Consider the following 54,873-nt stretch of genomic DNA (forward strand, 5'->3'; position numbering starts at 1 on the left):
ACCCCCGTCTTCAAAAACCCCCTAGCCGCCGGGGCCCCCCCCCGTTGGCCGCGGGGGCGCCCCCCGGCGGGGTAAAAACATCAGGGGGTGGGGGGGGGGGCGCGCGGGGGGGGGGCCCCCCCCGCCACCGGAAGGGGTGAAGAGTCGTAACTTTCCCGTGCGGGTGGCGTTCGACCCCGCTACGCGGGCACCGGCGGGGCGGCGGGCGACCGGCGGGCGGTGCGCCGTTCGGCGGCCCGGGCCGGGTCCGGGGAGGGCACCGCGGCGAGGAGTTCCCGGGTGTAGGGGTGGGCGGGCCGGTCGTAGACCTCCTCGGCCGTTCCCTCCTCGACGACCAGGCCGTGCCGCATCACGGCCACCCGGTCGCTGACCTGCCGGACCACCGCGAGGTCGTGGGCGATGAAGACCAGCGCCAGTCCGAGTTCCCGCTGGAGTCCGGAGAGCAGGGCCGTGACCTGGGCCTGGGTGGTGACGTCCAGGGCCGAGACGGGTTCGTCGCAGACGATCAGCCAGGGGTCCGGGGCGAGGGCGCGGGCGATGCCGACGCGCTGGCGCTGGCCGCCGCTGAACTCGTGCGGGTAGCGGCCGTGGTGCGCGGGGTCGAGGCCGACGCGTTCGAGGAGTCCGGCGACCTTGTCGCGGAGGGCGCGCTCGTCCCGTACTCCCGCGGCCCGGAGCGGGTCGGCGATGGACTCGCCGATGCTGCGCCGGGGGTTGAGGGAGGAGACGGGGTCCTGGAAGACCATCTGGGCGCCGGCCGGGATGCCGGTGACGTCCCGTCCGGCGTGCCGGATCCGGCCGGCGGTGGGGGCCAGCAGCCCGACCAGCATCCGGCCGAGGGTGGACTTGCCGCTGCCGGACTCCCCGACGATGCCGAGGGTCTCGCCGGCCCGGACGGTGAGGGAGACCCCGCCGACCGCGGTGACGGCCCGCCGGCCCCGCCCGAACTCCCGGCGCAGCCCGTCCGCCCGGATCACGGTGTCCCCGGGCGCACTCCCGCCCCCGGTGTCGGCGGCGCGCCGCCCGGGGGCGTCCAGTCTGGGGACGGCGGCCAGCAGGGCGGCGGTGTACGGGTGCGAGGGCGCGGCGAGCACCTCGGCGAGGGGGCCCCGCTCGACGGCCGTGCCGCCGCGCATCACCAGGATGTCCTCGGCGCTCTCGGCGGCCACGCCCACGTCGTGGGTGACGAGCAGCAGGCCGAGCCCGTGCTCGGTGCGCAGCCCGTGCAGCAGGTCCAGGATCTGGGCCTGGACGGTGACGTCGAGGGCGGTGGTGGGTTCGTCGGCGATCAGCAGCCGGGGTTCGCAGGACAGGGCCATGGCGATCAGGGCGCGCTGGCGCATGCCGCCGCTGAACTCGTGCGGCCGGGAGCGGGAGCGGCGGGCGGCGTCGGGGATGCCGACCCGGTCCAGGAGCTCGACGGCGCGGGTCCGGGCGGCCCGCCGGGTGGCGGTGGTGTGCACCCGGTACACCTCGGCGATCTGGTCTCCGACGGCCTGGTAGGGGTCGAGGGCGCTGAGCGGGTCCTGGAAGACCATGGCGGCGGTGCCGCCGCGCAGGGCGCGCAGTTCGGGGCCGGTGGCGGTGGCCACGTCGAGTCCGCCGACCCGGACGGTGCCGGTGATCCGGGCGCCGGTGCCCCGGTGGAGTCCGAGCAGGGCGGCGGCCGCGGTGGACTTGCCGCTGCCGGATTCGCCGACGAGGGCGAGGGCCCGGCCCGCGCCCAGGGTGAAGGAGAGTCCGTCGACGGCACGGACGTGTCCGGCGGGTCCGGCGACGGGGAACTCCACGGTGAGGTCGGTGACCCGGACCAGGGGTTCGGCGGACCCGGTCATGACAGTGCCACCCTTCGGTCGGCGAGGGCGTGCAGCAGATCGGCGACGATCCCGGCCAGGACCACGGCGAGCCCGATGACGAGGACGATGCCGACGACCACCGGCAGGTCGATGACCTTGACGGCGTCGATCAGGGATTTGCCGAGGCCAGGGATCCCGAAGAGGGTCTCGGTGAGCACGGCGCCGCCCATCATGGTGCCGAAATCGACGGCGCTGAGCGCGATCACCGGCGGGAGGGCGCCGCGCAGCGCGTGCCGGGTGACCACGGACCGCTCGGGGACCCCGTAGGCGCGGAAGGTCCGGATGTGGTCCTCGGCCAGCGTCTCAAGGGTGGAACTGCGGGTCAGCCGCGCGTACTTGGCGCTCTCGAAGAAGCCGAGGGTGATCCAGGGGAGCAGCATGTTCCAGGCCCACTGCTCGGGGTCCTCGCCGAGCGGGACGTAGGTCGGGAAGGGCAGCCACTGGAGGTGGGCGCAGACCAGCATGAGCAGCAGCAGCCCGAGGATGAACACGGGGGTGCCGGTGCCGGCCAGGGTGAGGACGGTGAGGGCGCGTTCGGTGGCCCCGCCCCGGCGGAGTGCGGAGAGCAGTCCGGTGCCGACGCCGATGACCAGCCAGATGGCGAGCGCTCCGGCGGCCAGCGAGAGGGTGGCGGGGATGCGGTCCAGGATCAGTTCGGTGACCTGCTGGTCGGACTGGTAGGAGAAGCCGAGGCAGGGGGCGTCGCAGTGCAGGATCGCGGTGCCGGAGGAGTAGTCCCGTCCGGCGAACAGGCCCTGGAGGAAGTGCAGGTACTGGGCGACGGTGGACTGGTCGAGTCCGAGCTGCTGCCGGACCTGGGCGATCTGCCGCGGGTCGCAGCGTTCTCCGCAGGCGAGCCGGGCGGGGTCGCCGGGGGCGAGGTAGAAGAGGGCGTAGACGAGGACGGACAGGGTGAGCAGCACGAGCAGTGCGTTGCCGGCCCGTTTGAGGAGGAAGCGGGTCACGCGGTGTGCTCCTTGGCGGTGCCGACCCGGAGGCGGGTGGCCTCGCGCGGGTCGAGGGCCGTGCGGACGGCGTCGCCGAGCACGGTGAAGGCGAGCACGGTGACGAAGAGGAGTCCGGCGGGCAGCAGGACGTACATGGGGTCGGCGCGGAACCAGGTCTGCGCGCTGGACAGCATCTGTCCCCAGGACGGGGTGGGGGGCTTGACGCCGACGCCGAGGAAGGACAGGGAGGCCTCGGTCACCATGTTGGTGGGCAGTTGGACGGCCGCGTACGTGATCACGGGCGCGGCCAGTGAGGGCAGCAGTTCGCGGCGGGCGATGCGCAGGGTGCCGTTGCCGGAGAGCCGGGCGGCGGACACGAAGTCGAGTTCGCGCAGGGTGAGGGTCTGGGCGCGGACCATGCGGGCGGTCGGTCCCCAGCCGAGCAGGCCGATGACCAGGATCAGCAGCAGCGGGCGGGGGAAGTCGGCGGGCACCACGGCGGTGAGGGAGATGCCGATGACCAGCATGGGCAGGGCGATCATCACATCGGTGAGCCAGCTGACCAGGAGGTCGGCGGTCCGGCTGCCGAGGGCGGCGGCGATGCCCGCGGTGAGGCCGAGGAGGATCTGGACGGCGGTGGCGCCGAGCGCCACGAGCAGGGAGATCCGGGCTCCGTGGGCGAGGCGGGTGAACAGGTCGCGGCCGGTGCCGGGTTCGACGCCGAGCCAGTGCTCGGCGGAGATCCCGCCGAGGGGCCCGAGGGGGACGCCGCCGCGAGCCGAGTCCACGAGCTCGTCGTGGTAGGCGTTGGGGTCCTGGCCGGTGAGCTGGGCGAGCAGGGGTGCGGCGGCGGCGATCAGGACCAGCAGGAGCAGGACGGCGGCGGCCGCGAGGGCGGAGGGCCGGCGGCGGAGGCGCCGGAGGGCGAGGCGGGCGGCGCCCGCGTCCGGGGAGGGTGCCCCGGACGCGGCCGCCGGTGCGGGCGGGGTGGAGAGGGAGGTCACTTGACCGCGACCTGCGAGATGTCGAGGACGCCGGTCCAGTCGCTGATGACCACGTTCTTGACGTCCTTGCCGACCAGCCGCTTGTAGACCGGGTGGAACAGCGGTACGTCCAGCGCGAGTTCGCCGATCTTCTTGTCCAGTGCGCCCCAGCGCCTGCCGGCCGCGGCGAGGTCGGTGAGCTTGTTGATCGCGTCGATCTCGTTGTTGACGGCGGGGTCGTTCAGCTGCGCGTGGTTGTAGTTGGAGCCGTTGGTGACGATCTGTCGGCCGTCGAAGATCGGGGCCAGGAAGGGGCCGCCGGAGGGCCAGTCGGCGCCCCAGCGGGAGAGGAAGAAGCCGGGGGTGTTCTTGGCGTCCCAGCGGCGCTCGTTGAACGCGTTGTTCTCCAGGCCCTCCAGCTTGACGGTGATCCCGGCGGCGGCGAGGGCCTGCTGTACGGCGGTGGCGACCTCGGGGCTGGTCTGCCGGTTCTGGGCGGTGGAGTGGGTGAGGGTGACGGTCAGCCCGTTCGGGTGGCCGGCCTCGGCGAGGAGCTGCCTGGCCTTGACCGGGTCACCGGTCTTCCCGGCCGGGAAGTGGTCGTACGGGGTGTACCCGAAGGCCTCCTTCTCGGGCAGGAAGGTGGTGGCGGGCTCGGCGAGGGCGGAGCCGCCGGCCGCGTTGACCACGCTGGTGCGGTTGATCGCGTAGGAGACGGCCTGGCGGACCTTCGGGTTGTCGAAGGGGGCGACCTTGGGGTTGAAGGCCAGGTAGTTGACGTAGCCGAAGCGGCCGGTGCCGACGCGGGCGGCGAGTTCCTTGTTGCCGCCGATCTGGGCGAGTTCGGCGGGGCCGAGGTTGGTGTCGGTGGTGATGGCGGCGGCGTCGGCGCCGGTGCTGGTGGACAGCCGCTGGTTGATGACCGCGGAGTCGAGGCCGGAGCGGACCTCGATGGTGTCCGGGTAGGCCTTGCGCTCCGCGTCGGTCCTCTCGTCCCAGTGCGGGTTGCGCTCCAGGGTGAGGTGCTCGCCGTCGTTCTGGTTGCGGACCACCTTGTAGGGGCCGGAGGAGACGGGGTGCTCCTCGTACTTCGCGCCGGTGTCCTTGGCCTTGGGCACGGGGGCGAACTGGGTCTGGGTGGCGACGTAGGGGAACTCGCCCTCCGGCTTGCGGAGCTTGAAGACGATGGTCCTCGCGTCGGGCACCACGATGGAGGCGAGGCCCTTGCCGCCGTCCTTGTAGGGGCCCTGGTAGCTCTCGCCGCCGACCAGCCAGTCGCGCAGATAGGGGGCGCCGCCGGACAGTTCCGCGGCGAAGGAGCGCTCGATGCCGTACTTGACGTCGGCGCTGGTGATCGGGGTGCCGTCCTCGAACTTCAGCCCGTCCTTGAGCGTGTACGTCCACTCGGTGGCGTCGGCGTTGGGCCGGCCGGTGTCGGTGGCGAGGTCGGGGACCACCTCGGTGCCGGCGGCGCCGTTCTCCCGGTTGCGGGTGGTGAGGGTGCGGAACACCAGCGAGGGAACGTTTCCGCCGCCGGAGGTGTAGAGCCGGGCCGGGTCGAAGTCGGTCTGCGGCTCGGAGTTCAGGACGGTCAGCGTGCCGCCCTTGCCGGGCGCCGCACCGGCGGTACCGGGCTTGCCGGCGTCCTTGGCCGCGCCGTCCTCGGGGCCGCAGGCCACGGCGCCCCCGGCCAGTACGAGGCTGACGGAGACCGCGGCCATGCGGCGCGATGTGCGGGACTGACGGAACATCGGGAAGGACCTCTCGGCGAGAAGGGAAAACGGAACGGTAAATTCCACGCCGGGGTCGGGGCATCAGGGGAGCAGGACGCCGCGCCCGGACATGGACATGCCCGGGCGCGGCGGAAAGCAGGGAGGAGGACCTGTCGGCGCGCGCCAGCGGGCGGCGTCAGCGACAGAGGATGTCGGCCACGCTGTGCGCGGCCACACCGAGCAGCGCCAGCTCGATGGCGGCGCTCGCGTTCACGGTGTGGAGGTGCGACATGCGGAGAACCATGTCCGACCATCGGACCGGTTGTCAATGCGCCGAACTGACGCCACGTCAGCCGTCATGTCAGCCGTCGTGTCAGCTGACATGTCAACTACCCGGATACACCCACGGGTTGGGCTTGCAGGGGATCCCGTACAGCTCCAGGGACTTGGTCTGCTGCTGCATGATCGGCGCCGGTTCGCCGGGGGTCCGGCAGCTGATGTGGCCGTTGCCGAGCCGGTGGCCGACCTCGTGGTTGATCAGCATCTGCCGGTACGCGAACATCGCGTGCGGGCCGTAGGTGTGCGAGCCCTGGGCCCACCGGTAGGCGTTGATCATCACCCGGTCGGTGGAGGCCGAATCGCAGGACACGTTGTCGATGGTGGTGTCCAGACCCGACTTGGCGCACCACTCCCCGGTGGTCCCCGGACTGGCCAGGGTGATCACGAAGTCGACCTCCCCGGAGGGCACCCGCTCGAAGGTGCGGGCCCCGCCGTGCGCCCAGCTGCGGTCGTCGTTCAGGGTGCGCTGCACCGCGTCGGCGAACAGCTGCCCGTCCAGGCCCAGCCCCTGCTCCACGTCCACCCGGTAGCGCACCAGCTCGCCCTTGCCGGGGGCCTTGGCCAGGCCCTGGACGGTGTCGAAGGTGCCCGGACCGGCGAGTTCGGGGTCGATGGGGAGCTGCTCGGCCATCCGCTGCTCGTACGTCTTCGGCAGCGCCGCGAGGACGGTCGGCCGGGGGGCCTGCACCTCGGGGGCCGGCCGGTCGTCGGACCGGGAGGCGGCGGACTGCCCCGGGGCGGACCGGCTGACCTCCTCCCCGCCGGCGCCCGCGCGGGCCTTGGCGTCCTCGTCGCCCGCGACCTGCCCGGCCACCACCACGGCGAGCACGGTGGTGATCACGGCCGCGGCCATCCCGGTGTACGTCCGCACCTTGACGCCGCGCCCGGCCGGCACGGGCACGGGCACCGGCACGGCCTCGGGCGCGCCCGCGGCGTGGCCGCGCTCCGAGGCGAAGCCCGCGTCCCGGGCGGAGCCGGAGTCCGTGGCGAAGCCCGGGGTCGGGGCCGGGGGGTGTGGGGCGGCCGCGCCGCGGGGGGCGGCGGGGGCCGGAGGGGCGGGTGGGCCGGAGGGGCGGGTGCGGGGGACGCCGCGCCAGTCGCCGTAGACCTCGCCCGCCGCCGAACCGGCGCCCGCTCCGGCGCCCCAGGCGCCGCCCGGCTCGCGGAGCTCGGGGTGCCCCGAGCGCACGCCGCCGCCCGCCCCGGCCGGGGCGGACCGGCCCGCGTCCGGACGCGGCACGGCATGCCCGCCCGCGTCCCGGCGCGGCACGGCGTGCCCGGACGTGGTCGGGCCGGGGCCCGTCAGTGGCTGGCCGTAGCCCTGGTGGATCACGGTCGGTTCCGGCCGGCGCCGCCGGGCCGAAGGGTCCGCGGCCGGACCGGTGCCCATCGGCGGTATGTCCGGGACACCGGCGGGCGGTACGGGCAGTGCGGGCGCCACGGCGGCCGCCGGTTCCGCGGCGGAGGCCTTGCGGCTGTGTCGTCCCACGAAATCCTCAGCCTCTGCCGTCGGTGTCTTCGCCGCGCTCCGGCGACTCCCGCAGGAAGTCCCGGAAGGCCCCGGCCAGGAGCTCCGGGTATTCCATCATCGCCACGTGGCCCGCCTCGGGCAGGGTCAGCAGCCGGGAGCCGCGGAAGGCCGCGGCCGCCCTGCGGGCCATGCGGTAGGAGACGAGCCGGTCCCGGCCACCGTAGACCAGGAGGGTCGGCGCGAGGACCCGCTGGGCCTGCCGCCACAGTCCGTGTTCACCGCCGAGGGTGTAGGCGTCGACGATGCCGCGCGCGGAGCGGGACATCGCCTCCCAGAAGTAGGGCAGCGCCATCCTCCGCTCCATCTCCTCGACGGCGTCCCGGAAGGCCTCCGGTGTCACCCGTCCGGGGTCCCCGTAGCAGAGGCCGAGTACCCCGCGGGTGCGCTGTTCGGCGCCCAGGCCCCGGGTGAGCCGGCCGATCAGCGCGGCCGCGCCCGGTACCGCCAGCAGCGCCGTGGGGACGGCGGTCCGCTGCACCCTGAGCTCGGGCAGGGCCGGGGAGACCAGGGTGAGGGTGCGGACCAGGTCGGGGCGGACCGCGGCGACCCGGGTGGCGACGGCCCCGCCGAGGGAGTTCCCGATCAGGTGGACCGGGCCGCGGCCGTCGGCGTCGAGGTACCGGATCACCGCCCTGGCAAGGGCGGTGACGGAATAGTCGCGATCGACGGGCGGCGGGGAGGCGCCGAAGCCCGGCAGGTCGACGGCCTCGGCGTCGACGGTGTCCTGGAGCTCCCGCATCATCGACGACCAGTTCAGCGAGGAGCCGCCGAGCCCGTGGACGAACAACGCGCGGGGCAGGCCCGGGCGGGCGGGCGGCCGGGACCGGACGTTGAGCGTCAGACCGGGCAGTGCCACCTCGCGCAGCCGCTCGCCGTCGGTCACCCGGACCGCCCCGCCCTGGGGGGAGGTCCCGGCGGCGGACCGTACACCGGGCAGCTCGGTCGAAGACATGGCGCCAATGTTACGAGACGATCACGCGCCGATCCGTGTGTCCGCGGTCACAAGTCCGCGTAGCGCCGCACCCCCCGTCCCCCTAGGCTCGTAGGCAAGGAGAGCGACAGGGGGACGGAACGGGGCAAGGAGACGAGGGGAGCCGCATGAGTGTCGACCCAGCGGAGCCGGAGACCTTCCGGGACCAGTTCCGGGAGGCGCTTGACCCGGAGGCCCCCGAAGCGGACGCCTCCGAACAGCAGACCGACATCACCCCCACCGAGGACGATCCGCTCACCGGCCGGGAACGGCCGGGCGAGGCCGCGGAGGGGGACGCCGCCGAACAGGCCCGGGTCGTCGCCCTGGACGAGGACGACTACCGCTGATCTCCGCCGCCCGAACCACGGGCGCTGACCAGCGCTAAGGGCGTCCGTACCGCGAGAAATCTCGGTCCGGACCCTCCAGATTCGGTTACCGAAAAGTACGATGGCGGCGCGGCGCACAGCGCACTGTGTTCTTAGAGAAAGTGGGAGGCGGCGTGACAGCCATCGAGCAGACCGAGGCGGCGCGCCCGCGGGGCACGCGACTGCCGCGCCGAGCCCGACGCAACCAGCTGCTGGGCGCGGCCCAGGAGGTGTTCGTCGCCCAGGGGTACCACGCGGCCGCGATGGACGACATCGCCGAGCGCGCCGGAGTCAGCAAGCCGGTGCTCTACCAGCACTTCCCCGGCAAGCTCGACCTCTACCTGGCCCTGCTGGACCAGCACTGCGAGGCCCTGCTGCTGGCGGTGCGCGGGGCGCTGGCCTCCACCAGCGACAACAAGCTGCGGGTGGCCGCGACCATGGACGCCTACTTCGCGTACGTGGAGGACGAGGGCGGCGCGTTCCGGCTGGTCTTCGAGTCCGACCTGACCAACGAGCCGGCCGTCCGCGAGCGGGTCGACCGGGTGTCCCTGCAGTGCGCCGAGGCGATCTCGGAGGTCATCGCCGAGGACACCGGCCTGTCGAAGGACGAGTCGATGCTGCTCGCCGTGGGCCTGGGCGGGGTGTCCCAGGTGGTCGCCCGCTACTGGCTGTCCAGCGAGAGCCCGGTGGCCCGGGAGACGGCTGTGGGCCTGCTGACCTCGCTGGCCTGGCGGGGCATCGCCGGCTTCCCGCTGCACGGCACCGACCAGCACTGATGTCCGGTATCCGGCGCTGTTCGCTGCGAGCATGCGCCGGGTACGCCGTCCGGGTCCTCCCGCCCGGCTAATGTGTCCGGTGTACGGCGCGGTGAACGCGCGACCCGGAGACGTCGGAGGGACAAGCCGTGGAGGTCAAGATCGGCGTGCAGCACGCACCCCGGGAGATCGTGCTGGAGACCGAACTGAGCGCCGAGGAGCTTGAGAGCACCGTCGCCGACGCGCTCACGGGCAAGACGCAGCTGCTCACCCTGACGGACGCCAAGGGCCGCCGGGTCCTGGTGCCCACGGACCGGCTGTCCTACGTCGACATCGGCGAGCCGACCGCCCGCAAGGTCGGGTTCGGCGCCTGAGAGCACGCACAGCATGAGGAGACGGCCCGCCGGGGGTGACCCGCCGGGCCGTTTCCGTTGCTTCCGCTTCGGGTAGGAGCGGCTGTGACCCGGTATCCCGGACCCGTGGGAGGAACCACATGCTGCTGATGGAAGCGCTCGGCTCGGCCCTGGTGGGTCTCGCCCTGTCCGCCGCGGCTGTCAGACTCCTCGGCGGCCGGCTGCCCGCTCCGCGCCTGGTGCTGGTCAGCGGCCTGCTGGGGGCCCTGTTCGGGGCCTGGCTGACGCATTACGCGCTGGGCCCGGGGCACAATACGCCGATCGCGACCCTCGGTGGAGCCCTGCTGGTGTCCGCGGTGGTGCTGTCGCTGCTGCTGCGTCCGGCCGGGCGCTCCGGGAGGCCCGCCCGCCGGGCTCCGTTTTCGGTCCCGACGGGCGGATGACTGAAGGCCCGCTCAGGCGGCCAGTCCGAGGGCGGCCATCCGCTTGGTGTGCGCCTTGGTGATCCGGGTGAACATCTCGCCGACGGCCGCCAGGTCGAAACCGGCCGCCATCCCGTCCACCCCGCCGACCAGCATGGTGGAGAGGGCGTCACGCTCCGCGACCACCCGCTGGGCCTGCGAGAGGGCCTCGCCCATCAGCCGGCGCGCCCACAGGGCCAGCCGGCCGCCGACCCGGGGGTCGGCCTCGATGGCGGCCCGCACCTTCTCCACGGCGAAGTTGCCGTGCCCGGTGTCGTCGAGCACCCCGAGCACCAGGGCGCGGGTGTCGGTGTCCAGGTGGGTGGCCACCTCGCGGTAGAAGTCGCTGGCGATGGAATCGCCGACGTAGGCCTTGACCAGACCCTCCAGCCAGTCGGAGGGGGCGGTCTGCCGGTGGAAGTCGTCCACGCCCTTGGCGAACGGCTCCATGGCGGCGGTGGGCTCGGCGTCGACCGCCGCGAGCCGGTCGCGCAGCCGCTCGAAGTGGTGGAATTCGGCGGAGGCCATCTTTGCCAGCTCCGCCTTGTCGGCGAGGGTGGGCGCCATTTTCGCGTCCTCGGCCAGTCGCTCGAACGCCGCGAGTTCTCCGTACGCGAGTGCGCCGAGCAGATCCACCACGGCCGCCCGGTACTGCGGGGACCCGGAGGCGTCCGCCCAGTTCTGGGCGGCGATCCCGACGGGACCGGACTCGGCGGCTGCCACGGGCGGCGATGCATTTTCTTCGGTCGACATGCTCCGCACAATAGCCCGCCAAAAGCCCCCCGGAACCACCCGCCCGACCCGTTCCGCCCCGCCCTTCCGGCAGGCCGCGGACCCTCCCGTCGGAGCCGACCCGGTGAATTCACCCGACACAGCTGCGCGATTCCGGGGTACAGTGGTATTGCGCCTGCCGATTCTCGGTGGGCCATCCGAATGCGGATGCCCGGTCGGTGGCCCGATCGGCTCCAACCGACCGCCCTCGGTGTTGGTGTGCACGTCCAAGCGTGCCGCCTCCCACGAGGGGCCCCCTCAGCGGCTAGAGCGCTTGAGCGAAGGCAGTGGTCCCGCGCAGCTTCGTACGTACACGGCAAGTACTGCAAGCCAGGCACGGTACGACCCCCCTCGCCGCCTCGGCCGCGTCTCACAGAAGAGGCAGCACCCTGACTACGTTCCGAGACCTCGGGATCTATCCCGAGACCGCCGAAGCCCTGGAAGCCGTCGGCATCGTGTCCCCCTTCCCGATCCAGGAGATGACCCTCCCCGTCGCCCTTTCCGGCACGGACGTCATCGGCCAGGCCAAGACCGGCACCGGCAAGACGCTCGGTTTCGGCCTCCCCCTGCTGGAGCGGGTCACCGTCCCCGCGGACGTCGAGGCAGGCCGGGCCACCCCCGCGCAGCTGACCGACGCCCCGCAGGCCCTCGTGGTGGTTCCGACCCGCGAGCTGTGCACCCAGGTCACCAACGACCTCCTGCAGGCCGGCAAGGTCCGCAACGTCCGCGTCCTGGCCATATACGGCGGCCGCGCGTACGAGCCGCAGGTCGAGGCGCTCAAGAAGGGCGTCGACATCATCGTCGGCACCCCCGGCCGGCTGCTGGACCTCGCGGGCCAGCGCAAGCTCGACCTCTCCCACATCCGGGCCCTGGTCCTGGACGAGGCCGACGAGATGCTCGACCTGGGCTTCCTGCCCGACGTCGAGAAGATCATCAACTATCTGCCGCCGAAGCGTCAGACCATGCTGTTCTCGGCGACCATGCCGGGCGCGGTCATCGGGCTGGCCCGCCGGTACATGACACAGCCGACGCACATCCGCGCCACCTCCCCCGAGGGCGAGGGCGTGACCGTCGCCAACATCAAGCAGCACGTCTTCCGCGCGCACAACATGGACAAGCCGGAGCTGGTCTCCCGGATCCTGCAGGCCGAGGGCCGCGGACTGGCGATGATCTTCTGCCGGACCAAGCGCACGGCCGCCGACATCGCCGAGCAGCTGGAGAAGCGCGGCTTCGCCTCCGGCGCGGTCCACGGCGACCTGGGCCAGGGCGCCCGCGAGCAGGCGCTGCGCGCCTTCCGCAACGGCAAGGTCGACGTCCTGGTGTGCACCGACGTGGCCGCCCGCGGCATCGACGTCGAGGGCGTGACCCACGTCATCAACTACCAGACGCCGGAGGACGAGAAGACCTTCCTGCACCGGGTGGGCCGCACCGGCCGCGCGGGCAACAAGGGCATCGCCGTCACCCTGGTGGACTGGGACGACATCCCGCGCTGGCAGCTGATCAACAAGGCGCTGGAGCTGGACTTCCACGACCCGGTCGAGACGTACTCCACGTCCCCGCACCTGTTCGAGGAGATGAACATCCCGGCCGGCACCAAGGGCATCCTGCCGCGTGCCGAGCGCACCCGGGCCGGTCTGAAGGCCGAGGACGTCGAGGACCTGGGCGAGACCGGCGGCCGCGGTGGCCGCGGCGGTCGCGGTCCGGCCGCCGCCGCCGTGGTGACGGAGGAGCGCCCGGCGCGCACCCGTACGCCGCGCCAGCGCCGCCGGACCCGTGGCGGGTCCGAGCTGTCCGAGGCCGCGGAGACCGCCGGGGCGGCCGCCCCGGCCGCTCCGGCCGTCGAGACCCCGGCCGCCGAGGCCCCGGAGGTGCGCAAGCCGCGTCGCCGCCGGACCCGGTCCAGCGCGCCGGTCACGGTCGCCGCCCCGGTCACCCCGGTGACCCCGGTCCCCGAGGCCGCCCCTGTGGCCGCTCCGGTCGCCGAGGCCCCGGCCCCGGTGGCTCCGGCCGCCGAGGCCCCCGCCGTCGAGGAGGCGCCGGCCAGGCCGCGCCGCACCCGCGCCCGTAAGGCCGCCGAGGCCGCGGAGGCCCCGGTCGAGCTGGTCCCGGTGGCCGCCGAGGCCCCGGTCCGGGTCCGGCGTCCCCGCAAGGTGGCCGTCTCCGACACCCCGGAGCCCGACTTCCAGATGGCTCCGCCGGTGGAGCCGGTACGGGCCCGTCGGGTCGCCCGGCCCCGCAAGGCCGTCGCGGCCGCCCCGGTGACCCCGGTCGCCGAGACGGTCGTGGTCGAGGTCCCGGCCGTCGAGGAGGCGCCGGCCAAGCCGCGCCGCACCCGCGCCCGCAAGACCGCGGCCGTGGCGGAGGCCCCGGTGACCGAGGCCGTGGTGACCGAGGCCGTGGTGGCCGAGGCTCCCGTGGCCGAGGAGGCGCCGGTGAAGCCGCGCCGCACCCGGGCCCCGCGCAAGACGGCCGCCGCCCCGGTGGCCGAGGCCCCGGTGGCCGAGGCCCCGGTGGCCGAGGAGGCGCCGGCCAAGCCGCGCCGCACCCGGACCCGCAAGGCCGCCGAGGCTCCCGAGGCCTAGCCCCGGGGCGCTCCGGCGCACCGCACGACCTGAAAGGCCCGGCCCTCCCCCGTGGAGGTGCCGGGCCTTCGGTGTTCCCGGTGGGGGCCGCCGGAGGCGACCGGCCAGTAACGTGGCGGGCATGAGCAAGCCGCCGCGCCTGACGCTGCCCCCGTGCGCCCGTGCCCGCCGTCTGTCGACCGCCCGCGGCGAGTTCGCCGTGCACGAGGCGGGCAGCCCGGAGCGCGGCACCGCCCTGCTGGTTCCCGGGTACACCGGCAGCAAGGAGGACTTCATCGGCCTGCTGGAGCCGCTGGCCGATGCCGGCTACCGGGTGCTCGCGGTGGACGGGCGAGGCCAGTACGAGAGCCCGGGGCCGCGCGAGGAGTCGGCGTACGAGCTGGCGGAGCTGGCCCGCGATCTGCTGGCGCAGGCCGCCGCGGCGGGCGGGCCGGTGCATCTGGTGGGGCATTCCCTGGGTGGTCTGGTCTCCCGGGCGGCGGTGCTCCGGGACCCGGGACCGTTCCTCAGCCTGACCCTGATGAGCAGCGGGCCGGCGGCGATCTGCGAGGAGCAGCAGGCCCGGACCAAGCTGCTGGTGGCGGCTCTGGAGACGATGCGGGAGGACATGCCCGCGGTGTGGGAGGCGATGCGGGCGGCGGATCCGGCGGACGCCGTGCCGGATCCGGCGGGGCTCGCGGCGTTCCTGCGCGGGCGCTGGCTGGCGACCGTGCCCGAGCAGTTGATCGCCACCGGGCGGATCCTGCTCTCCGAGCCGGACCGGGTGGCGGAGCTGGCCCGGACGGCGCTGCCGAAGCTGGTGCTGTCCGGGGAGGTGGACCACGCCTGGCCGGTGCCGCTGATGGACGGGATGGCCCGGCTGCTGGGTGCACGGCGGGTGGTGGTGGCGGGCGCCGAGCACTCGCCGAACGCCGAGGACCCGGTGGCGACGGCCGCCGCGCTGGCCTCGTTCTGGTCGGCCGCGGAGGTGGTCCCGGGGGCGGTCCCGGGAACCGCCTGACCAGCAGATCTTTAGGCTGTGAAAAAATTTCCTTAGCGTAGGGAATGTTTGCCCCCTACACTTCGTTGGACCCAGTGCAAGGAGAGAACACCGACGAAGGGAGAAGCCGATGCGCTTCGAGATTCTGCGCCTGGACGATGTCGACGGAAACGCCGTGGACAGCACCGTCGTGGACGCGGCCTCCGTCAACCGGATCGTGCAACAGGCCGCAGCGATCGGCCAGCGCATCCTGATCCGACCGGCCGAGACGGCGTCCTCCTGAGCCTGCCGATACGCCGAAGGCCCCCGCACCCGACGATTCGGTGCGGGGGCCTTCGCGTGCCAGGGCCGGGTCAGGCGGAGCCGGGTCAGGCGGAGTGGATCACCTGGAGCACGCCGTTGATGATCTGCTGCACGGCGATCGCGGACAGCATCATGCCCGCCAGCCGGGTCACCAGGACCACACCGCCGTCCCGGATCACCCGGATGATCACCAGCGAGTACCGCATGACCAGCCACAGCACCAGGTGCATGGCGATGATCGCGCTCCACACCGAGACCTGACCGGAAACCCCGTCGGCCTTCTGGACCGCCAGGATCACCGACACGATCGCGCCCGGCCCGGCCAGCAGCGGCATCCCCAGCGGCACCAGGGCGACGTTCACGTCCTTGGTCTGCTTGGGCTCGTCGGTCTTGCCGGTCAACAGGTCCAGCGCGATCAGGAGCAGCAGCAGACCGCCCGCGATCATCAGGGCCGGCACCGAGACGTGCAGGTAGTCGAGGATCTGCTGACCGCAGAGACCGAACACCGCGATCACGCCGAACGCCACGCAGACGGCCTGCCAGGCCATCCGGCGCTGCACCTTGGCGGGCCGCCCCGAGGTCAGCGCGAGGAAGATCGGAGTGATTCCCGGGGGGTCCATAATCACGAAAAGGGTGAGAAAGAGGGATCCGAAGACGGCGAAGTCGAACACAGAGATGCCTTGCAGGAGTGGTCGTACACAACAGGGGGCGCGCGGTCCCGGCCGTGGCCGGGCGCGCGGAAGACCGGTCCTCGGGACCGGCCGGAAGAAAAAGGAAGAGGGGAAGCGGGGAGCGGGGGCGGGGGTGCCCCGGCTACTCGGGGCGTCCGCCCGCGCCCGGCACCGGGAAGGCGCCGGTGGCCCGCCGGGTGATCTCGCCGTAGATCTCGGGGTCGGTGGTGTACTCCCCGAGCCGGCAGGTCTTGCGGCTGCCGTGGTAGTCGCTGGAGCCGGTGGTCAGCAGTCCCAGCTCGCCCGCCAGCACGCGCAGCCGGGCCCGGGTCGCGGTGTCGTGGTCCATGTGGTCGACCTCGATCCCGTCCAGACCCGCGGCCGCCAGCTCGGCTATCACCTGGTCCGTGACACACCGGCCCCGCTTGACCGCGGCCGGATGGGCGAAGACGGTGACCCCGCCGGCCGCCTTCACCAGACGGACCGCCTCGAAGGGGTCCAGCTCGTGCTTCTCGGCGTGCGCCCGGCCGCCGTCGGCCAGCCACTGCGGGGTGAAGGCGTCCGAGACGCTCGCCACCACGCCCAGCTCCACCAGCGCGGTCGCGATGTGCGGCCGCCCCACGGAGCCCCCGCCGGCGATCCGGGCCACCTGCTCCCAGCTGACCGGCACCCCCAGCTCCCGCAGCTTGGCCACCATCGCCCGGGCGCGCGGGATCCGGTCGTCGCGGACAAGCTCCCGCTCCCGGGCGAACACCGGCTCCTCGGGGTCGAAGAGATAGGCCAGCACGTGCATCCCGACACCGTCCAGCCGGCAGGACAGCTCGGCACCGGTGACCAGGGAGAACCCGGTCGGCAGCGCGGCCGTCGCGGCGATGGCCTCGGCATGCCCGCGCACCGTGTCGTGATCGGTCAGCGCCACCACGTCCAGGCCCGCGGCGGCCGCCTGGCGGACCAGCTGCGCGGGGGTGTCCGTACCGTCGGAGGCCGAGGAGTGGGTGTGCAGGTCGATGCGCACAGCACGGCTCCCGGGGCAGGACGGACGAAAGGGGACACCCCAGGGTACCCGGGCCGGGCCGTGGATCAGTCGACGGCCAGGATGCGCGGGCTCAGCGCCCCGCAGGGCAGCAGCTCCACCTCGGCCCCCGCGTCACGGAGGTCCGTCAGCACCAGCTCGTCGTACATCAGCAGGCCGGACTGCTCCGGCCACACCACCGCCCACAGCCACAGCCCGCGCGCCTCGCCGGCGAACACCGCCCGGTCGTCGGGGGTACCGGACACGTGCCACAGCGGGGTGGGCCGGCCGGCCGCGGTCACCTTGGCGTGCGGCGGACCGGCCATGTCCAGTCCGGCACCGGGATCGGGGCCGTCGATGCCCGCGTACCGGGCGCCGAGCCCCACACCGAGCTCCTCGGCGATCAGCACCAGCTCCCCGATGCCGCCGAGCGGGCCGGGGCCCGTGCAGGCCACCGCGGTGGCCCGGCCCCCGCTGCGGTCGTCACCGGCCGAAGCGACCCCGGTGAACAGCCAGCCGACCGGGAGCGGCCACGGCATCCACACCGGCACCCGGGCCCGGGCCGCCACCACGCCGAGACCCTCGACACTGGGCGGGATCACGGGTTGCAGGGGGTGGACGGTGCCGTGCGCAGCGCACTGCCAGGAGTCGGCGAAAAGACCGGGCGCCCTGACCCGGCCACCGCACTTCGGGCAACTCGGTTCGCCCCTCATGGGAAGCCACGTTCCTCCCCGCGCGGGGCCGCGTCAAGGGACGATCACCCGTCCGGATGCCATCCGTCCCCCCGCGGGCGGCGGGCCCCCTCGGAAGGGGCCGCCGCGGTCAGTCGAGGGCCACCGCCACCCGGCGCGGATCGCGCAGGTCGGTGCCCCGGGCCAGCCAGCGCTCCTGGAGCGCCGCCGCCCCGTGCACCCGCTTCCAGGCCGCCTCGTTCGCGGTCATCGGCAGCAGCGGAAGGAAACGCACCGGCTCCATCGGCTCCGCCAGCTCCAGGTCCTCGACCAGCCCGCCCGGCTCGGCGACCAGCACCGATCCGAACGGCGCCCCGGGCCACAGCGGTTCGCCCAGGTCCAGGGAGGCGCCGGGGGCCACCACCAGCCCCTCCACCTGGGGGCTGGAGGCCAGCACGGCCAGCGGGCGCAGCACCTTGTCGGTCTCGGCCAGCCCGGCCCGCACGGTCAGCAGCAGTTCGGCCCGCGGCCCCCGCAGCGGGTCCGCGAGCACCGCGGTCGGGTCGGCCATCGGCTGCGCGGACATCCCGAGGGTGGCGTAACGGACCAGTTCGCCGCCGGTGTCGGAGCCGCGGAACCGGAGCACCTCGATGCGGTCGGTGCCGAGGAAGGTGACGGCGGCGCGGGCATCGGGTTCGCCGAGCGCGGTGCGGAGCCGGGCTTCGACACGTGCCAGAAGATCTCCCATGGAACGAGCATAGAACTCATATGAGGCGGGTAAAGCCAAGGTTTTGACCATCAGTCGGCTGATACTGTTGACCGCTGGACAGGACATCTGGACAGGACATCCCCCACGGGGGACCGGCCGGAGGAGGTGGGGCTGCGGTGGATCGAAGTCGATCGTGCAGTACCGGCACCAGCCAACCTCCCCGTCGTCCTGTTCCTTCCGCCCGTCGCCGGTAGCCGAAGAGCACCGCGCCCCGCGGAGGGCCTCCCACCCGTACGGCCCGCAGCCGTGCGAAGGAGCCTGCCATGTCGATGATCCGCGACCTGCGTGCGGCCGTGCGCCCCTCGCTGCGCAAGTCCAATCCCGTACAGCCCGGCTACGACAGCACCCGTGACCACTCGGCGAGCAGCGCGGTCGTGGACTGCGCCGTGTACCGGGACGGCCGCCGGCTGCCGCGCACCGCCTGTCCCACCCCGCGTGCCGCGATGCGCGAGGTCCGCCGGGACGGCGGGTTCACCTGGATCGGCCTGCACGAGCCCACCGAGGCCGAGTTCGCCGGGATCGCCGCCGAGTTCGGGCTGCACCCGCTGGCCGTGGAGGACGCGGTGCACGCGCACCAGCGGCCCAAGCTGGAGCGCTACGACGACACCCTGTTCGCGGTGTTCAAGACCATCCACTACGTGGAGCACGCCGAACTCACCGCCACCAGCGAGGTGGTGGAGACCGGCGAGGTGATGTGCTTCACCGGCCGGGACTTCGTGATCACCGTCCGGCACGGCGGCCAGGGCTCCCTCAAGGGCCTGCGGCACCGGCTGGAGGACGAGCCCGAGCTGCTGGCCAAGGGGCCCTCCTCGGTGCTGCACTCGATCGCGGACCACGTGGTCGACGGCTACATCGCGGTGGCGGCGGCGGTGCAGGACGACATCGACCTGGTGGAGAGCGAGGTGTTCGCGGTCCCGGCCGGGAAGGGCGGGCCGCGCGGCGCGGACGCGGGCCGGATCTACCAGCTCAAGCGCGAGGTCCTGGAGTTCAAGCGGGCGGTGTCCCCGCTGCTGCGGCCGATGGAGCTGCTCAGCGAGCGGCCGATGCGGCTGGTGGACCCGGACATCCAGAAGTACTTCCGGGACGTGGCCGACCACCTGGCCCGGGTGCACGAGCAGGTCATCGGCTTCGACGAGCTCCTGAACTCGATCCTCCAGGCGAACCTGGCGCAGGCCACGGTCGCGCAGAACGAGGACATGCGCAAGATCACCTCATGGGCGGCCATCATCGCCGTGCCCACGATGATCTGCGGGGTGTACGGGATGAACTTCGAGCACATGCCCGAGCTCCAGTGGAAGTACGGCTATCCGATGGTGATGGTCACCATCGTCGGCATCTGCTTCACCATCCACCGGGCCCTCCGGCGCAACGGCTGGTTGTAGGCGGCCGCGGCGCCCCCTCTACCCTGTGGCCATGACTATCGGCACGCTCGAACAGGCCCTCGTCGAGGAGGCCACCAAGAAGTCCGGGCTCATCTGGGTCCGCGGCACCGGGCCCGACCGCGCCCTGTGGCACGCCTGGGTGGACGGCGCCGCCCACGTCCTGGGCGACGGTCCCGGGGAGCAGCCGTTCCCGGGGCTGGTGGACGGGGGCACCGCCGAGGTGACCGTGCGCAGCAAGGACAAGGGCGGACGGCTGGTGGCCTGGACCGCCCGGGTGCGGGAGCTGGCTCCGGAGGGCGAGGCCTGGGCCGCCGCCGCGGCCGAGCTGAAGACGAAGCGGCTGAACGCGCCGGACTCCGAGGAGATGACGGGGCGGTGGGCGCGTGAGTGCCGGCTGCTGCGGCTTGAGCCGGAGTCCGTGCGGACGGAGCTGCCGGACGGTTCGCTGGCGGCGCCGCCGCTGCCCTCGCCGGTGACCACCCGGCGGCCGGTGCCGGCGGCGCTGCCCAAGCTGCTGCTGAAGCGGAAGAAGCGGGCCGGGAAGTAGGCCGGGCGGGCGGCGGCCCCCGGGCGTCGCGGTCCGGTCAGCCCTGGCTGGGGTCGAAGCCCGAGCCGGAGCCCGAGCCGGAGCCCGAGCCGCTGCCCGTCCCGGAGCCCTGGCTGCCCGAGCCCCTGGTGGTGGGCAGCTGGGAGCCGTAGTCCACGGTCTGCTCCTCCGGCGGGGCCTCGATCTGGAAGCGGGTCCCCCAGTCGGCGAGTTCCACCGCCCCGGCGCCGCCGGCCCGCTCCATCCGCAGCGGGTAGGGGGTGCCCTCCAGGGAGACGGCGAGCCGGCCGCCGGCCCCCTTCTCCGAGACGACCTGGATCGTCCTGGTGTGCCCCACCTTGCTGTAGGCGCCCTTGTCGAGGGTGCCCTCCAGGCCGAGCAGTCCGTCCAGCAGCACGTTCATGTCGGTGAACCCGCGCAGCTGCTTGTAGGAGGGGTCGCCCTCGGGCACCTTCACGAACTTGTCGCCGAGCTTCCCGGCGGCCTCGGAGTCCCCCCAGAAGGCCGCGTCGGCCTTCAGGAACAGCTCCTCGCCCACCCGGAGCAGCTCGAAGGTGTTCTCCTGGGACTTCACCTCTCCGGAGCCGCCGTCGGACCTCAGGCGCATGTCCAGGGTGAAGGTCTTGCCGCCGGTGACCACCGTGCCGGACAGCCGGACCGAGTCGGCCGTCCGCGCCGCGGCGCGGGCCTTGTCCTCGATCTGCTGGGCGGGCAGCTTCCCGACCCCGTTGGTCCCCTTGTCCGGATCCTCGCCGCCGCCACAGGCCGTTGCGGTGACGGCGAGGCCGACGCAGAGGGCTCCGGCGCCGGCGGCCCGGCGGATCCGGGCGGCGGGGGAAGGGGCGGTCACGGGCGGATGCCTCTCGTCGTCGATGGCGGGCAGCTCGCAGCGTACCCGGCGCCGATCGGCGGCTCGGGCCCGGGCGGGCCGCCCCACCAGCGCGGTTTGCCGTGGCACGGGCTAGCCTGAGCCTCGGAACCGGCGCCCCGGCCGGGACCACCGAAGAACCGTGCAGGACACACACGCTCCAGGAGGCGCTCGGATGGCTGCAGGCGCCCCGCGGATCTTCGTCTCGCATCTGTCGGGAGTGCCCGTCTTCGACCCCAACGGCGACCAGGTGGGCCGGGTCCGGGACCTGGTCGCCATGCTGCGGGTGGGCGGGCGGCCGCCCCGGCTGCTGGGCCTGGTGGTCGAGGTGGTCAGCCGGCGGCGGATCTTCCTGCCGATGACCCGGGTGACGGGTGTCGAGTCCGGCCAGGTGATCACCACCGGGGTGGTCAACATGCGCCGGTTCGAGCAGCGCCCCACCGAACGGCTGGTTCTCGGCGAGCTCCTGGACCGCCGGGTGCGGCTGGTGGCCACCGGCGAGGAGGCCACCGTGCTGGACGTGGCCATCCAGCAGCTGCCGGCCCGCCGCGACTGGGAGATCGACCGGATCTTCGTCCGGAAGGGCAAGGCGGGCGCACTGCGCCGGCGCGGGGAGACGCTGACGGTGGAGTGGTCGGCCGTCACCGGCTTCTCCCTGGAGGAGCACGGGCAGGGCGCCGAGAGCCTGGTGGCCACCTTCGAGCAGATGCGTCCGGCGGACCTGGCGAACGTACTGCACCATCTGACGCCCAAGCGGCGGGCCGAGGTGGCCAATGCCCTGGACGACGACCGGCTGGCGGACGTCCTGGAGGAGCTCCCGGAGGACGACCAGATCGAGATCCTCGGGAAGCTGAAGGAGGAGCGGGCGGCCGACGTCCTGGAGGCGATGGACCCGGACGACGCCGCCGACCTGCTGTCCGAGCTCCCGGAGGACGACCAGGAGCGGCTGCTGACGCTGATGCAGCCGGAGGACGCGGCGGACGTGCGCCGGCTGCTGTCGTACGAGGAGAACACCGCCGGCGGTCTGATGACCACCGAGCCGATCGTGCTGCGGCCGGACGCCACCGTGGCGGACGCCCTGGCCAAGGTCCGGCAGGCCGACCTGTCCCCGGCACTGGCCGCCCAGGTGTACGTGTGCCGGCCGCCGGACGAGACCCCGACCGGCAAGTACCTGGGCACCGTGCACTTCCAGCGGCTGCTGCGGGACCCGCCGTTCACCCTGGTCGGTTCGCTGGTGGACGCCGATCTGCCGCCGCTGCGGCCGGACGCCTCGCTGCCCGCGGTGACCAGCTATCTGGCCGCCTACAACATGGTCGCGGTGCCGGTGGTCGACGAGAGCGGCTCGCTGCTGGGCGCGGTGACCGTGGACGACGTACTGGACCACCTGCTGCCGGACGACTGGCGCGAGACGGACTTCCACTCCGAGGAGGCCGCGCATGGGAACTGACCGCGATCCGCGGCCGGAGCCGCGCCGGGAGAACCGCCGGGAGCCCCGGCGGGAGGAAGGCCGGCTGGAGCAGCTCCGGGAGCGCCGGGAGGCCCGCCGCGAGGAGGCCCGCCGGCAGGCCCGGGCGCACGGGCTGGCGGACCGGGTTCGGGCCGACCGGGCCAAGGGCGACCGGACGAAGGCCGAGCGGGTGAAGGCCGAGCGGGCGGCGAAGGCCGGCCGGGCCAAGGGCGAGGACGGCGGGGAGCGCTCGGGTTCCAGCGCGCTGTCGCGGCCCAGGGTGCGGCTCGACCTGCCGCGGCCGGCCCGCCGCCGGCTGCTGCCCGAGTACGACCCGGAGGCCTTCGGCCGGCTCTCGGAGCGGGTGGCGCGGTTCCTGGGCACCGGGCGGTTCATCGTCTGGATGACCCTGGTCATCATCCTGTGGGTGCTGTGGAACATCTTCGCGCCGGCGGACCTCCGGTTCGACGAGTACCCGTTCATCTTCCTGACCCTGGCGCTGTCCCTCCAGGCCTCCTACGCGGCCCCGCTGATCCTGCTGGCGCAGAACCGGCAGGACGACCGGGACCGGGTCAACCTGGAGCAGGACCGCAAGCAGAACGAGCGGTCCATCGCGGACACCGAATACCTGACCCGGGAGATCGCGGCACTGCGGATGGGCCTGGGAGAGGTGGCGACCAGGGACTGGATCAGGTCCGAGTTCCAGGATCTGATCAAGGAGATGGACGAGCGCCGTCTATTCCCGCTAGAGAGTGACGAAGGCGACCGCTAGCGGTCTGTGCCGGGCCCGGCTACCGGGCCGTACCATCGGGGCATGGCTACCGACACAAGCTCCGCCGCCGGGCCCGCACAGGACGCGATCCTGGAGGCGCTGGCGACGGTGAACGACCCCGAGATCCACCGGCCGATCACCGAGCTCGGCATGGTCAAATCGGTGGAGGTCGCCGAGGACGGCGCGGTCGCCGTCACGGTGTACCTGACGGTGTCGGGCTGCCCGATGCGGGAGACCATCACCAAGAACGTGACCGAGGCGGTCGCCGCGGTGCCGGGGGTGACCTCGGTGGCGGTGAGCCTCGACGTGATGAGCGACGAGCAGCGCAAGGAGCTGGCGACGGCCCTGCGCGGCGGCACCGCCGAGCGCGAGGTGCCGTTCGCCAAGCCCGGTTCGCTGACCCGGGTGTACGCGGTGGCCTCCGGCAAGGGCGGGGTCGGCAAGTCCTCGGTGACGGTCAACCTGGCCGCGGCGATGGCCGCGGACGGTCTGAAGGTCGGCGTGGTGGACGCGGACATCTACGGCCACAGCGTGCCCCGCATGCTGGGGGTGGAGGGCAAGCCCACCCAGGTCGAGAACATGATCATGCCGCCCTCGGCGAACGGCGTGAAGGTCATCTCCATCGGCATGTTCACCCCGGGCAACGCCCCGGTGGTGTGGCGCGGCCCGATGCTGCACCGGGCGCTCCAGCAGTTCCTGGCGGACGTGTTCTGGGGCGACCTGGACGTGCTGCTGCTGGACCTGCCGCCGGGCACCGGCGACATCGCGATCTCGGTGGCCCAGCTGGTGCCGAACGCCGAGATCCTGGTGGTCACCACCCCGCAGCAGGCGGCCGCCGAGGTGGCCGAGCGGGCCGGTTCCATCGCCGTGCAGACCCACCAGAAGATCGTCGGCGTGGTCGAGAACATGTCCGGGCTGCCCTGCCCGCACTGCGACGAGATGGTCGACGTGTTCGGCTCGGGCGGCGGCCAGAAGGTGGCCGACGGACTGACGAAGACGGTCGGCGCGAACGTCCCGGTGCTGGGCACCATCCCGATCGACGTCCGGCTGCGCGAGGGCGGGGACGACGGGCGGCCGGTGGTGCTGTCCGACCCCGACTCCCCGGCCGGGGCCGCGCTGCGGGCCATCGCCGGGAAGCTCGGCGGCCGGGCCCGCGGTCTGGCGGGCATGTCCCTGGGGATCACCCCGCGCAACAAGTTCTGAGGGCGCGGCCCGCCTCCGCGGGTCCGCCCGTACTGGCCCGCCTGCGCGGGTCCGCCCGTACGGGTCCGTCTTCGCGGGTCCGCCGCGCGCGAACGGCCGGCCGGGTTCCTTCCCGGCCGGCCGTCCGCGTCCGCCGTTCGCGTCAGCTGTAGGCGGCCAGGTCCGTCTGGGCGAAGGCCAGGCCGTACGCGCTGAGGCCGCGGCCGTAGGCGCCCAGGTGCACACCCGCCGGGGTGGAGCCGGCCAGCACCCAGCCGAACTCGGACTCCCGGTAGTGGAAGGGGGTCGGTACCCCGTCCACCGGCAGGGACAGGGCGGACCAGTCGGGGCCGGCCAGGTCGTCGGCGAGCTCCCAGGCCGCCTCCGTCTGCTGCTCCAGCCAGTCGTTGCGCAGGTTGTGGTCCATCTGGCCGGGCCAGGTGAACGCCAGCAGCCCCGAGCCGGCCAGCCAGGCCGCCGAGGACACCGAGGTGGCCTCCAGGACTCCGGTGCCGTCTCCGCTGCGCCTGAGCGGGTTGCTGGCCACGGTGACGACCACGGCGAAGCGCTCCTTCTCCCCGGTGGCGATCTCCCCGCGGACCGAGGGCTCGTCGCCGTGCCCGACCGAGCCGTGCTCCACGGTGCCGTCGGCGCCGGTGCCGACCTGCATCAGCCAGCGCTGCCCGGTGAAGGCCTCGTCCAGTCCGTACCAGGGGAAGTCGGCGTCCAGATAGCCCTGCGCGGCACGGCGGGCGGCCGGCACGGGCTGTCCGGCGGACTGCTGCGCGGCGGGCTCGGCTGCGGGCTCCGACGCGGGCTGGGTTCCTACCCGGCTGCTGGTGGTCTCCATCTGTGCGGCCTCTCGTTCCGTGGGACCCGGAACGGCCGGCCCCCCTCGGGCGTCCTGACTCCGGACAGATGGAGAGAATAGCCACCCGGCCAGCCCGGGCCCCGCAGGCGGCGTGGCGGAGGGCTCAGGTGGCGTCCGCGTCGAAGCGGGTCCGCTGGTCCACGGCGGGCTGCTCCGGCTTCTTCAGCAGATCGGGTCCGCTGGTCGCGGCGGGCGCCCCGGGGGCCGGCTCGGCCTCGGTGCCGTTGACGGCGTCGGTGACCTCGCCCAGCTCCTTGCGCAGGTCGAAGCTGGTGCGGATCTCCTTGAGGTCCTCGTTCTCGGTGAGCTGCTTGCGGATGAAGGTCTTGGGGTTCAGGTCCTCGAACTCGAAGTCCTTGAAGTCCGGACCGAGCTCCGAGCGGATGTCGTCCTTGGCGCTGTCCGAGAAGGCCCGGATCTTGCGGATGAACCCGCTGACGTCCTGGATGACCTTCGGCAGCTTGTCGGGGCCGAAGACGAGGATCGCGAGCACCACGATGGTGACCAGCTCAAGGCCGCCTATGTCGTTGAACACCCTGTCGCTCCTCGGCTCTCATCCATCGGGCCTCGACAAAGGTACCCGCCGTCGCGCGAGGATCGACACCTCGCTACCGCTTTCATCCTCTCGTCACGAACCGTTCGCCGAACCGAGGACCAGCCTCAGGGTCCGCTCCCGTCCGTCGCGCCGCACGGTCAGCTCCAGCGGGTCGCCCGGGCGGTGCGCCCGGACCTTGATGATCAGCTCGTCCCCGCCGTGCACCCGGTGGCCGTCCACCCGGGTGATGACGTCCCCGGGCCGGATCCCGGCCCGGTCGGCGGGGCCGTCGGGCACCACGGCCGGCTTGCCGTCCTCGTTCACGGTGCCGACCCTGGCGCCTTCGCCGCTGTACCGCATGTCCAGTGTGACCCCGATGACGGGGTGGGTGGCGCGGCCGGTGCGGATGAGTTCCTCGGCGACCCGCTTCCCCTGGTTGATCGGGATGGCGAAGCCGAGTCCGATGCTGCCGCTCTGCCGGCCGCCGGTCTCCCCGTCGCCCTCCTCGGCCCCGCGGATGGCGCTGTTGATGCCGATCACCCGGGCCCGGCCGTCCAGCAGCGGGCCGCCGGAGTTGCCGGGGTTGATGGGGGCGTCGGTCTGGAGGGCGTCGACATAGCTGATGTCGCTGCCGTCCTCCTCGTCGCCACCGCCGGCGGTGATGGGGCGGCCGGTGGCGCTGATGATCCCGGCGGTGACGGTGTTGGACAGGTCGAAGGGGGCGCCGATGGCCACCACCGGGTCGCCGACCTTGACGTTGGCGGAGTTTCCGAGGGAGAGCGGGCTGAGCCCCCTGACCCCGCTGACCTTGACCACGGCCAGGTCGTAGCCGCCGTCCCGGCCGACCAGCCGGGCGGGCACGCTCTCGCCGGTGCTGAAGGTGACGTGTATCTGCTTGGCCCCGGCCACCACATGGCTGTTGGTGAGGATGTGGCCGGCCGAGTCCAGCACGAACCCGGTTCCGGTGCCGCCGCTGCCGCTGCCGCCGCTGACGTGCAGGGTGACGACCCCGGGGAGGGCGGTGGCGGCGATCCCGGCCACGCTGGTGGGGGCCCGGTCGGTGCTCTCCGGGCCCGCCTGCGGGAGTTCCAGCCGGGTGGAGGCCTGGCGTTCGGCGAGCACCCCGGCATAGCCGCCGATCCCGCCGGCCAGCAGGGCGATCCCGACGCCGGCGGCCACCAGGGGCCAGCGGCGGCGGGGCCGGGTCCGGCCGGTGTCGAACACCTGGAGCGGGGCGGCCACCGCCCACGGGTCGTAGCGGACGGGCGGCTCCGCGGCAGCGGCCGGGAAGGGGACCGGGGACTCCGGGCCGTGTCCGCCGGCCTGCCCCGGGTCCGGCGCCGGTGCCCCGGCCGGGCCCCAGGCGGCGGAGTCGGGGGCCGGGGCGGTCCGCTCCGGCCTGCTCCACCAGCGCGGGGCCGGGACGGCAGCGGGCGCCGGGGGTGTGGTGGGGGCCGGATCGGCCGGCGCGGCCACATCCAGCGCCGCGGTCGCGTCGGTCGGCGCGGCCGGATCGGTCGGCGCAGCCGGATCGGTCGGTGCGGCCGGATCGGTCGGCTGGCTGTCGGACATGGGTGACTCCCCCGCGTACGTCGCGCACCGCCCGGCGGCGCGTCTGCGGAGGATTCAACCAGTTCCGGGCCCGGGGTGGCTCCCCGGGCTCAGCGGCTCAGGGACACCGGCCGGTTGGAGGGGGCCGGCGGCAGCGGAGCCGACTGGGCCGCCGGACGCCAGCCCGCCACCGAGGAGGGCAGGGGACGGCGGTTGCGGACGGCCACGTCGGTCACCGGCACGGCACCGCCGCTCACCCCGTTCACCCCGTTCACCCCGGTGCCGCCGAGCACTCCGGTCGGACCGGGGCGCACCGAGGGGGTGACGCTGGCCGCGCCGCCCCCGCCCCGGGCGTTGGGGCCGATCCGGGCGTCCACGGGCAGCGAACCGCCCAGGGCGATGGCGGCCAGCGAGACGGCGCCCGCGGCCACGAACGCGAACCGGCGGCGCGGCCGGCCCACCTCGTGGACGGGGAAGCCCTGGCGCCGCGGGGGTTCCTGACCCCGCCGGTCGGCGGGCAGGGCGGTGGGCAGTTCGAAGCCGAAGGGGCTCCCGCCGGAGGGTCCGGGGCCGCCGGGGGGTCCGGGCTGGCCGGGCAGTCCCTGGAGGCGGGCGAGCAGTCCGGCCGACACGGGCGGCGGGGCGCTCTCCACGAACAGGGTCTTCAGACGGCGCTGGGCGTCCGCCTCGGCCTTGCAGCGGCCGCAGGTGGCGAGATGGGCGAGCACCCGCTCGCGGACGTCATGGCTCAGCTCCCCGTCGACGAGGGCGGCGAGCCGGTCGCCGAGGTGCTGTTCCGCGGGTGACGGTGAGGCACTGGCTCCGCTCACTCCGGCACTCCCCCTTCCCCTGCCGCGCCGACCACCGCCAGCGCACGCTGCTCCGCCCGGGCCTCGGGGGACCGGTGCTTGAGGGCCTTGCGCAGGTGGGAGCGGCCGCGGTGGATACGGCTGCGGACGGTGCCGAGCTTGACCCCGAGGGTGGCCGCGATCTCCTCGTACGACAGTCCCTCGATGTCGCAGAGGACCACGGCGGCGCGGAACTCGGGCGCGAGGGTGTCGAGGGCCTGCTGGACGTCCGCGTCGAAGTGGGTGTCGTGCAGCACCTGCTGGGGGGACGGCTCGCGGCTGGGCAGCCGCTCGGCGGCGTCGTCCGCGAGGGCGTCGAAGCGGATCCGCTGCTTGCGGCGGACCATGTCCAGGAAGAGGTTGGTGGTGATGCGGTGCAGCCAGCCCTCGAAGGTGCCGGGGGTGTACGTGGACAGCGAGCGGAAGACCCGGACGAAGACCTCCTGGGTGAGGTCCTCGGCATCGTGCTGGTTGCCCGTCAGGCGGTAGGCGAGACGGTAGACCCGCGCGCTGTGGGTGCTGACGATCTCCTCCCAGGTGGGAGGGGTCCACGCCTGTGAGCCCGCATCATCGGCAAAGGTCGCGGTGGTCGCGGCGGCAGCGGTGTGGAAGCGGTCAGCAATGTCAGTCACGGATTTCGGCTCACCGGCCGACCAGAAGAGGCGTCTCAACACGCCCCCACGATCCACAGGCGCAGCCGCACCTCCCCTATCGGCTCTGGTGGAGTCCACTGGAGCCCCTACCATAGCCACCCCCTCCGTCAGCTCCGGATAAGTGTTTTTGCCCGAACTTTGCCCGGGCCGGGGCGCCGGACGCCCTCACACCCTCACAACGCCCGGTCCCATCTGCGGGTTCCCGCAGCCAACGGCTACAGTCACCGTTGCGCCAACTATGGGGACAGGAGAGGGTCATTAGCGGCAACCGGCAGACGAGCTGGGCGTTCGCCGACGCGTTTGTCGCCGAGGACGACGCTCTGCGGTGGGCCCGCGACCGGGCCAGGGAGGCCGGTCTGCGGTCCGTCTCCCCCGGCACCGGGGCCGCGCTGCGCCTGCTCGCCGCCACCGCGGACGCCAAGGCGGTCGCGGAGATCGGTACCGGGACCGGTGTCTCCGGCATCCACCTGCTGCACGGGATGCGTCCGGACGGGGTGCTGACCACCGTGGACCCCGAGCCCGACCGGCAGGCCTTCGCCCGGCAGGCGTTCCGCGCCGCGGGCTTCGCCGGCAACCGGGCCCGCTTCATCCCCGGCCGCGCCCTGGACGTGCTGCCCCGGCTGGCGGACGGCGGGTACGACCTGGTGTTCTGCGACGGTGACCCGTGCGAGTCGCTGGACTACCTCGCTGAATCGTTGCGCCTGCTCCGGCCCGGCGGGCTGGTCTGCTTCGAAGGGGTGTTCTCGGACGGCCGTACGGTCGACTCGGCCGCCCAGCCCGCCGAGGTGCTCCGGGTCCGCGAGCTGCTGCGCACGGTGCGGGAGAGCCCCGCCCTGGAGTCCGCCCTGCTGCCGGTGGGCGACGGCCTGCTCTGCGTCGTCCGCCGCTGAGCCGTCGGCCCCGGGCCGGACCCGCGACGGATCCCCGGCGGACCCCGCGGCCTGTCCCGCCCGGCCCCGGACACAGCGCTGCCCCGGTCGCACGGGGCGACCGGGGCAGCGGGAAAACTCTCGGAGAAGTACGAGCGCCGACGTCAGCCGACGACCTTCTTCAGGGCGTCACCCAGGGCGTCGGCCTCGTCCGGGGTCAGCTCTACCACGAGCCGACCGCCGCCTTCGAGCGGTACGCGCATGACGATGCCCCGCCCCTCCTTGGTCACCTCGAGCGGGCCGTCGCCCGTCCGCGGCTTCATGGCCGCCATGCTCGTTCCCCTTCCTGAAACCAGCTCATCGTCAGCCGACGGCCCCGTTCAGGCGCCTAGTACCCGGCATCGAACACATTGCTTCCCAGCCATTATCCCGCATGTCAGGACCCGATGACCAACATCGGGTGGGAACGCTTGCGCAACGCGCTCGACCAAAACCACTCATTTCGGGGATCCGCCTGCGATACTTCGCCTCCCCCACCGGCCCCGGGCCCCCGCGATCTTTGACGCACATCACATGCGGCCGTCTGCCGGGCCCCTCCCCCGTCCGCCATGCTGACCCCCAGAACACCCGCGACGAAGGGGGATCCCCGCCATGGCCGACAGCGTGCTCTACGACCTCACCGACGGTCTCGCCACCATCACGATCAACCGCCCGGACGCGATGAACGCGATGAACACCGAGGCGAAGGTGGCGCTGCGGGAGGCCGTCCGGGCGGCGGGCGAGGACACCGCCGTACGGGCGGTGCTGCTGACCGCCGCCGGCACCCGGGCCTTCTGCGTGGGCCAGGACCTGAAGGAGCACATCGGCAATCTGGCGGCGGACCGCGAGAGCGGCTCCTCGCTGACCATGTCCACGGTCTCCGAGCACTACAACCCGATCGTGCTGGCCCTCACCGAGATGCCGAAGCCGGTGGTGGCCGCGGTGAACGGGGTCGCGGCGGGCGCCGGATTCGGTTTCGCGCTGGCGGCGGACTTCCGGGTGGTCGCCGACACCGCCTCCTTCAACACCTCCTTCGCCGGGGTGGCGCTGACCGCGGACTCCGGGGTGTCCTGGACCCTGCCCCGGCTGATCGGCGCCTCCCGGGCGAGCGACCTGCTGCTGTTCCCGCGCTCGGTGCGCGCCCAGGAGGCGTACGACCTCGGCATCGCCAACCGGCTGGTGCCGGCGGACTCCCTGGTCGAGGAGGCCGGCCGGGTGGCCCGGGCGCTGGCCGAGGGGCCGACGGTGGCCTACGCGGCGATCAAGGCCTCGCTGGCCTACGGCGCCTCGCACTCGCTGGCCGACACCCTGGAGAAGGAGGACGTGCTGCAGACCATGGCGGGCGGCTCCGAGGACCACGGGATCGCGGTCCGGGCCTTCCTCGCCAAGGAGGCCCCCCGCTACGAGGGCCGCTGAGCACTCCGGCGGGCCCCGCCGGTCTCCGGGCGGGGCTCCCGGGCGGCACAGCCGGCCAGGTGGTCGTTGACCAGGCCGCAGGCCTGCATCAGGGCGTAGGCGGTGGTGGGGCCGACGAACCGGATGCCGGCCTTCTTCAGGGCCTTCGCCAGCGCCGTGGACTCGGTGGTGACGGCCGGCACCTGAGTGGTGCTCAGCGGGGCCGGGCCGGGCTCGGCCGGGGCGTGCGACCAGATCAGCTCGTCCAGCGCGCCGGGGGCCCAGCCGGCCAGCACCTCGGCGTTGGCGAGGGTGGCCAGGATCTTGGCCCGGTTGCGGATGATCCCGGTGTCGGCCATCAGCCGCTCCACGTCCGCCTCGCCGAACCCGGCGACCTCGGCGATCGAGAACCCGGAGAAGGCGGTGCGGAAGCCCTCGCGGCGGCGCAGGATCGTCAGCCAGGACAGTCCGGACTGGAAGGCCTCCAGGCACAGCCGCTCGTAGAGGGCGTCGTCGCCGTGCACCGGCCGCCCCCACTCCAGGTCGTGGTAGGCGACGTAGTCCTCGGTGGCCAGCGCCCAGGGGCAGCGGAGCGCCCCGTCCGGCCCCGGCAGGGGCGCGCCGGCCGGGCTCATTCCTCGCCCTTGACCAGGCTCGGGCCGGCCGGGGAGGTCTGGGCGGGCGCGGTCGGGGCGGCGGGCGCGGTGGCGGGGGCGACGGGCGCGGGCCCGTGCGCGGTGGCCGGGTGGCGCAGGCCGGCCTCCAGTTCGGCGATCCGGGCGTCCCGGGCGGCGAGTTCGGCGCCCAGCCGGGCCAGGGCCTCGTCCACCTCGGCCATCCGGTAGCCGCGGGCCGCCACCGGCAGCCGCAGGGCGTCCACGTCGGCGGCCACCACGGCCCGGTGCCCGGGCAGGGCGTCGGCCACCCGCTCCGGCTCGACCTCGGGCAGCACGGCCGTCTCGCCGCCCCCGATCACCGCGAGGGTGACCGCGGTGACGACCACGACCAGCGCGAGCAGCAAGAACCAGAACACGACCACTCTCCAGGCAGACGGGGTGCCCCGATCCTCGCACGGACCCGCGCCGGTTAGGGTCGCAGGCGGACCGTCGAGGGAGGAAACAGGGGATGCTGCGACTGGGCAGGCGTGAGTTCGAGGCGCACGAACCGGTGATCATGGCGATCGTGAACCGGACCCCGGACTCCTTCTACGACCAGGGGGCCACGTTCCTGGACGAGCCGGCGCTGGACCGGGTGGAGCGGGCGGTGGCCGAGGGTGCCGCGATCATCGACATCGGCGGGGTGAAGGCCGGGCCGGGCGAGCACGTGGACGCGGCCGAGGAGGCCCGCCGCACGGTGGGCTTCGTGGCGGAGGTCCGGCGCCGCCATCCGGACGTGGTGATCAGCGTGGACACCTGGCGGCACGAGGTCGGCGAGGCGGTCTGCGAGGCCGGGGCCGACGTGCTGAACGACGCCTGGGGCGGGGTGGACCCGAAGCTGGCGGAGGTGGCCGCCCGGTACGGCGCGGGCCTGGTCTGCACCCACGCGGGCGGGGTCGAGCCGCGCACCCGGCCGCACCGCACCGCGTACGAGGACGTGATGGCGGACATCCTGCGGGTGACCGTGGGGCTGGCCGAGCGGGCGGCGGCGCTGGGCGTCCGGCGCGACGCGATCATGATCGACCCGGGGCACGACTTCGGGAAGAACACCCGGCACTCGCTGGAGGCCACCCGCCGGCTGGCGGAGATGACCGACACCGGCTGGCCGGTGCTGGTCTCGCTGTCCAACAAGGACTTCGTCGGCGAGACCCTGGACCGCCCGGTGAAGGACCGGCTGCTGGGCACCCTGGCGACCACGGCCGTCTCGGCCTGGCTGGGCGCGCAGGTGTACCGGGTGCACGAGGTCCCGGAGACCCGGCAGGTCCTGGAGATGGTCCGCTCCATCCAGGGCCTGCGTCCCCCGGCGGTCGCCCGCCGGGGGCTCGCCTAGGCGGTCCGGCCCTCGGGGCCGGCGGCTACTTGCCGACCTCCTTGGTGACCAGGGCGATGGCCTCGTCCACGTCGTCGGTGACGTGGAACAGGTGGAGGTCCCGCTCGGAGGCCTTGCCCTGGGCGATCACCGTGTCGCGCAGCCAGTCGACCAGCCCGCTCCAGTAGGCCGTGCCGAACAGCACGATCGGGAACCGGGTGATCTTCTGGGTCTGCACCAGGGTGAGCGCCTCGAACATCTCGTCCAGGGTGCCGAGGCCCCCGGGCAGCACCACGAAGCCCTGGCTGTACTTGACGAACATGGTCTTGCGGACGAAGAAGTACCGGAAGTTCAGGCCCAGGTCCACGTGCTCGTTGAGGCCCTGTTCGAAGGGCAGCTCGATGCCGAGGCCCACCGAGATGCCGTTGCCCTCCCGGGCGCCCTTGTTGGCCGCCTCCATGGCGCCCGGGCCGCCGCCGGTGATCACCGCGAAGCCGGCGTCGACCAGCGCCCGGCCGATGCGTACGCCCGCCTCGTACTCCGGCGAGTCCGCCGGGGTCCGGGCGGAGCCGAACACGCTGATCGCCGGCGGCAGCTCCGCCAGCGTCCCGAAGCCCTCGATGAACTCCGACTGGATGCGCAGCACCCGCCAGGGATCGGTGTGCACCCACTCCGAGGGCCCCGCCGAGTCCAGCAGCCGCTGGTCGGTGGTACTGCCCGCCTGTACCTGGCTCCGCCTGCGCAGGACCGGACCGAGCTGCTGCTCCTCCGGCCTGCGTCGGCCGCCCACAGGATTGGCCATCGTGTGCTCCCTCCTGACGATCGTTGGGCCAGGGTAGGCGCACAAAGGTGACGACAAGCGGAATTCAGGAGGTCAGCCAGGCGCGGAGTCGCTCCTCGCAGTGCAGGATCGCCTTGGTCTCGACCCGCTCGTCGACCTTGTGGGCCAGCAGCGCGTCGCCCGGACCGTAGTTGACGGCCGGGACGCCGAGCGCGCTGAACCGGGAGACGTCGGTCCAGCCGAACTTGGGCATGGCCCGGCCGCCGACCGCCTCCATGAAGGCGGCGGCCGCCGGGTGGGAGAGGCCGGGCAGGGCGCCGCCGGAGTGGTCGTCGACGGTGAACTCGGCGACCCCGCAGTCCGCGAACACCTCGCGGACGTGGGCCAGGGCGTCCTCCGCGCTGCGGTCGGGGGCGTAGCGGAAGTTGACGGTGACGGTGCAGGAGTCGGGGATGACGTTGTTGGCCACCCCGCCCTCGATCCGGACGGCGTTGAGGCCCTCGTGGTACTCCAGCCCGTCGATCAGCGGCTTGCGCGGTTCGTAGGCGGCGAGCCGGGCGAGGATGGGGGCGGCGCTGTGGATGGCGTTGGAGCCCATCCAGCTGCGGGCGGAGTGGGCGCGCTCCCCGGCGGTGCGCAGCAGGACCCGCAGGGTGCCCTGGCAGCCGCCCTCGACCTCGGCGTCGGAGGGTTCGAGGAGGACGGCGAAGTCGCCCTCCAGCCAGTCGGGGTGGGCTTCGGCGACCTTGCCGAGGCCGTTGAGGTCGGCGGCGACCTCCTCCTGGTCGTAGAAGACGAAGGTGAGGTCCCGGTTGGGCTCCGGCACGGTGGCGGCGATCCGGAGCTGGACGGCCACTCCCGACTTCATGTCGGTGGTGCCGCAGCCCCACAGGACGTCGTTCTCGTCCAGGCGGGAGGGCACGTTGTCGGCGATCGGGACGGTGTCCAGGTGGCCGGCCAGCACCACCCGCTCGGGGCGGCCGAGCCGGGTGCGGGCCACCACGTTGTTCCCGAAGCGGTCCACGGTGAGGTGCGGGAGCCTGCGCAGCGCTTCCTCGACGGCGTCGGCGAGGACCTTCTCGTCGCCGCTCACGGACGGGATGTCGACGAGCCGGGCGGTCAGCTCGGCGGCGTCCAGGGTGAGGTCGAGCTCGGATTCGGTCATGAGGCACCCTAACGCTCCGCCCTCGGCCGGAGGGCCGTCCGTCCGGGGGGCGGACGTGTCGTTCGGCTCAAGTACGGTGGGCCGCGTGTCCGAGACCCTTCCGTCCCGCCCGCGCCCGCGTCGCCGCCGTCCTTTCCGGCTGGTGGCGGCCCTGCTCGTGCTGCTCGGGGTGGCCGGATACCTGGCGGTCCAGCGGGAGTCCACCGGCGGGGACGGCGCTCCGCGCTGCGTCGTGCGGGCGGCGGACGGCGGATCGGGCCGGTCGGCCGGGGGTTCCGGTGAGGGTTCCTCGTACTCGCTCAGTCCGGAGCAGGCCGGTTACGCGGCGACGATCGCGGCGGTGGGGACGGTGAAGGGGCTGCCGGAGCGGGCGGTGACGATCGCGCTGGCGACCGCCATGCAGGAGTCCATGCTGCGGAACCTGGACCACGGGGACCGGGACTCGCTGGGCCTGTTCCAGCAGCGGCCCTCGCAGGGCTGGGGCACTCCGGACCAGATCATGGACCCGGTGTACTCGGCGGGGATCTTCTACGACCGGCTGGCCGAGGTGAAGGGCTATTCGCGGCTGCCGCTGACGGTGGCCGCGCAGAAGGTGCAGCGCAGCGGGTTCCCGCAGGCGTACGCCAAGCACGAGCCGAACGCGGTGCTGCTGGCGGCGGTGCTGACCGGGCGGGTCCCGGGGGCGCTGAGCTGCGGGGGTCCGGCGCCGGTGGAGCCGGGCGACCGGGCCGATGTCGCGAAGCGGCTGGACCGGGTGTTCGGCGGGGGCGCGCGGGCCGGGTCCGCGGGGGCGGACGGGGGTGCGGTGACGGTGGCCGCGGCCTCGGAGCGGCGCGGCTGGGCGGTGGCCCAGTGGGCGGTGGCGCACGCCTCGGAGCTCGGTATCGCGCGGGTCGCGTACGGGGACCGGTCGTGGACCGCGGGGAAGGACAAGGGCCGCTGGACGGGTGGCGGTTCCGGTTCCGGTTCTCCGGGCGGGCAGGCCGCCGCGGATTCGCGCACGGTCCGGATATTCCTCGCACGGTAGTGCGGAGCCGTCCCCCGTCCGAGGGGGCGGAATGCGGCAATGAAGCCGATAAAACGACCCATTGCCAGTTCTTTACCCGGGAATTCCGCAACCTCGGGCCCCCTTCGAGGGGTTGTTCACGGCGTACTCAGCAAGCGAACGCTAGGAGCACGCACCATGTCCCTCCCCATGACCCGTCGGATCGCCCGTGCCGCACTGCTGATCGCGGCCGGAGCAGCCCCCGTGGTCGTCGCGGCCGGCTCGGCGAGCGCCGCGGGCGTCGAGTCCCTCCCCGCGGTGGGTTCGGTCAGCGCGCTGGACAGCGCGACCGGGCTGGTCGGCGCCACCGGTCCGGACGGCGCCCTCCCCACGGAGCAGCTGCTCGGCGGCCTGCCCACCGACAAGCTGAACGCCGTCCCCGCGGTCCCCACCACCGACGCCCTGCCGGTCGCCCAGACCCTGCCCGCGCTCGGCGGCTGACCCCACTGGGGGCCGTACGAAGCCCGAGGGGGCCCGGAGCACGCGCTCCGGGCCCCCTCGGGCGTATGGCTCACCGGCGGACGCCGGCGGGCTCAGCCCAGCCGCTTCACGGCCGCCTCGACCCGCTCGTCGGTGGCCGTGAACGCCACCCGGACGAAACGCGCCCCGGCCTCGCCGTAGAACTCCCCCGGCGCGACCAGGATGCCCAGCTCGGCCAGATGGGCCACGGTGTCCCAGCAGGGCTCGTCCCGGGTCACCCACAGATAGAGGCTGGCCTCGCTGTGCTCCACCCGGAAGCCGTGGCCCTCCAGGGCGGCCCGCAGGGCCTCGCGGCGCGCCGCGTAGCGCTCCCGCTGCTCCCGGACGTGCCCGTCGTCGCCCAGCGCCGCCACGGTGGCCGCCTGGACCGGCGCCGCGGTCATCATCCCGCCGTGCTTGCGGATCTCCAGCAGCTCGCCGAGGACCGCCGGGTCCCCCGCGAGGAACGCCGCCCGGTATCCGGCCAGGTTGGAGCGCTTGGACAGCGAGTGGACCGCGACCAGACCCTCGAAGGAGCCGCCGCACACGTCCTCGTGGAGCACCGAGACCGGCTCGGCCTCCCAGCCCAGCTCCAGGTAGCACTCGTCGCTGAAGACCAGCACCCCGTGCTCCCGGGCCCAGGCCACGATCCGGACCAGGTCCTCCTTGGGGAGCACCCGGCCGGTCGGGTTGGACGGGGAGTTGAGCCACAGCAGCCGGATCCGCTCGGGGTCCAGCTCCGTCGGGTCGTCGTAGACCACCGCCTCGGCCCCGCACAGCCGCGCCCCGACCTCGTAGGTCGGGTAGGCGAGCCGCGGGTAGGCGACCCTGTCGCCCGGGCCCAGGCCCAGCTGGGTCGGCAGCCAGGCCACCAGCTCCTTGGAACCGACCACCGGCAGCACGTTGCGGTGCCCGGCGGTCCGGGCGCCCAGCCGGCGCTCCACCCAGCCGGAGATCGCGTCCCGCAGCTCCGGGGTCCCCCACACCGTGGGATAGCCCGGGGAGTCGGCCGCACCGGTCAGCGCCCGCTGGATCAGCTCGGGCACCGGATCCACCGGGGTGCCCACCGACAGGTCGACGATGCCGTCCGGGTGGGCGGCTGCGGTCGCTTTGAAGGGCTCCAGCCTGTCCCAGGGGAAGGCGGGCAGACGGGACGAGACTGCGGCCACGGTGCGTGCTCTCTTTCTGGTACCGGCTCCGGTACGGACGCGGTGGGGAAAAAACACCCCGGCCCCGCGCGGGGGGCTCCGCACAGGACCGGGGTGGAGGATCAGTGCGCCGGGTTGATGTCCGCCGGCAGCGCTGCCACGAAGGGGTGGTCGCGCTCGATCAGACCGAGCTTGGAGGCACCACCGGGCGAGCCGAGCTCGTCGAAGAACTCGACGTTCGCCTTGTAGTAGTCCTTCCACTCCTCCGGGGTGTCGTCCTCGTAGAAGATCGCCTCGACCGGGCAGACCGGCTCACAGGCGCCGCAGTCGACGCATTCGTCCGGGTGGATGTACAAGGACCGCTGGCCCTCGTAGATGCAGTCGACGGGGCATTCTTCGATGCATGCCTTGTCCTTGACGTCGACACAAGGCTCCGCGATGACGTAGGTCACGCTCTCGTTCCTCCTCGGTAGGGCTGTCCATATCGCGCGGGAGCGCGGCGTCGTCGATGCCCACACCTAGTATCGCCGTTCCCGGCCACGATCCGAACAAGAGGGGCTAGAGAGCTGTGGAAATCACCGCTGGCGCACTGATGGAGATTCGCATTACCCCGGCTGACGTGGGTAAACGGGTCTCGGTACGGCGCGCTCTGGATGCCGGTGAGGGCGGCCCCGGCTTCACCGACGTGGTAGGCGTTCTCGTATCGTGGACGGAGAGTGTGCTGCTGATCACACGAAAGAGCGGCGAATCCGTCCGCATCGCGGAATCCTCCCTGGTCGCGGGCAAGGTCGTGCCGCCCGCGCCGGCCCGCCGACGCGGCCCGGCGGCCTCCTTCGAGGAGCTGGCCCGGGTCGGCGCGCGCGCCTGGGAACCCCTGGAGAGCGCCCCGCTGGGCGACTGGACGCTGCGGGCCGCGGCCGGATTCACCCGCCGGGCCAACTCGGTGCTGCCGCTGGGCGACCCGGGCATACCGCTGGACGAAGCACTCGCGCGGGTGACGGCCTGGTACGCGCACCGGGGGCTGCCCGCGTACGCCCAGACCGCCACCGGGGCCGCGGGCACCCAGGAGGCGCTGTGCGCGGCGCTCACGGAACGCGGCTGGGTCCGGGAGGTCTCCGCCGAACTGCGGATCGCCGCCCTCGCCCCGATCGCGGACCGGGCCGGGCGTCCTGGCGAGGATCCGGGGGCGAATCGGGGCGGGAATCGGACGGCGGATCCGTCAGGTGTGGTCCTCTCCCGGGACTGCGACGCGGACTGGCTGGCCCGGTACGGGAAGGTCGCCGACCCGGAAGCCGCCCGGGCCGTCCTCTCGGCCGGACCCTCGGTGTGGTTCGCCTCGGTGCCCGGGAAGGCCATCGGGCGGTGCGTGGTGGACGGCCGCTGGGCCGGGTTCGCGGCCGTGGAGGTGGATCCGGCGCACCGCCGGCGCGGGCTGGCCACGGCCGTGATGGCGGCGCTGGCCGCCAAGGCCCTGGACGAGGGCGCCTCGGCGGCCTGGCTCCAGGTCGAGACGGACAACGCCGGGGCCCGCGGGCTCTACGAGGGCCTCGGCTTCACCGTCCACCACATGTACCACCACTTCCGGGCCTCGGACGCATGAGTTCCGGATTCCGCGCGGAGTTCGCGGAGGAGGCCCGCTCCGAACGCCCCGACCTGGCGCTGATGTGCCTGTACCTGGCCGCCGAGGCCGATCCGGCCCTGGACGAACGGGCCCTCGACGAGGCGCAGATCGAACTCGACCGGCTGGCCGGACTGCTGCCCTACGGGCTGCGCACCCCCCGGGCCTGGGCCTCGGCACTGGGCGAACTGCTCGGCGGACGGCTGGGCTTCCACGGCACCCCGGCCGACTACGACCGGCTGTCCTCCTCGCTGCTGCACGAGGTGCTGCGGCGGCGGCGCGGACTGCCGATCCTGCTCTCGGTGGTCTGGCTGGAGGTGGCCCGCCGGGCGGGCGCCCCGGTGTACGGGCTGGGCCTGCCCGGGCACTTCGTGGTGGGCTTCGGCGATCCGGCGGAACGGGTGCACGCGGACCCGTTCGCGGGCGGGGCCGCCCTCGGGACCGGACCGGCGGCCGCCGCGGCCGCCGAAGGGCCGCTGGAGCCCGCCCGGACCCTGGACATCGTGCTGCGCGTCCTGAACAACATCCGCGCCTGGGCCGCCACCCGGCCCGAGGAGTCCGCGGTGGCCCTGTGGGCCCTGGAACTGTCCCTGCTGCTGCCCTCGCACCCGGCGTCCCTGCGCTACGAGCGGGCCAAACTGCTCGTCGGCCGCGGGGAGTTCACCGCGGGCGCGGCCGAGCTCGACGCCTACGCCGAGGTGGCGGCGGCGGTGGACCCGGCGGCGGCCGGGCGGATCAGGGCGGAGGCCATGGCGGCCCGGGCACTGCTCAACTGAACCCGGACCCGGCCCGCCCCGGACCCGCCGGGGCGGGCGGTCCGGGACGGGCCGGGTCCGGGGTGGACCCGCGGCCGGCCGGGCGGCGGGGCGGGTCGGTCAGCTGGGGTCGGTCTCGATCACCACGGTCCGCTCCGCGGCGGTCCTGCCGCGCAGCGCCTGACCGAGGGCACCGGCCACGTCCTGCGGGGTGACGGCCGTCTTCTCGCCGTTGCCCCGCGTGATCAGCACCCCGTCGAAGGTCTTCCCGTAGAGCTCCTTGAGCGCCACCAGGTCGTACTTCTCGACGAGCTTGCCGTCCACCGCGGTCATGCTCAGGATCTTCGGCAGGGACCGGGCCGGGCCGAACGGGATCGACTGCCCGCCCGCCACGATCTTGACGTTCGCGGACATGGCCGGCTTGGCGAACTCGTTCATGGCGCGGTCGAGTTCGGCCTGGGTGACGGCCGGGGCCTTCTCCGCCACCGGGAGTTCCACCGGCACCGTCTTCCCGGACTCCACCAGGGCCCGGTAGGCCAGGGTGACCTTCTCGATGGAGGCGTCCACGTCGAGGGCGCTGCCCGCCTTGCCGGGGACCGCGGTCACCTTGTTCGGCGCGAAGGTGATGGTGGCCTCCACCGCGCTGCCCGAGGTGCCGGCCAGCTCCTGGAGGGCGACCTGGAGCTTCTCCTCGTCCACCGGGATCACCGGGGTCGCCGGGCGCTCCTGCCCGAACAGCGAGCCGATGACGGTGACCGGGTTGTAGTCGCTGCCCGCCGCGTTGCGGACCGTGGTCTGGGCATCCAGCGACAGCCCGGCCTTCTCCGGCTTCAGCTCGACCTCCTTGCCGGCCACCGTGAGCTTCAGCGGGGCGGAGGCCCGATTGCCGAAGGCCGTCTGGAGCTTGCCGACGGCCTGCTCCCGGGTGCCGCTGATGTCCACGCCGAGGACGGTGGTGCCCTTGGGCACGTCGGAGTGGTTCAGCAGCAGGCCCGCGCCGTACGCCACGCCGAGCAGCACGAAGAGACCGCCGCCGGCCAGCACCAGCTTGTTGCGGCCCTTCTTCTTGGGCGGCGCGGGCTTGGCCGAGGGGGCCGGGGTGACCGGGGTGGGCCGCGGCATGGGCGTGCCCATCTGCAGCGGGCCGAGCGGGGCGGGGGCACCGCCCTGGCCGGGGCCGCCCTGGCCGGGGCCGCCTTGGCCGGGGGCCTGGCCGGGTCCCTGACCCGGGCCCTGGCCGGGGGCCGGGCGGTCCACGCGCGGCAGGGCGCTGGTGGGCGCGCCGCCGTCGACCTCCGGGCCGGGCCAGCGCGGCGACCCGGCGGACTCCTCCACCGGCATGGAACCGAAGGCGGGACCACCGGTGGGGCCACCGGGCGCACCGGCGGCTCCGGGGGCACCGGGCGCTCCGGGGGCCGGGGCGAAGCCGGGCGGGGTCGGGCCGCCGGCCGGGGGGAACCCGGGCCGGTCGGCACCGGCGGCCGGGCCGGACCCGGGCCCGGTGGGCGCGAACCCGGCACCGGCCGGGGCGAACCCGGCCCCACCGGGCGCACCGGCCCCGCCGAAGGCGGGAGTGCCATCGGCCGGAGTACCCGGGCCGCCGTTCCCGGGGCCGCCGTAGGCGGGGGTGCCCTGCGCCGGGGTGCCGGGGCCCGCGAAGCCGTTCTGGCCCGGGGCAGCGTTACCCGGGCCACCATTGCCGGGGCCGCCGTACGCGGGGGTGCCCTGCGCCGGGGTACCGGGACCGGCGAAGCCGTTCCGGCCCGGAGCGCCGGTGCCGGGGCCACCGTTACCGGGGGCGCCGTAGGCGGGAGTGCCCTGCGCCGGGGTACCGGGACCGGCGAAGCCGTTCCGGCCCGGGGCGCCGTTGCCCGGACCACCGTTGCCCGGGCCCGGGAAGCCGTTCTGGCCCGGGGCAGCGTTACCCGGGCCACCGTTGCCGGGGCCGCCGTAGGCGGGAGTGCCCTGCGCCGGAGTACCGGGGCCCGCGAAGCCGTTCTGGCCCGGAGCGCCGTTGCCGGGGCCCGGGAAGCCGTTCTGGGCGGGGCCGCCGTTGCCCGGGGCACGGTTGCCGGGGCCCGGGTGGCCGTTCTGGGGGGGTGGGGGGGTGGCGCCGAAGGCGTTTTTGCGGGGACCCGCGGGCGGGGTGCCGACGCCGGGGCCGCCCGGGGTCGGGGCGCCGTATCCGGCGCCGGGGGCGGAGGCCTGCGGCTGACGGGTCGGCAGACCCGGCCGGCCCGCGGTCGGCGGAGCCGCGGCCGGACCGGGGCCCGGAGCGGCACCCTGGCCCAGTGCCGCGCCCTGGCCCATGGCGGCGCCCTGGCCGGGGGCCTGCGGGCGGCCGGGGGCCGCGCCCTGGGCCGGGCCCTGGGGCCGGGGGGACTGCGGGGCGGGCTTGCGCGGGGCGAACCAGTTGCCGGCCGGCTCCGGCTCGGCGGGGGCCGGTGCCGGGGCGGGGGCCGGGGCGGCCGCGGCCGGCTCGGCCGGGGCTTCGCCCTCCGCGTCGCCCACCGGCTTGCGCACCACCACCGGCGGAATCGGCCGCGAACCCGGGATGTTGATCCGGATCCGGGTCGTCAGCGTGGTCTCGGTCTTCGGCCCGTCGGGATCGGCGGCGTCGCCGGCGGGCGCGGACGGCTTGGAAGTCACAGTGTTCCCCTCCGGGGCGTTCGCCGGGTTCTGGCCTGATCCGTACGGCGGCATGCCCGACGGGTACGCGGCGCCCCCGGGCCCCTGGGACCCGGAGGACGAACTGTCAGTTTCACGACTCAAGGCAGGTCTCCCGGTTGGCTCCGCCGCCCGTCATACCGTGCGCGGGCAGCTCGGCGGCCCGTCCACCATACTGGCCGCCGCCGCGGCACCGTTGATGGGTGCTCCGGACGGGGGCCCCGGCGGCCGGTACGGGAGCGCCCGGCGGGCGTGCGGGGGCGGTTCACAACCCCCGGTGCACCTCCGGGGACTCACCCGAACGGCTCGTCACCTGCCGGGCCGGGCGGCCGAAACCGGCCCCCCGGAGGGGCCGCGCATCGTGGCGCACATCACAGCGGCCGCGGTGCCGCCCAAAAGGTAGGCATACATGGCGATTCCGGTGGAGCTGAGGAGGAAGTCCCCCTCCGCGCGCGGGATGCTGAGCACCACGTAGGAGAGGAACCAGCCGGCCGCGGCGGCGCCGACCCCGAGTCCGGTGCCGATGGCCAGCCGGCCGGCCAGGAAGAGTCCGAACAGGGCCAGCAGGCCGAGCAGCAGGCCGGCCGGCAGCCAGAGGTCGACCACCAGCCAGCCGGCCGCCCCGATGACCGCACCGGCCACCAGCAGGCCGAGCAGGGCGGCGATCCGGCCGGGGGTGAGGGTGCCGGTCACCGGTCCGCCCCCACCACGTCCGCGGCTCCGGCGGATCCGGTGGTCCGCGCGGTTCCGGCGGGGAGGTCCAGTCCGGCGAACAGATCGTCCTCGCGGGTGCCCGCGGGGGCCCCGGGGAGGCCGGCGGCCAACTCGTAGTACTCGCGGGCGAACAGCGGCTGGGCCAGGTCGTTGGAGAGGGCGAAGAAGGGGCCGTCCACGGCGATCTGGGTGGCGTGGGCGCGCATGGCGGCGGCCTTGGCCGCCCCGTAGGTCCCGTCCGGGTCCCCGATCTCGGCGGTGATCCGGCTGTCGTCGACCACCCCGGGCACGTCCTCGGGTGCGGCGATCCCGGGGAAGGGGGATGCGGCTCCGGCGGCCCGGAGCCGGGCGAAGCCCTCCTCGACCACCGAGCGCGGGATCCGGTTCCAGTAGGTCTTGGCGATGGTGTGCGGGTCGCCGAGGTCCCGCCGGAAGGCCTTCTCCGCGGCCAGTTCGGCGGCCCGCATGGCGACCCGGTGGGCCTGGATGTGGTCGGGGTGGCCGTATCCGCCGTCGGGGTCGTAGGTCACCAGGACCTGGGGCCGCAGCCGGCGGATGACCTCCACCAGGTGGGCGGCGGCCTCGTCGAGGTCGGCGGCCCAGAAGGCGCCGGGGCGCTGGTTCTGCGGGAGGCCCATCATCCCGGAGTCCCGGAAGCGGCCCGGTCCGCCGAGGAACAGGTGGTCGGTGACCCCGAGCTCGGCCATGGCGGCGGCGAGCTCGCCGATCCGGTGGGCGCCCAGGGTGTCGTCCCGGTCGGGCGCCAGATGGGCCAGCTCGGGCGGGATGACCTCGCCCTCCTCGCCCAGGGTGCAGGTGACGAGGGTGACATGGGCTCCCTCGGCCGCGTACTTGGCCATGGTGACGCCGTTGTTGATCGACTCGTCGTCCGGGTGCGCGTGCACGAGGAGCAGACGACGTGCGGGAAGACCGTTCATGGGGTCAGCCTACGAGGCCCTCCCGGCCCGGTGGTCTCACAACTTGAGGCCGCTGATCATCCCGGCCACGTTGGAGGTCAACTGGTCGAGGGTGGGGGCCATCGAGGAGCTCGCGAGATAGAAGCCGAGCAGGACGCAGACCACCGCGTGTCCCGCTTTCAGTCCCGATTTGCGGACCAGCAGGAAGACGACGATCGCCAGCAGCACCACGGCGGAGATCGAGAGTGCCACGGCGGTTCACCTCCATGTCGGACGGATATCGGTACGCGCACACGACAGAGTCATACCCACCGTGCGCTACGGATCATAACTATCCGTGCCAGCGCATCGATCGAATTCCGGCAGCACGCGGGGCGCATGCCGCGCACGGAGCGGAGCACGGAGCGGTGGCGGGGCCCGGGCGGAGGGCGCCGGACTCGGGCAGCATCGGCTCCGGGCTTGGCCGGATCCATCAAGTCCCGTTGATGTCACCGGACTTGGCCACCACTTTCAGCCGTCCGAATCTGTCCGGAACTGATCGCCGGAGCTCAGCACCGAACCCCTGCCGAGCCCATGACCGCTACTCCGGCGGCGCGGGCGGGACCACCTGCCTCTCGGCCGCGAAATGACAGGCCGAGGGATGGGCCGCGGGTCCTCCGGCGGCCCGGAACACCTCGGGGACGGCCAGCAGCGGGACCTCGGCGGCGCAGCGCGGCTGCGCCTTCCAGCAGCGGGTGCGGAACCGGCAGCCGGAGGGCGGGTCGGCCGGGGAGGGGACGTCCCCGGTGAGGATGATCCGCTCGCGGCGGGCCCGGGCCTCCGGGTCTGGGACCGGGACGGCGGACAGCAGGGCCTGGGTGTAGGGGTGGGTGGGGTGGTCGTAGATCTGGGCGTCGGTGCCGATCTCCACCATCCGTCCCAGGTACATCACGCCGACCCGGTCCGAGATGTGGCGGACGATGGAGAGGTCGTGCGCGATGAACACGTAGGACAGCCGGAACTCGCTCTGCAGCCGGTCCAGCAGGTTGACCACCTGGGCCTGCACCGAGACGTCCAGGGCCGAGACGGGCTCGTCGGCCACGATGATCTCGGGCTGGAGGGCCAGCCCGCGGGCGATGCCGATGCGCTGCCGCTGGCCGCCGGAGAACTGGTGCGGATAGCGGTTGATGTACTCCGGGTTGAGGCCGACCACGTCCAGCAGGTCCTGCACCTTGCGGCGGCGGTCCCCCTTGGGGGCGACCTCGGGGTGGATCTCGTACGGCTCCCCGATGATGTCGCCGACCGTCATCCTCGGGTTCAGCGAGGTGTAGGGGTCCTGGAAGACCATCTGGATGTTGCGGCGGACCGCCTTGAGTGCCTTCCCGGACAGCTTGGCGATGTCCTCGCCCTTGTACGAGATCGAGCCGGCGGTCGGGCGTTCCAGATGGACCAGCATCTTGGCCACCGTGGACTTGCCGCAGCCGGACTCCCCGACGATGCCGAGGGTCTCGCCGGCGCCGAGGGTGAAGTCCACCCCGTCCACCGCCTTGACCGCCCCGACCTGCTTCTTGAAGAGCACGCCCCGGGTCAGCGGGTAGTGCTTGACCAGCCCGCGGACCTCCAGGATGGCTTCAGCGGCCGCTTCGGGCATGGAGGCACTCCTTCCAGAAGTGGCAGGCGCTGGTGCGCGGTTCCGGGGACTCGGTGACCGGGTACAGCGGGGGGACGTCCGTGCGGCAGCGGTCCTGGGCCATCGGGCAGCGCGGGTTGAAGGCGCAGCCGGGCGGGATGGCGAGCAGGTTGGGCGGCAGGCCCTTGATGGCGTAGAGCTCCTGGCCCTTCTGGTCCAGCCGCGGGATGGAGTCGAGCAGGCCCCGGGTGTAGGGGTGGGCCGGGTTCTTGTAGATCTCGTGGACGGGGGCGGCCTCGACGATCCGGCCCGCGTACATGACGGCGATCTTGTCGGCCACGTCGGCGACCACGCCGAGGTCGTGGGTGATCAGGATCAGGCCCATGTTGAGTTCCCGCTGGAGCTCCGCGAGCAGGTCCATGACCTGGGCCTGCACGGTGACGTCCAGGGCGGTGGTGGGCTCGTCGGCGATGATCAGGGAGGGTTCCAGGGCCAGCGCCATCGCGATCATGATGCGCTGGCGCATGCCCCCGGAGAACTGGTGCGGGTAGTCCCCCACCCGCTGCTTGGCGGCCGGGATGCGCACCCGGTCCATCAGTTCCACGGCCTTGGCCCGGGAGTCCTTGCGGGACATCCCGCGGTGGACCTCGAACATCTCGCCGAGCTGGCTGCCGACGGTCAGGACCGGGTTCAGGGAGGACAGCGCGTCCTGGAAGATCATCGCCATCTCGGCGCCGCGGACCTTCCGGCGTTCCTCCTCCTTCAGCTTCAGCAGGTCCCGGCCCTTGAAGAGGATCTCGCCGCCGGAGATCCGGCCGGGCGGGGTGTCCAGGATGCCCATCACGGCCTGGGCGGTGACCGACTTGCCGGAGCCGGACTCGCCGAGCACGGCGAGGGTCTCGCCCTCGTCCACCGCGTAGTCCACTCCGTTGACCGCTTGGGCGACCCCGTCCCGGGTCGTGAATTCGACGTGCAGGTCGCGGACTTCGAGCAGCATGTGCGGAGCTCCTCAGCGCAGCTTGGGGTCGAGGGCGTCGCGCACCGCGTCGCCGAGCATGATGAACGCGAGCACGGTCACGCTGAGCGCCCCGGCGGGCCAGAGCAGCATGTGCGGGGCGTTGCGGATCTGCGGGGCCGCGTTGGAGATGTCGATGCCCCAGGAGACGGTGGGCGGGCGCAGTCCCACGCCGAGGAAGGACAGGGTGGCCTCCAGGGCGATGTAGGTGCCCAGGGCGATGGTGGCGACCACGATGACGGGGGCGACGGCGTTGGGGGCGACGTGCCGGAGCAGCATCCGGGCGTTGCCGGCGCCGAGGGCGCGGGCGGCCTGGACGTAGTCGTTCTGTTTGGCGGTGATGACGGAGCCGCGGGCGATGCGGGCGATCTGCGGCCAGCCGAGCAGCACGATGAAGCCGACCACCGGCCAGACGGTGGTGCTGGTGACCACGGACAGGAAGACCAGGCCGCCGAGGACCACCGGGATCCCGAAGAAGATGTCGGCGACCCGGGAGAGCAGGGCGTCGCTCCAGCCGCCGAAGAAGCCGGCCAGGCCGCCGAGCAGGGAGCCGAGGAGGGCGGCGCCGATGGTGGCGCAGATGCCCACGGTGATGGAGGCGCGGGCCCCGTAGACGGTGCGGGTGTAGACGTCGCAGCCCTGGGTGTCGTAGCCGAAGGGGTGGCCCGGGGAGGCGCCCTGCTGGGACTTGGACAGGTCGCACTGGAGGGGGTCGCCGGAGGCGATGGCCTGCGGCCAGATGGAGATGAAGACCAGGAAGAGGATCAGCAGGGCGGAGATGATGAAGACCGGGTTGCGGCGCAGCTGGTGCCAGGCGTCGGACCAGAGGGAGCGGGCCTTCTCCTGCGGGCCGGCGCCGGCCCCGGGGCCGCCGGCCGGGCCGGGGCCGCGGCCGGGGACCTTGTCGAGGCTCTCGGCCTCCTCCATGGCGAGGTCCATGGCGCCGCCCTGCCCGGTGGGCGAGACGGCCTCGCGGGGGCGGGGGCCGACCGGGTCGTAGTCCGGTCCCTGGAAGGGCAGCTCGGGCTCAGGCATACCGGATCCTCGGGTCCAGGACCGCGTAGAGCAGGTCGACGAGCAGGTTGGCCAGCAGGAAGACGATGACGAGGATGGTGACGAAGCCGACCACGGTGGGCGCGTTGTTGCGCAGGATGCCCTGGTAGAGCTGGTAGCCCACGCCGTGGATGTTGAAGATCCGTTCGGTGACGATGGCTCCGCCCATCAGGGCGCCGATGTCGGTGCCGATGAAGGTGACCACCGGGATCAGCGAGTTGCGGAGCAGGTGGCGGGTGATGACCCGGCGGCGCGGGAGTCCCTTGGCGACGGCGGTGCGGACATAGTCGGCCTTGGCGTTCTCGGCGATGGAGGTGCGGGAGAGCCGGGTGACGTAGGCGAGGGAGACCAGCGCGAGGACGATGCCCGGGAGGATCAGTTCGCCGAACGGGGCGTCCGGGGAGACGGTGGGCCGCACCCAGCCCCATTTGACGCCGAAGAGGTACTGGAGGAGGTAGCCGGTGACGAAGGTGGGGACCGAGATCACCACGAGGGTGAGGACGAGGACCCCGGTGTCGACGGCCTTGCCCCGGCGGAGTCCGCTGAGCACGCCGAGGCTGATCCCGACGACGACCTCGATGACGATCGCCACGCAGGTCAGCCGGAGGGTGACCGGGAAGGCGGTGGACATCAGCTCGGTGACCGGCTGGCCGTTGAAGGCGGTCCCGAAGTCGCCCTGGAAGATCTGCCCCATGTAGTGGAAGTACTGCTTCCACAGGGGCTGGTCGAGGTAGAGGTCCTTGCGGATGCGCGCCGCGGTGGCGGGGTCGGGGGCCTTGTCCCCGAACAGCGCCGCCACCGGGTCGCCCAGCGCGTACACCATGAAGAAGATCAGGAACGTGCTGCCGATGAACACCGGGATCATCTGGAGCAGCCGCCGGATCACATACCGTCCCATGGAGTCCTCCAGGGGGTCAGAGGAGTCTCAGTTGACGGTGATCTGGTCGTACACGGGGACGCTGAACTGGTTGAGGGTCACTCCGGAGAGGCGCTCGGAGTAGCCCGCGCTGCCGTTCTGGTACCAGAGCGGGATGGCCGGCATCTGGGCGGCGAGGATCTTCTCGGCGTCCCGGAAGGTGGCGGTGGCCTTGGCGGCGTCGCTCTCCTGGTTGGCCTGGTCGATCAGCCTGTCGAACTCCGGGCTGCTGAACTTCCCGTAGTTGGAGGAGGCGCCGGTGTAGTAGAGCGGCTCCAGGAAGTTCTGGATGAGCGGGTAGTCGGCCTGCCAGCCGGACCGGAAGGGGCCGGTCATCTTGAAGTTGCTCATCTGGTTCTTGAAGTCGGCGAAGGTGCCGATCGGGTTGACCGTGCAGACCGGGCCCTTGCCGAGGGCGTTGTTGATGCTGTTGCAGACGGCGTCCATCCACTCGCGGTGCGAGCCGGTGTCCACGTTCGAGGTGAGGGTCATCCTGCCGCCGGGCAGCCCGCCGCCCTCCTCGATCAGCTTCTTGGCCTCGGCCGGGTCGTAGACGCAGGCGTCCCCGCAGGCGGTGGCGCTGTAGCCGCCCTGGTCGCCGAGGGCCGGGGAGGTCCAGTCCTTGGCGGGGGTGCGGGTGCCCTGGAAGATCTGCTTGGTGATCTCGTCCCGGTTGATGGCCCGGGAGACGCCCTGCCGGACCTTCTCCATGCCGGCCTTGCCCCACTGGGGGTCGTACATCGGGAAGACCACGGTCTGGATGATCAGCGCGGGCTGGTTGATGTAGCGGCTGCCCAGGTCGGCCTTGACGCTCTTGAGCTGCTGGGCGGGGACGTCGTCGACCAGGTCGAGGTTGCCGGAGATCAGGTCGGTGTAGGCGGTGTTGTTGTCGGTGTAGACCTTGAGGTCCACCCCGCTGTTCTTCGCCTTGTCCGGGCCCGGGTAGGCGTCCCACTTGCGCAGCTGCATCCCGGTGCCCTTGGTGTACGAGTCCACCGTGTACGGGCCGTTGCCGACGGGCTTGTCCAGCCAGCCGGCGTGGTCGGTGAAGAAGGACTTGGGCAGCGGGGAGAACGCCTGGTAGCCGAGGGTCTCGGGCCAGGTGGAGAACTTCTCCTTGAGGGCCACCGTGAAGGTCTTGGGGTCCTTCACCACCAGACCGGACATGGTCTTGGTCTTGGGGTCGCCGGAGGCCGGGTGCAGGTCGTCGTAGCCGACGATGTCGGAGAAGAACGGCGAGTTGTTCTGCTTGTTCCGGACGTCCGCCGCGTAGTTCCAGGCGTCCACGAAGGACTGCGAGGTGACCGGTTCGCCGTTGCTGAAGGTCCAGCCGTCCTTCAGGGTGACCGTGAAGTTCTGGCTGTCGGTGGTCTCGATCTTCTCGGCGACCATGTCCTTGGCCTCGCCGGTCTTGGGGTCGTACCGCTTCAGACCCCGGAAGAGCATGTCGAGGACCTTGCCGCCCTGCACCTCGTTGGTGTTCGCGGGTTCCAGCGGGTTCTGCGGGTCGCCCCAGGAGGAGCTGACGATCCCGGCGCCGCCCCCGCTGTCGCTCCCGCCGCCGCAGGCGGTCGCCGCCAGGGCGACGGCGACGGCGCATGCGGCCCATCGGGCGTGGGTGGCTCCGCGCATCGGCTCTCTCCTTGGCTCGCACGACTCGACTGGCAGCCAATGTCACCCGATGCGCCGGGCCGCGCACGGCAGGTGCGTCCGATTGCGGGTACGCGTCCTCCCGCTGTCACCCCTTGGGGTGCAAGGGCAGCTCCCAGGTGTTCACCGCGAAGTGCATCCGCATGCCGTGCGCCTCGTAGAGGGCGAGGGCGCCGGTGGCGTTGAGGGTGTCCACGCCGAGGCCCACGGTGTCCCGGCCGCGGGCCGCGTAGACGGCGAAGCCGTGGCGCAGCAGATGGCCGCCGATGCCCCGGCCGCGCTGGTCCTTGCGGACGCCGATCCGGCTGATCCAGCCCATGCTCGTGCGGTCGTCGCGGCTGAGCAGCACCCCGATGTCCCCGTCGGCGGGGGTGCTCGCGATCCACACCAGGGACCAGTCGAGGTTGCGGGCGCCCAGGTCGTCGAGCCAGGCCTCGTAGTCCCGCTCCACATGGCCGAAGTGCTCGGCGAAGGAGTCCTCGACCAGGGCGTGGGCGCGCCGCCGGTCGGCCTCGTCGGCGCCGCAGTGGCGCAGGGTCAGTCCGGCGGGCGGTGCCGGCGGCAGGTCGGCGGCCGGGTCGAGGCCTCGGACCATCACCTGGTAGCGGCGTACGGTCTGCCAGCCGCGGCCGTCCAGCAGGGCGGTGTCCAGGGTGGGGGCCACGTTGAGCTGGATCCGCAGGGATCCGGCGGTCCGGCCGGCCATCTCCTGGGCCCGGGCCTCCATCAGCTCCAGCAGCCGGGCTCCGGCGGCCTGGTGGTCGGGGAGGACGTAGTGGTCGCCGTCGGTGCGGCCGGGTTCCCCGGCGGGCCAGACGAGGGCGTAGGCGACCAGCCGGCCGCCCTCGTGGGCCAGCCAGGAGTCGGTGGCGAGGTCGACCTCGGGGTGGTTGAGGTCGGCCTCGACCTCGTGCAGGTCGGTCTCCGGGCGGCCGATCTCGATCATGTCGACGGCGTTGAGCAGGGCGCAGATGTGACCCGCGTCGCCGGGCCCCGCGGGGCGGACGGTAAGCATCCGCCCACTCTCCCGGGAAGTCCGCGGGCGGGACAAGCCGATTTACGGCGGCGGGCCCCGCACCGGTGGGTGCGGGGCCCGTCGTGGCGTGCGCGTGGCGGCGCGTCACGGTGCCGTACGGCGGCGGTCAGGCGTGACCGTCCTCCAGGGCGACCAGCGCCGGGTCCAGGACGATGTCCTCGCCGTGCTTCTCGGTGGTCGGGTCCTCCGGGAAGTGGCAGGCCGTCAGGTGCCCGGGCTTGCTGCCGGCGATCTGGACCAGCGGCGGCTCCTGGGAGGCACAGACGTCCTGGGCCTTCCAGCAGCGGGTGCGGAACCGGCAGCCGGACGGCGGGGCGATCGGCGAGGGGACGTCGCCGGAGAGGCGGATCCGCTCGCGCTGGTCCTGGTCCACGTCCGCCTCGGGCACGGCCGAGAGCAGGGCGTGGGTGTACGGGTGGCGGGGCCGCTCGTACAGGGAGTCGCGGTCGGCGATCTCCATGATCTTGCCGAGGTACATGACCGCGACGCGCTCGGAGAAGTGCCGGACGATCGACAGGTCGTGCGCGATGAACACGAAGGCGATGCCGCGGTCCCGCTGGAGCTCCTGGAGCAGGTTGATGACCTGCGCCTGGATGGAGACGTCGAGGGCCGAGACGGGCTCGTCCGCGATGATCAGCTTCGGCTCCAGGGCGAGCGCGCGGGCGACGCCGATGCGCTGGCGCTGGCCGCCCGAGAACTCGTGCGGGAAGCGGTTGTAGTGCTCCGGGTTGAGGCCCACGGTCTCCAGGAGCTCGCGGACCTTCTTCTCCCGGCCGCCGGGCGGGTTGATCCCGTTGATCTCCATGGGGCTGGAGATGATGGTGCCGACCGTCTGCCGCGGGTTCAGCGAGGCGTACGGGTCCTGGAAGATCATCTGGATCTCGGACCGGATCGGCGCCAGCTGCTTGCGGCCGGCCCGGGTGATGTCCTGGCCCCGGTAGGTGATCTTGCCGCCGGTGGGCTCCATCAGGCGGGTCAGCAGCCGGCCGGTGGTCGACTTGCCGCAGCCGGACTCGCCGACGAGGCCGAGGCTCTCGCCGGGGGCGATCTCGAAGGAGAGGCCGTCGACGGCCTGGACCGCCCCGACCTTCCGCTTGATCGGGAAGCCGCCCATGATCGGGAAGTGCTTGGTCAGTCCTTCGACGACCATCAGCGGCTCGGCGGCGGCCGGGTCGCGCTGCGGCGGGACGGTGTCCCCGGCAGTCTTGGTGGTGGTGTTCTCGCTCATCGTCTCAGTCCCAGTCGCCTGTACTCAGCCCAGCCGGGGCTGAATCGTCTCGAAGAATGCCTGCCGCTTCTCCTCCGGCGTCAGGTGGCACGCGGCCGCCCGTCCGTCGGCGAGCAGCGGACGCTCGGTGCGGCAGCGGTTGCCGCCGACCAGGTCCACGTGCGGGCACCGGGCGTTGAAGGCGCAGCCGGGCGGGGGGTTGAGCAGGCTCGGCGGCGAACCCGGGATGGGCATGAGCGGCTCGTTGACGTCCGAGGTCAGGCTCGGCATCGACCGGAGCAGGCCCACGGTGTACGGGTGCGAGGGCTCCTTGAGGACCTCGCGGACGGTGCCGCGCTCCACGGCCCGTCCCGCGTACATGACCAGGATGTCGTCGGCCATGTTGGCGACCACGCCCAGGTCGTGGGTGATCATGATGATGGCGGAGCCGAACTCCTGCTGGAGGTCCTTGAGCAGGTCGAGGATCTGCGCCTGGACGGTCACGTCGAGGGCCGTGGTCGGCTCGTCGGCGATCAGCAGCTCGGGGTTGCAGACCAGCGACATGGCGATCATGGCGCGCTGGCGCATACCGCCGGAGAACTGGTGCGGGTAGTCGTCGACACGGCGCTTGGGGTCGGGGATCCCGACCTTGGCGAGCATCTCGATCGCGCGGTCCCGGGCGTCCTTCTTGCTGGCGCCGGTGTGCTTGCGGAACGGCTCGGAGATCTGACGGCCGACGGTGTAGTACGGCGACAGGGCGGTCAGCGCGTCCTGGAAGATCATCGCCATCTTGTTGCCGCGGAGCTTCTCCAGCTCCTTGTCCCGCATGTCGGTGATCTCCTGGCCGTCGACCCGGATGGAACCGGTGATGTGGGTCGACTTCGGGTTGTGCAGACCCAGGACGGTCAGGTTGGTCACGGACTTGCCGGAGCCGGACTCGCCGACGATGCCGAGCGTCTGGCCCCGCTTGAGGTCGAACGACAGCCCGTCGACGGCCTTGACGACGCCGTCCTCGGTGGAGAACTGGACTCGCAGGTCGCGCACCGAAAGGAAGGCGTCGGACTCGGTCGGAGCCGGCGCGCCCTCGGTCTTGGTGAGTGTGGTCACGGTCGTTCTCCTAGGACAGACGCACGCGCGGGTCGATGACCGCGTACAGCGCATCCACAATGATGTTGAAGAAGAGGATGAGCGCGGCGCTGAACACCATGACGCCCATCGTCATCGGCAGGTCCTTGTCCTGGACCGACTCCACCGCGAGGCGGCCGATGCCGGCCAGACCGAACGTGAACTCGGTGACCACCGCGCCGCCGAGCAGCGCGCCGAGGTCGATGCCGAGGATGGTCACGATCGGGATCAGCGAACCGCGCCAGGCGTATCGGAAGAACACGTACCGGTTACTCATGCCCTTGGCCCGGGCGGCGCGGACGTACTCCTCCTGGAGCTGTTCGATCATCGTGGAGCGGGCCATACGCGTGTAACTGGCCGTGAAGATGACCGACATGACCAGCCAGGGGATCAGCAGACCCATGAACCAGCCGCCGAAGTCCTCGCTGAACGGCACGTACTCGGGCTTCTTCAGCCAGCCCGTGCTGTAGACGAAGATGCCCAGGACCACCGGGCCCAGGAAGTAGATCTGCAGCGAGGACAGGACCAGCGAGGCCGAGCTGAAGGCCTTGTCGATCATGGTGCCCTTGCGGGCCGCGGCGATCATGCCGGCGCCGAGGCCGACGACGAGGAAGACGATCAGACCGCCGACGGACAGCGAGACGGTCAGCGGCAGGCGGTCCAGGATGGTGTCCCAGATGTTCTGGCCGTTGTTGAAGGAGACGCCGAAGCAGGGGGCGGAACAGTGCCCGACGGAGAAGTCACGTCCGGCGAAGATGCCCACCATGTAGTTCCAGAACTGGACCGGAACGGGCGAGTCGAGACCGAGGTTCTTGTGGATCACCTCAAGGGCGTCCGGGGTGCAGTTCTTGCCACAGGCCAGCAGGGCCGGGTCCTGCGGGATGGCGAAGAACATGAAGAAGGTGAAGGCACTGATCAGGACCAGGATCAGTGCGGCGCCGAACGTCCGGCGAAGAAGGAATTGAAGCATGGCTCGCTGCTCTCAGGACGGCGGCGTGAGGGGTTGAAGGAAGAGGACCGGTACCCCGGGGTTGTACGG

The 54,873-nt window shown here is 73.0% G+C and carries 56 protein-coding genes and 1 pseudogene; 19 read left to right on the forward strand and 38 right to left on the reverse strand.

Annotated features, from left to right (window positions below):
* Positions 1-179: 179 nt before the first annotated feature.
* The 7 genes from ACZ50K_RS08845 to ACZ50K_RS08875 form a co-directional block, all read right to left on the reverse strand.
* Positions 180-1,835 carry a dipeptide ABC transporter ATP-binding protein gene (locus ACZ50K_RS08845; protein WP_468899357.1) on the reverse strand — a complete coding sequence of 552 codons (1,656 nt, stop codon included), beginning with the start codon at positions 1,833-1,835 and terminating at the stop codon, positions 180-182.
* A complete protein-coding gene (locus ACZ50K_RS08850; RefSeq protein WP_468899359.1) occupies positions 1,832-2,821 on the reverse strand; it encodes an ABC transporter permease in 990 nt (329 codons plus the stop codon). Before ACZ50K_RS08850 ends, ACZ50K_RS08845 begins: the two co-directional genes overlap by 4 nt.
* Positions 2,818-3,807 carry an ABC transporter permease gene (locus ACZ50K_RS08855; RefSeq protein WP_468899360.1) on the reverse strand — a complete coding sequence of 330 codons (990 nt, stop codon included), beginning with the start codon at positions 3,805-3,807 and terminating at the stop codon, positions 2,818-2,820. Before ACZ50K_RS08855 ends, ACZ50K_RS08850 begins: the two co-directional genes overlap by 4 nt.
* Positions 3,804-5,537, reverse strand: coding sequence for an ABC transporter substrate-binding protein (locus tag ACZ50K_RS08860; protein ID WP_468899362.1), 1,734 nt, complete (start codon positions 5,535-5,537; stop codon positions 3,804-3,806). The genes ACZ50K_RS08855 and ACZ50K_RS08860 overlap by 4 nt, the downstream gene beginning before the upstream one ends.
* A 157-nt stretch (positions 5,538-5,694) precedes the next feature.
* Positions 5,695-5,790: an Ms4533A family Cys-rich leader peptide gene (locus ACZ50K_RS08865; RefSeq protein ID WP_468899364.1), complete on the reverse strand. Its 96-nt coding sequence runs from the start codon at positions 5,788-5,790 to the stop codon at positions 5,695-5,697.
* A 93-nt stretch (positions 5,791-5,883) separates the two neighbouring features.
* A complete protein-coding gene (locus tag ACZ50K_RS08870) occupies positions 5,884-7,326 on the reverse strand; it encodes a DUF3152 domain-containing protein (protein ID WP_468899366.1) in 1,443 nt (480 codons plus the stop codon).
* A gap of 7 nt (positions 7,327-7,333) precedes the next feature.
* Positions 7,334-8,320: an alpha/beta fold hydrolase gene (locus tag ACZ50K_RS08875; RefSeq protein WP_468899368.1), complete on the reverse strand. Its 987-nt coding sequence runs from the start codon at positions 8,318-8,320 to the stop codon at positions 7,334-7,336.
* A gap of 146 nt (positions 8,321-8,466) precedes the next feature.
* On the opposite strand from ACZ50K_RS08875, the gene ACZ50K_RS08880 reads away from it, so the two are divergent.
* From ACZ50K_RS08880 to ACZ50K_RS08895, 4 genes are all read left to right on the forward strand, one after another.
* Positions 8,467-8,685 (forward strand): hypothetical protein, encoded by a 219-nt coding sequence (locus tag ACZ50K_RS08880; protein WP_468899371.1) that lies wholly within the window; start codon positions 8,467-8,469, stop codon positions 8,683-8,685.
* 152 nt (positions 8,686-8,837) lie between these two features.
* Positions 8,838-9,479: a TetR/AcrR family transcriptional regulator gene (locus tag ACZ50K_RS08885; RefSeq protein WP_468899374.1), complete on the forward strand. Its 642-nt coding sequence runs from the start codon at positions 8,838-8,840 to the stop codon at positions 9,477-9,479.
* Positions 9,480-9,607: 128 nt separating this feature from the next.
* The gene (locus tag ACZ50K_RS08890; RefSeq protein WP_468899377.1) at positions 9,608-9,832 is read left to right on the forward strand and encodes a DUF3107 domain-containing protein; all 225 of its coding nucleotides are present in this window, start codon (positions 9,608-9,610) and stop codon (positions 9,830-9,832) included.
* 119 nt (positions 9,833-9,951) lie between these two features.
* Entirely contained in the window at positions 9,952-10,254 is a 303-nt protein-coding gene (locus ACZ50K_RS08895) for a hypothetical protein (RefSeq protein WP_468899379.1), read from the forward strand.
* Positions 10,255-10,266: 12 nt separating this feature from the next.
* Here ACZ50K_RS08895 and ACZ50K_RS08900 read toward each other — a convergent pair whose 3' ends face one another.
* Complete coding sequence (locus tag ACZ50K_RS08900) at positions 10,267-11,025, reverse strand: ferritin-like fold-containing protein (protein WP_468899382.1); 759 nt, start codon at positions 11,023-11,025, stop codon at positions 10,267-10,269.
* A gap of 497 nt (positions 11,026-11,522) precedes the next feature.
* Between ACZ50K_RS08900 and ACZ50K_RS08905 the strand changes: the two genes are divergently transcribed.
* The 3 genes from ACZ50K_RS08905 to ACZ50K_RS08915 all read left to right on the forward strand — a co-directional run bounded on the left by ACZ50K_RS08905 (position 11,523) and on the right by ACZ50K_RS08915 (position 14,887).
* Positions 11,523-13,625 (forward strand): DEAD/DEAH box helicase, encoded by a 2,103-nt coding sequence (locus ACZ50K_RS08905; RefSeq protein WP_468899384.1) that lies wholly within the window; start codon positions 11,523-11,525, stop codon positions 13,623-13,625.
* Between the two features lie 121 nt (positions 13,626-13,746).
* Complete coding sequence (locus ACZ50K_RS08910; RefSeq protein WP_468899387.1) at positions 13,747-14,625, forward strand: alpha/beta fold hydrolase; 879 nt, start codon at positions 13,747-13,749, stop codon at positions 14,623-14,625.
* Between the two features lie 109 nt (positions 14,626-14,734).
* Positions 14,735-14,887 (forward strand): hypothetical protein, encoded by a 153-nt coding sequence (locus ACZ50K_RS08915; RefSeq protein WP_468899390.1) that lies wholly within the window; start codon positions 14,735-14,737, stop codon positions 14,885-14,887.
* Between the two features lie 85 nt (positions 14,888-14,972).
* Here the strand turns inward: ACZ50K_RS08915 and ACZ50K_RS08920 are convergent, their stop codons facing one another.
* The 4 genes from ACZ50K_RS08920 to ACZ50K_RS08935 form a co-directional block, all read right to left on the reverse strand.
* Positions 14,973-15,578, reverse strand: coding sequence for a MarC family protein (locus tag ACZ50K_RS08920; protein ID WP_468899392.1), 606 nt, complete (start codon positions 15,576-15,578; stop codon positions 14,973-14,975).
* A 142-nt stretch (positions 15,579-15,720) separates the two neighbouring features.
* Complete coding sequence (locus ACZ50K_RS08925) at positions 15,721-16,593, reverse strand: PHP domain-containing protein (protein WP_468899394.1); 873 nt, start codon at positions 16,591-16,593, stop codon at positions 15,721-15,723.
* Positions 16,594-16,658: 65 nt separating this feature from the next.
* Positions 16,659-17,303: a DUF6758 family protein gene (locus ACZ50K_RS08930; protein ID WP_468899397.1), complete on the reverse strand. Its 645-nt coding sequence runs from the start codon at positions 17,301-17,303 to the stop codon at positions 16,659-16,661.
* A 109-nt stretch (positions 17,304-17,412) separates the two neighbouring features.
* Entirely contained in the window at positions 17,413-18,009 is a 597-nt protein-coding gene (locus tag ACZ50K_RS08935; protein WP_468899399.1) for a suppressor of fused domain protein, read from the reverse strand.
* Between the two features lie 284 nt (positions 18,010-18,293).
* Here ACZ50K_RS08935 and ACZ50K_RS08940 point away from each other — a divergent pair, with 284 nt between their 5' ends.
* Entirely contained in the window at positions 18,294-19,412 is a 1,119-nt protein-coding gene (locus tag ACZ50K_RS08940; protein ID WP_468899400.1) for a magnesium and cobalt transport protein CorA, read from the forward strand.
* Between the two features lie 31 nt (positions 19,413-19,443).
* Positions 19,444-19,959 (forward strand): hypothetical protein, encoded by a 516-nt coding sequence (locus ACZ50K_RS08945; protein WP_468899403.1) that lies wholly within the window; start codon positions 19,444-19,446, stop codon positions 19,957-19,959.
* A gap of 37 nt (positions 19,960-19,996) precedes the next feature.
* Here the strand turns inward: ACZ50K_RS08945 and ACZ50K_RS08950 are convergent, their stop codons facing one another.
* Positions 19,997-20,809 (reverse strand): hypothetical protein, encoded by an 813-nt coding sequence (locus tag ACZ50K_RS08950; RefSeq protein WP_468899405.1) that lies wholly within the window; start codon positions 20,807-20,809, stop codon positions 19,997-19,999.
* A gap of 193 nt (positions 20,810-21,002) precedes the next feature.
* Between ACZ50K_RS08950 and ACZ50K_RS08955 the strand changes: the two genes are divergently transcribed.
* The 3 genes from ACZ50K_RS08955 to ACZ50K_RS08965 all read left to right on the forward strand — a co-directional run bounded on the left by ACZ50K_RS08955 (position 21,003) and on the right by ACZ50K_RS08965 (position 24,249).
* Positions 21,003-22,274 carry a magnesium transporter MgtE N-terminal domain-containing protein gene (locus ACZ50K_RS08955; protein WP_468899408.1) on the forward strand — a complete coding sequence of 424 codons (1,272 nt, stop codon included), beginning with the start codon at positions 21,003-21,005 and terminating at the stop codon, positions 22,272-22,274.
* A 190-nt stretch (positions 22,275-22,464) separates the two neighbouring features.
* Positions 22,465-23,046 carry a DUF1003 domain-containing protein gene (locus ACZ50K_RS08960; protein WP_468899911.1) on the forward strand — a complete coding sequence of 194 codons (582 nt, stop codon included), beginning with the start codon at positions 22,465-22,467 and terminating at the stop codon, positions 23,044-23,046.
* Positions 23,047-23,088: 42 nt separating this feature from the next.
* On the forward strand, positions 23,089-24,249 hold the full coding sequence (locus ACZ50K_RS08965) for an Mrp/NBP35 family ATP-binding protein (RefSeq protein ID WP_468899410.1): 1,161 nt from the start codon (positions 23,089-23,091) through the stop codon (positions 24,247-24,249).
* A gap of 142 nt (positions 24,250-24,391) precedes the next feature.
* Here the strand turns inward: ACZ50K_RS08965 and ACZ50K_RS08970 are convergent, their stop codons facing one another.
* From ACZ50K_RS08970 to sigE, 5 genes are all read right to left on the reverse strand, one after another.
* Positions 24,392-25,078 (reverse strand): hypothetical protein, encoded by a 687-nt coding sequence (locus ACZ50K_RS08970; RefSeq protein ID WP_468899413.1) that lies wholly within the window; start codon positions 25,076-25,078, stop codon positions 24,392-24,394.
* A gap of 124 nt (positions 25,079-25,202) precedes the next feature.
* Positions 25,203-25,634, reverse strand: a complete 432-nt coding sequence (locus ACZ50K_RS08975) for a sec-independent translocase (protein ID WP_468899415.1) — start codon at positions 25,632-25,634, stop codon at positions 25,203-25,205.
* 93 nt (positions 25,635-25,727) lie between these two features.
* Positions 25,728-27,206, reverse strand: coding sequence for a S1C family serine protease (locus ACZ50K_RS08980; protein ID WP_468899418.1), 1,479 nt, complete (start codon positions 27,204-27,206; stop codon positions 25,728-25,730).
* A gap of 89 nt (positions 27,207-27,295) precedes the next feature.
* The gene (locus ACZ50K_RS08985) at positions 27,296-28,015 is read right to left on the reverse strand and encodes a zf-HC2 domain-containing protein (RefSeq protein WP_468899421.1); all 720 of its coding nucleotides are present in this window, start codon (positions 28,013-28,015) and stop codon (positions 27,296-27,298) included.
* A complete protein-coding gene (gene sigE, locus ACZ50K_RS08990) occupies positions 28,012-28,779 on the reverse strand; it encodes an RNA polymerase sigma factor SigE (RefSeq protein ID WP_468899423.1) in 768 nt (255 codons plus the stop codon). Before sigE ends, ACZ50K_RS08985 begins: the two co-directional genes overlap by 4 nt.
* Before the next feature lie 134 nt (positions 28,780-28,913).
* On the opposite strand from sigE, the gene ACZ50K_RS08995 reads away from it, so the two are divergent.
* Entirely contained in the window at positions 28,914-29,576 is a 663-nt protein-coding gene (locus ACZ50K_RS08995; RefSeq protein ID WP_468899426.1) for an O-methyltransferase, read from the forward strand.
* A 143-nt stretch (positions 29,577-29,719) separates the two neighbouring features.
* Here ACZ50K_RS08995 and ACZ50K_RS09000 read toward each other — a convergent pair whose 3' ends face one another.
* Positions 29,720-29,887 (reverse strand): DUF3117 domain-containing protein, encoded by a 168-nt coding sequence (locus tag ACZ50K_RS09000; RefSeq protein ID WP_003966491.1) that lies wholly within the window; start codon positions 29,885-29,887, stop codon positions 29,720-29,722.
* 319 nt (positions 29,888-30,206) lie between these two features.
* Here ACZ50K_RS09000 and chcB point away from each other — a divergent pair, with 319 nt between their 5' ends.
* Positions 30,207-31,010: a 2-cyclohexenylcarbonyl CoA isomerase gene (gene chcB / locus ACZ50K_RS09005; protein WP_468899429.1), complete on the forward strand. Its 804-nt coding sequence runs from the start codon at positions 30,207-30,209 to the stop codon at positions 31,008-31,010.
* On the opposite strand, the gene ACZ50K_RS09010 is transcribed toward chcB, so the two are convergent.
* The gene (locus ACZ50K_RS09010) at positions 30,995-31,624 is read right to left on the reverse strand and encodes a DNA-3-methyladenine glycosylase I (protein ID WP_468899431.1); all 630 of its coding nucleotides are present in this window, start codon (positions 31,622-31,624) and stop codon (positions 30,995-30,997) included. The two genes, chcB and ACZ50K_RS09010, sit on opposite strands and share 16 nt — an antisense overlap.
* Positions 31,621-32,028, reverse strand: a complete 408-nt coding sequence (locus ACZ50K_RS09015; protein WP_468899434.1) for a DivIVA domain-containing protein — start codon at positions 32,026-32,028, stop codon at positions 31,621-31,623. Before ACZ50K_RS09015 ends, ACZ50K_RS09010 begins: the two co-directional genes overlap by 4 nt.
* A gap of 86 nt (positions 32,029-32,114) precedes the next feature.
* On the opposite strand from ACZ50K_RS09015, the gene folP reads away from it, so the two are divergent.
* On the forward strand, positions 32,115-32,975 hold the full coding sequence (folP, locus tag ACZ50K_RS09020; protein ID WP_468899436.1) for a dihydropteroate synthase: 861 nt from the start codon (positions 32,115-32,117) through the stop codon (positions 32,973-32,975).
* 25 nt (positions 32,976-33,000) lie between these two features.
* On the opposite strand, the gene ACZ50K_RS09025 is transcribed toward folP, so the two are convergent.
* Both ACZ50K_RS09025 and dapE read right to left on the reverse strand, forming a co-directional pair.
* Complete coding sequence (locus ACZ50K_RS09025) at positions 33,001-33,756, reverse strand: LOG family protein (protein ID WP_468899438.1); 756 nt, start codon at positions 33,754-33,756, stop codon at positions 33,001-33,003.
* 64 nt (positions 33,757-33,820) lie between these two features.
* A complete protein-coding gene (gene dapE / locus ACZ50K_RS09030) occupies positions 33,821-34,900 on the reverse strand; it encodes a succinyl-diaminopimelate desuccinylase (RefSeq protein ID WP_468899441.1) in 1,080 nt (359 codons plus the stop codon).
* A 76-nt stretch (positions 34,901-34,976) separates the two neighbouring features.
* Here dapE and ACZ50K_RS09035 point away from each other — a divergent pair, with 76 nt between their 5' ends.
* Complete coding sequence (locus tag ACZ50K_RS09035) at positions 34,977-35,927, forward strand: VldE C-terminal domain-containing protein (protein WP_468899444.1); 951 nt, start codon at positions 34,977-34,979, stop codon at positions 35,925-35,927.
* A gap of 156 nt (positions 35,928-36,083) precedes the next feature.
* Complete coding sequence (locus ACZ50K_RS09040; protein WP_468899447.1) at positions 36,084-36,386, forward strand: ATP-binding protein; 303 nt, start codon at positions 36,084-36,086, stop codon at positions 36,384-36,386.
* A 92-nt stretch (positions 36,387-36,478) separates the two neighbouring features.
* Here the strand turns inward: ACZ50K_RS09040 and dapC are convergent, their stop codons facing one another.
* Together dapC and fdxA are read right to left on the reverse strand one after the other, a co-directional pair.
* Positions 36,479-37,573: a succinyldiaminopimelate transaminase gene (gene dapC, locus ACZ50K_RS09045; RefSeq protein ID WP_468899449.1), complete on the reverse strand. Its 1,095-nt coding sequence runs from the start codon at positions 37,571-37,573 to the stop codon at positions 36,479-36,481.
* A 101-nt stretch (positions 37,574-37,674) separates the two neighbouring features.
* Positions 37,675-38,004, reverse strand: coding sequence for a ferredoxin (fdxA, locus tag ACZ50K_RS09050; RefSeq protein ID WP_468899452.1), 330 nt, complete (start codon positions 38,002-38,004; stop codon positions 37,675-37,677).
* Between the two features lie 116 nt (positions 38,005-38,120).
* On the opposite strand from fdxA, the gene ACZ50K_RS09055 reads away from it, so the two are divergent.
* Positions 38,121-39,152: a GNAT family N-acetyltransferase gene (locus ACZ50K_RS09055; RefSeq protein WP_468899455.1), complete on the forward strand. Its 1,032-nt coding sequence runs from the start codon at positions 38,121-38,123 to the stop codon at positions 39,150-39,152.
* Positions 39,149-39,946 (forward strand): transglutaminase family protein, encoded by a 798-nt coding sequence (locus ACZ50K_RS09060; RefSeq protein WP_468899457.1) that lies wholly within the window; start codon positions 39,149-39,151, stop codon positions 39,944-39,946. The genes ACZ50K_RS09055 and ACZ50K_RS09060 overlap by 4 nt, the downstream gene beginning before the upstream one ends.
* A gap of 99 nt (positions 39,947-40,045) precedes the next feature.
* Here ACZ50K_RS09060 and ACZ50K_RS09065 read toward each other — a convergent pair.
* The 13 genes and pseudogenes from ACZ50K_RS09065 to ACZ50K_RS09125 all read right to left on the reverse strand — a co-directional run.
* Positions 40,046-42,697, reverse strand: a pseudogene (locus tag ACZ50K_RS09065) (peptidoglycan binding domain-containing protein); the annotation flags it as partial.
* A 204-nt stretch (positions 42,698-42,901) separates the two neighbouring features.
* Entirely contained in the window at positions 42,902-43,285 is a 384-nt protein-coding gene (locus tag ACZ50K_RS09070; protein ID WP_468899460.1) for a DUF6113 family protein, read from the reverse strand.
* On the reverse strand, positions 43,282-44,244 hold the full coding sequence (gene mshB / locus ACZ50K_RS09075; RefSeq protein ID WP_468899462.1) for an N-acetyl-1-D-myo-inositol-2-amino-2-deoxy-alpha-D-glucopyranoside deacetylase: 963 nt from the start codon (positions 44,242-44,244) through the stop codon (positions 43,282-43,284). The genes ACZ50K_RS09070 and mshB overlap by 4 nt, the downstream gene beginning before the upstream one ends.
* Positions 44,245-44,280: 36 nt before the next feature.
* Complete coding sequence (locus ACZ50K_RS09080) at positions 44,281-44,475, reverse strand: hypothetical protein (RefSeq protein ID WP_468899464.1); 195 nt, start codon at positions 44,473-44,475, stop codon at positions 44,281-44,283.
* A 328-nt stretch (positions 44,476-44,803) separates the two neighbouring features.
* On the reverse strand, positions 44,804-45,853 hold the full coding sequence (locus ACZ50K_RS09085; protein ID WP_468899465.1) for an ABC transporter ATP-binding protein: 1,050 nt from the start codon (positions 45,851-45,853) through the stop codon (positions 44,804-44,806).
* Entirely contained in the window at positions 45,834-46,829 is a 996-nt protein-coding gene (locus ACZ50K_RS09090; protein ID WP_468899467.1) for an ABC transporter ATP-binding protein, read from the reverse strand. The genes ACZ50K_RS09085 and ACZ50K_RS09090 overlap by 20 nt, the downstream gene beginning before the upstream one ends.
* 12 nt (positions 46,830-46,841) lie before the next feature.
* Positions 46,842-47,882 carry an ABC transporter permease gene (locus ACZ50K_RS09095; RefSeq protein WP_468899469.1) on the reverse strand — a complete coding sequence of 347 codons (1,041 nt, stop codon included), beginning with the start codon at positions 47,880-47,882 and terminating at the stop codon, positions 46,842-46,844.
* Positions 47,875-48,798, reverse strand: coding sequence for an ABC transporter permease (locus tag ACZ50K_RS09100; protein WP_468899472.1), 924 nt, complete (start codon positions 48,796-48,798; stop codon positions 47,875-47,877). Before ACZ50K_RS09100 ends, ACZ50K_RS09095 begins: the two co-directional genes overlap by 8 nt.
* Before the next feature lie 27 nt (positions 48,799-48,825).
* Entirely contained in the window at positions 48,826-50,448 is a 1,623-nt protein-coding gene (locus ACZ50K_RS09105; protein ID WP_468899474.1) for a peptide ABC transporter substrate-binding protein, read from the reverse strand.
* A 106-nt stretch (positions 50,449-50,554) separates the two neighbouring features.
* The gene (locus ACZ50K_RS09110; protein ID WP_468899475.1) at positions 50,555-51,481 is read right to left on the reverse strand and encodes a GNAT family N-acetyltransferase; all 927 of its coding nucleotides are present in this window, start codon (positions 51,479-51,481) and stop codon (positions 50,555-50,557) included.
* Between the two features lie 127 nt (positions 51,482-51,608).
* Positions 51,609-52,730 carry an ABC transporter ATP-binding protein gene (locus ACZ50K_RS09115; RefSeq protein ID WP_468899478.1) on the reverse strand — a complete coding sequence of 374 codons (1,122 nt, stop codon included), beginning with the start codon at positions 52,728-52,730 and terminating at the stop codon, positions 51,609-51,611.
* 24 nt (positions 52,731-52,754) lie between these two features.
* Positions 52,755-53,816 carry an ABC transporter ATP-binding protein gene (locus ACZ50K_RS09120; RefSeq protein WP_468899481.1) on the reverse strand — a complete coding sequence of 354 codons (1,062 nt, stop codon included), beginning with the start codon at positions 53,814-53,816 and terminating at the stop codon, positions 52,755-52,757.
* 10 nt (positions 53,817-53,826) lie between these two features.
* A complete protein-coding gene (locus ACZ50K_RS09125; RefSeq protein WP_468899483.1) occupies positions 53,827-54,804 on the reverse strand; it encodes an ABC transporter permease in 978 nt (325 codons plus the stop codon).
* Positions 54,805-54,873: the final 69 nt, after the last annotated feature.

This window comes from Streptomyces sp. NPDC033845 (assembly GCF_055576225.1).

Coding starts and splice junctions, on each gene's coding strand:
- ACZ50K_RS08845 (WP_468899357.1), bottom strand. CDS start 1,835: ATGACCGGGTCCGCCGAACCCCTGGTCCGGGTCACCGACCTCACCGTG.
- ACZ50K_RS08860 (WP_468899362.1), bottom strand. CDS start 5,537: ATGTTCCGTCAGTCCCGCACATCGCGCCGCATGGCCGCGGTCTCCGTC.
- ACZ50K_RS08865 (WP_468899364.1), bottom strand. CDS start 5,790: ATGTCGCACCTCCACACCGTGAACGCGAGCGCCGCCATCGAGCTGGCG.
- ACZ50K_RS08875 (WP_468899368.1), bottom strand. CDS start 8,320: ATGTCTTCGACCGAGCTGCCCGGTGTACGGTCCGCCGCCGGGACCTCC.
- ACZ50K_RS08880 (WP_468899371.1), top strand. CDS start 8,467: ATGAGTGTCGACCCAGCGGAGCCGGAGACCTTCCGGGACCAGTTCCGG.
- ACZ50K_RS08895 (WP_468899379.1), top strand. CDS start 9,952: ATGCTGCTGATGGAAGCGCTCGGCTCGGCCCTGGTGGGTCTCGCCCTG.
- ACZ50K_RS08900 (WP_468899382.1), bottom strand. CDS start 11,025: ATGTCGACCGAAGAAAATGCATCGCCGCCCGTGGCAGCCGCCGAGTCC.
- ACZ50K_RS08905 (WP_468899384.1), top strand. CDS start 11,523: ATGACCCTCCCCGTCGCCCTTTCCGGCACGGACGTCATCGGCCAGGCC.
- ACZ50K_RS08910 (WP_468899387.1), top strand. CDS start 13,747: ATGAGCAAGCCGCCGCGCCTGACGCTGCCCCCGTGCGCCCGTGCCCGC.
- ACZ50K_RS08915 (WP_468899390.1), top strand. CDS start 14,735: ATGCGCTTCGAGATTCTGCGCCTGGACGATGTCGACGGAAACGCCGTG.
- ACZ50K_RS08930 (WP_468899397.1), bottom strand. CDS start 17,303: ATGAGGGGCGAACCGAGTTGCCCGAAGTGCGGTGGCCGGGTCAGGGCG.
- ACZ50K_RS08935 (WP_468899399.1), bottom strand. CDS start 18,009: ATGGGAGATCTTCTGGCACGTGTCGAAGCCCGGCTCCGCACCGCGCTC.
- ACZ50K_RS08940 (WP_468899400.1), top strand. CDS start 18,294: ATGTCGATGATCCGCGACCTGCGTGCGGCCGTGCGCCCCTCGCTGCGC.
- ACZ50K_RS08945 (WP_468899403.1), top strand. CDS start 19,444: ATGACTATCGGCACGCTCGAACAGGCCCTCGTCGAGGAGGCCACCAAG.
- ACZ50K_RS08955 (WP_468899408.1), top strand. CDS start 21,003: ATGGCTGCAGGCGCCCCGCGGATCTTCGTCTCGCATCTGTCGGGAGTG.
- ACZ50K_RS08965 (WP_468899410.1), top strand. CDS start 23,089: ATGGCTACCGACACAAGCTCCGCCGCCGGGCCCGCACAGGACGCGATC.
- ACZ50K_RS08970 (WP_468899413.1), bottom strand. CDS start 25,078: ATGGAGACCACCAGCAGCCGGGTAGGAACCCAGCCCGCGTCGGAGCCC.
- ACZ50K_RS08980 (WP_468899418.1), bottom strand. CDS start 27,206: ATGTCCGACAGCCAGCCGACCGATCCGGCCGCACCGACCGATCCGGCT.
- sigE (WP_468899423.1), bottom strand. CDS start 28,779: ATGGTAGGGGCTCCAGTGGACTCCACCAGAGCCGATAGGGGAGGTGCG.
- ACZ50K_RS09000 (WP_003966491.1), bottom strand. CDS start 29,887: ATGGCGGCCATGAAGCCGCGGACGGGCGACGGCCCGCTCGAGGTGACC.
- chcB (WP_468899429.1), top strand. CDS start 30,207: ATGGCCGACAGCGTGCTCTACGACCTCACCGACGGTCTCGCCACCATC.
- ACZ50K_RS09010 (WP_468899431.1), bottom strand. CDS start 31,624: ATGAGCCCGGCCGGCGCGCCCCTGCCGGGGCCGGACGGGGCGCTCCGC.
- folP (WP_468899436.1), top strand. CDS start 32,115: ATGCTGCGACTGGGCAGGCGTGAGTTCGAGGCGCACGAACCGGTGATC.
- ACZ50K_RS09025 (WP_468899438.1), bottom strand. CDS start 33,756: ATGGCCAATCCTGTGGGCGGCCGACGCAGGCCGGAGGAGCAGCAGCTC.
- dapE (WP_468899441.1), bottom strand. CDS start 34,900: ATGACCGAATCCGAGCTCGACCTCACCCTGGACGCCGCCGAGCTGACC.
- ACZ50K_RS09040 (WP_468899447.1), top strand. CDS start 36,084: ATGTCCCTCCCCATGACCCGTCGGATCGCCCGTGCCGCACTGCTGATC.
- ACZ50K_RS09060 (WP_468899457.1), top strand. CDS start 39,149: ATGAGTTCCGGATTCCGCGCGGAGTTCGCGGAGGAGGCCCGCTCCGAA.
- mshB (WP_468899462.1), bottom strand. CDS start 44,244: ATGAACGGTCTTCCCGCACGTCGTCTGCTCCTCGTGCACGCGCACCCG.
- ACZ50K_RS09085 (WP_468899465.1), bottom strand. CDS start 45,853: ATGCCCGAAGCGGCCGCTGAAGCCATCCTGGAGGTCCGCGGGCTGGTC.
- ACZ50K_RS09090 (WP_468899467.1), bottom strand. CDS start 46,829: ATGCTGCTCGAAGTCCGCGACCTGCACGTCGAATTCACGACCCGGGAC.
- ACZ50K_RS09095 (WP_468899469.1), bottom strand. CDS start 47,882: ATGCCTGAGCCCGAGCTGCCCTTCCAGGGACCGGACTACGACCCGGTC.
- ACZ50K_RS09100 (WP_468899472.1), bottom strand. CDS start 48,798: ATGGGACGGTATGTGATCCGGCGGCTGCTCCAGATGATCCCGGTGTTC.
- ACZ50K_RS09105 (WP_468899474.1), bottom strand. CDS start 50,448: ATGCGCGGAGCCACCCACGCCCGATGGGCCGCATGCGCCGTCGCCGTC.
- ACZ50K_RS09110 (WP_468899475.1), bottom strand. CDS start 51,481: ATGCTTACCGTCCGCCCCGCGGGGCCCGGCGACGCGGGTCACATCTGC.
- ACZ50K_RS09115 (WP_468899478.1), bottom strand. CDS start 52,730: ATGAGCGAGAACACCACCACCAAGACTGCCGGGGACACCGTCCCGCCG.
- ACZ50K_RS09125 (WP_468899483.1), bottom strand. CDS start 54,804: ATGCTTCAATTCCTTCTTCGCCGGACGTTCGGCGCCGCACTGATCCTG.